The organism is Patiriisocius marinus (genome assembly GCF_008974325.1).
GTDB lineage: Bacteria > Bacteroidota > Bacteroidia > Flavobacteriales > Flavobacteriaceae > Patiriisocius > Patiriisocius marinus.
This window is the reverse complement of sequence record NZ_BKCG01000010.1, coordinates 1-56,168: the sequence shown is the minus strand read 5'-3', so window position 1 is coordinate 56,168 and position 56,168 is coordinate 1. Positions and strand designations below refer to the sequence as shown.

Sequence of the window (56,168 nt, the reverse complement as noted above, 5' to 3'; positions counted from 1 at the left end):
AAACTATAATAGCTCAAGAACTTGAAAGAGATAATGATATTTGCCCAATTATTTTTATTAATGAAAACCTCAACTATCTCCCAACAGTAACATTACAAAGCTATATTGTAAACGGTATTGCTAAAAACAACAATGGATCTGTAACTATAACTAACAAGGAGTTTGAAATTCTCCCTAGCTTAATTGAGCCAGACGTTTTACAAATTGCTCAAGTGCTTCCTGGAGTGGCTAGTTATGATGAAACCGCTTCTAATATCAATATTCGTGGTGGAGAAAGTGATGAAACGCTAATATTGTGGAATGATATTAGAATGTACCAAACAGGACATTTTTTCGGACTTATTTCTGCGTTCAATCCCAATCTAATAAAAAGGATGACTATTTATAAAAATGGTACGCACCCTAGTTATGGAGAAGGAATCTCAGGAACGTTAGCAATGGAATCTACGAATAGTGTTACAAAAGATTTTGAAGGTGGTGCTGGCGTTAATTTAAGCAGTTTAAATGCGTACGGAATGATCCCAATTTCTGAAACTTTCGGAATCCAAATTTCTGGAAGAACTTCTATTAATAGTGGAGTTGGAAATCCTGTCTACAAGCAATTTTTCGCTAGAACATTTCAGAATACATCTATTACAAATCTAGATTCAGATGCTACTTTTGGAGTGCGCTCTACTGATGAGGAATTCTCGTTTTACGATTTCAGTATTTCGACAATATGGGATATCACTAAAAAAGACAAGATTACATATAATTTCATGACTATTAGTAATCAATTGCAGTTTACAGAACGTTTTGTGGCTGTTGACAGCTCACAAGCTTCAACCAATAAGCTTAGACAACGAACACTTTTAGGCGGCTTTACTCATATTAGAAACTGGAATAACAAACTTCAATCAAAAGCTAGTTACAGTGCTAGCACCTATGTTTTTAACGGAAGTAATTCTCAAGATGAATTAATAGAACTTCAATCGCAACGTAATGAAGTGAAGGAAAAATCAGCTCGCTTTGAAGCTTCTTACCAACTAATAGACGCATTAAAATTAGAAGCCGGCTATCAATATTTAGAGACCAAGGTGACCGATACTGACAATGCCGTTATAAACCCCATTAATCTTAGTAATACAACTATAGCTAACTCATTCTACGGAAATGCTACATTAGCATTAAATGACAGTAACACTATAATAAATGGAGGGCTTCGGTGGATTAACTATGCTAATTTCAATGCACGTTTAGAACCAAGAATAAATATACATCACAAGTTTTCAAAAGCATTTCAAATATTTGCTGCAGCCGAACAAAAAAGTCAAACAGTGTATCAATTTACTGCTCGCGAAAACCAACTTTTACAATTAGAAAATGATAGATGGCTTGTTGCCTATGGAGATGATAATCCAGTTTTAGAAAGTCAACAAATTTCAATTGGATCCTCTTTCACAGAAAACAATTGGACATTTTTAGCCGAAGGGTTTTACAAAAAAGTTAATGGTATCAATACCCAAAACTTAGGTTTTAGAAATCAACTTCAAAACGTAAGCGAGATAGGATCATACAACTCAAAAGGTATTGAGTTTACAGCTAGTAAAAGGATTACAAATTTCTCTGCTTGGATGAGCTATACTTTTATAGATAGTAATTACAATTTTGACAACTTTGAAATCCCTACTTTTAGAAGTAATCTAGATGTTGAACACTCACTTACAGCAGCTGCAACCTATTCTTGGAGTAAGATTCAATTTTCTGCTGGACTAAATTATCATTCTGGGATTCCTTACACCACCCCTTTAACTAATACTGCAATTGAAACTATTGGCAGTTCTCCATTAATTGAATTTAATAAACCCAACAATGAAACTTTAGAGTCCTATTTCCGAACAGATATTTCGGCTAAATACAGTTTTATTATTGACGAAACATTTTCAGGAAATCTAAATATTTCTTTATTAAATATCTTTGACCAACAGACAAGACTAGACAGTTATTATCAAATAGGAACTGATGAAAACAACGAAGCCTCAATAAATAGAGTTGATCAATATTCATTGGGCTTCACACCTAATATCTCATTCCAGCTATTTTTTTAGCCGAAATATTACATTGTTTACATACGCTCTGGCACATTAATACCTAGTAATGAAAAAGCTGTTTTAATAACATCTCCTACAGCGGCACACAATGCAACTCTAAACTGAATTTCTTTATTGTTATCTGCTGCAAAAATTGGTACATTTTGATAAAAGGAATTAAATTCTTTTACTAAATCGTATGTGTAATTAGCAATTAATGCAGGGCTATAATTTGAAGCAGCTTGCTGAATTACATCAGGAAATAATTGCAATGTTTTCAACACTTCTTTCTCCTTTGGATCTAAAGTATAATCCTTTAAGTCTAAAATTAAATCGCCTTCACTTTTTCTAATAATTGACTGAATACGTGCATACGTATATTGAATAAATGGCCCTGTGTTTCCTTGAAAATCTACACTCTCTTCAGGATTAAAAAGTATGCGTTTTTTTGGGTCTACTTTTAGAATGTAGTATTTAAGTGCACCTAAACCAATTGTATGGTATAATTCGTTTTTTTCTTCTTCGTTAAAATCATCAATCTTACCTAAGTCTTCACTTATTTCACGTGCAGTGTTTGTCATGTTTTCAATCAAGTCATCTGCATCAACTACAGTACCCTCTCTACTTTTCATTTTTCCACTTGGAAGATCAACCATTCCGTAACTTAAATGGAATAGATTTTCTGCCCATTTAAAGCCTAGTTTTTTAAGTATTAAAAATAATACTTGAAAGTGATAGTCTTGCTCATTTCCTACTGTATAAATCATTCCTGTTACATCTGGATAATCCTTTACACGCTGTATAGCCGTACCTATATCTTGCGTCATATATACCGCAGTTCCATCACTACGAAGTACAATTTTTTCATCTAACCCTTCTTCTGTCAAATCGCACCATACTGAGCCATCTTCCTTTTGAATAAACACTCCAGATTTTAAGCCTTCAGCAATAAATTCTTTTCCTAAAAGGTAAGTATTACTTTCATAATAATTTTTATCAAAATCTACTCCTATAGCTTCATAAGTAGCATCAAAACCTTCGTAAACCCAGCCGTTCATTTTCTTCCATAGCGCAACTACATCTTTATCTCCAGCTTCCCATTTAAGAAGCATTTGTTGGGCTTCAATAATAATTGGCGCTTCAGCTTTAGCTTCTTCAGTAGTTTTTCCCGAAGCTTCAAGTGTTGCTATTTCGGCTTTATATTCTTTATCAAATCTAACGTAATAATCTCCCACCAATTTATCTCCCTTTTTCCCAGTAGACTGTGGTGTTTCACCATTTCCATAGCGTTCCCAAGCAAGCATAGACTTACAAATATGGATACCACGATCATTAATAATTTGCGTTTTATAAACTTTTTTACCACTTGCTTTAACAATTTGAGCAACACTATACCCAAGTAACACATTACGCACGTGACCTAAATGTAAAGGCTTATTTGTATTAGGTGATGCATATTCTACCATCATTGCATCATCGTTTTGTGGCTGTATTCCGTAGCTTGAAAAATCGGTTACTTCCGTAAAAAAGTCTAGAAAATGAGTATCACTTAACACTACATTTAAAAATCCTTTCACCACATTAAACCTAACGACCTCAGTTACATTTTCTACTAAATAATTTCCTATCGCTTCACCAATTGCAACAGGATTTCCTTTTACAACACGTAGCATTGGGAAAACTACCACTGTAATATCTCCTTCAAACTCCTTTCGAGTTGCTTGAAATTCTACAGTTTCGAGTGTTGCATCGTAAGCTGAACTAATAGCATCTTTTATATGTTTAGTAAGTGATTGCTGTAATGTCATTGGTATAAAAATTTAAGACTGCAAAGATAGTTTTTTTAACGTTTTATGTGTTGTTTGAGTCGTATCTTTATAAGGAATAACAATGGGGTTATTTTTTAATATTTCTGAAATGCTATATAACGTTTCTTATAAAAACAATAAAATATCACAAATAATTGACGAGGAAGTTGGCGAGCCATACTCTTTAAAGGAGCGGCTTCGCTTAAGAGGGATAGGGAGTTCTAAACTTATTATCATTGATGCTAGTCCTGAAATTGCTAAACTACTCAACCTTGACAATAACAGAAATCAATGTAATATTGAACTTAGACCCGATGGAATCATTTTGGGATTTCGTTCGCTATTAGAAAGTTTTGCTTTTGTCATTCCTTTCTACAAATTAGTTATTTATAAAGGAGAGGCTGAAAGTTATTCCATTTATAGAGATCATCAATTTGTAAAAATAGAGGCAAAACCAACTGATAAAGCAACTCATCACTTTATCAAAAAAATACTCGCAGCAAAAACTAATATTGCGACTGCTCGTGTAGATGATTTATAGGCTTATCGTTTTTTAGTTAAAAATGCGCCAGCTACAAATGCTATTACCCCCAAACAAACCATAGCAAGCGATTGATTGTCAAACCCTTCAGTAGCCGTCACTTCAATTATCTCAATATCTAACACTTCTTGGGGCACAAATGCATTATACAATCCAGAAGCAATTAATGCGATTCCTCCTACTATTAACACAAGACTCAATATTTTCATTTTCTGAAATTTTAATAATTCAAGATAGTTAAATCTGTAATAATTCTGTAAACCTTAGGATATTAATAAACAGACTCTCGTTATCTTTAGAGAAAACAAATATCTTGAAAATATTACTTACAGGTGCCAATGGTTATATAGGAATGCGATTACTACCGTTATTGGTTGAACAAGGACACGAAGTAATTTGCGCAGTAAGAAGTGTCAACAGACTTTCGGTTTCAACTGAAATGCTAAAAAAAATTAGCGTTGTAGAAATAGATTTCCTAAAAACGCTAAAACCAGGAATACTACCAAAAGATATTGATGCTGCATATTATTTAATTCATTCTATGTCCTCTTCAACAAGCGACTTTGATGAAAAAGAAGCACTTGCAGCGAAAAATTTTAATGAATACCTATCCCCTACAAATTGTAAACAAGTAATTTATGTAGGCGGTATTGCTAATGAAGAAAACCTCTCCAAACATTTATGGTCACGCAAAAATATTGAAGAAACATTATCAAACGGCACAGCTTCCTTAACGGTTTTAAGAGCAGCAATAATTGTAGGTAGCGGTAGCGCATCATTTGAAATAATTAGAGATTTGTGCGAAAAATTACCTATAATGGTAACGCCACGTTGGGTAAAAACAAAGTGCCAACCCATTGCAATTAGGGATGTTTTGACATACCTCACAGGAGTATTAGGTAACGAACAATGTTACAACGATTCATTTGACATAGGAGGGCCTGATGTTTTAACCTATCGCGAAATGATGATGGAATATTCTCGTTTTAGAGAACTAAACCTAAGTATTATCACCTTGCCTTTTTTATCTCCTAAAATATCAAGCTATTGGCTTTATTTTGTTACATCTACATCTTACAAATTAGCTTTAAACCTTGTAGACAGTATGCGTGTTGAAGTAATTACACAAGACACGAGACTCCAAAAAATACTTGACGTCAATCCTATTTCGTATAGAAAAGCGATAGAACTTGCTTTTAAAAAGATAAAACAAAACCAAGTTGTTTCAAGTTGGAAAGACAGTATGGTTAGTGGTCGTTTCAGAAAAGATTTAAAACAATATGTAGAAGTACCAGATCACGGTTGCGTTTTTGACAAACAAATTATCAAGCTTAATCATCCAGAAAAAGCATTAGAAAATGTTTGGTCAATTGGTGGTGAAAGAGGTTGGTATTACGCTAATTGGCTTTGGAAAATACGTGGTTATATTGATAAAATATTTGGAGGAGTTGGACTTAGGAGAGGTCGCACGCACGTTTCTAAAATATATGAAGGTGACGCACTCGATTTTTGGCGTGTTATTTTAGCTGATAAGAAAAACAAGAGGCTCTTACTTTTTGCTGAAATGAAAGTGCCTGGCGAAGCTTGGCTAGAATTTAAAATAGACAGTAACAATGTATTACATCAAACCGCCACATTTAGACCTCGCGGACTTTGGGGGCGACTTTACTGGTACACAATGTTACCGTTTCACTACTTTATTTTTGGCGGAATGATTAGAAGGATTGCTGCTAATTAAACAGTTTTCATAGCTTTAGGTAAAAACACCTCTGCCATCATACAACGAGCACTACCGCCACCACAAGTTTCAATAGTAGTTAAGTCACTACTTAAAATTTTACAGTGTTTTTGAATAGCTTTTACTTGGTCACTTTTAAGACTAGATCTTGCAGCCTCACTCATCACCATGTAATTTGCATCTGCACCTTTTACTTGCAGCATATTACCCGCAAACTGATGCATCTGTTCTTCTGTGATTGTAATAATTTCTTTTTTAGTTTCCTTTAGATGTTTAATCACGTTTTTCTTTTCGTGTTTATCATCAATAGTATCAAGACAAATTACCGCAAATGTTTCGGCTAAAGCCATCATTACATTTGTATGGTAAATAGGTAAACGCTGATTTTTTGCATTTTGATTAGCAGTAAAAATTACCGGATCGTATTCAAAATCTTCACAAAACTCAATTACTAACTCCTCATCAGCTCTTGGTGAAATAGCACAGTACGCCTTATTATTTACACGGTCTAAAAGTAAACTTCCAGTTCCTTCTAGAAAATAGCCTTCATCCTCTGCCGATGTATAATCCATATACCCGTCAATTAGAAAACCTTCTTCCTCAAGTCTAGTCATTACTTCTTCTCTGCGCTCACGACGTCTGTTTTCAGCAAACATTGGGTACAACCCTACCGTTCCATCTTTATGAAAACTCACCCAATTGTTAGGAAAAATAGAATCTGGAGTATCCATTTTAAGATCATCATTTTCCACAATCACATTCACTCCTACTTTGCGAAGTTTCTCCACAAAATTATCAAACTCCTCTTGCGCTTTTGCATTAATCTCTGCATTACGAAGTTGAAGATCTTCTTGAAAATAGTTATTTACCGCAGTCTCTTCGTTCATACGGAAAGCAACTGGGCGAATCATTAAAATAGTATTTGTAATCTGTGACATTTGTGGACTGAATTTTGATTGTACAAAGTTAGTTCAAATTTGGAATATCTAATCAGAAGTACCCACTCTAATTGACCAATACAACAAATATTTTTTTTAACCGTTTTAGAATTTCTAAAAACAGAATAACCACCATTGAAATTAAGGTTGTAAAATAATATACGACTTACATAAAACAAGTACCTTTATTAAACTAGATCACAACTATGAAAACATTTTTTATCACCCTCACACTTCTTGCCTTTACATTAACAAGTCAAGCACAAGAATGGTTTACCAATATGGATGAAGCTCAGAAAGTCGCAAAAGCTGAAAATCGCCCAATAGTTTTAGTATTTCAAGGAAGCGACTGGTGCGCACCGTGTATTAAACTTGATAAAGAAATTTTTCAATCTGATACTTTTAAACTATACGCAAAGGATCATTTTGTAATGGTTGAAGCAGATTTTCCACGTAAAAAGGCAAATGCTTTAGCTCCAGATTTACAAGCACACAATAATGCATTAGCAGAACGTTTTAATACAAACGGAATATTTCCATTTGTAGTAGTTATGGATAACGATTTGAAAGTACTTGGTCAAACTGGCTATTACAAAACTACACCAACAAAATACATCTTAGAATTAGACAGCTTTACAAGATAACCTTTGAAAAAACTCCTTTTAATACTACTGTTTTTTAGCACTTTTGTACTTAAAGCGCAAGAGACTCATAAACGCGCACTAATTTTAATGGGTAGTGCATTTGACATTACTGTGGTTTCTGAAAATAATGTTTCGGCAAACGAAGCAATTGATTTGGCAGTAGCCGAAATTTCAAGAATTGAAAAATTAATCTCGAGTTGGGACCTTAACTCAGAGACTTCTGCTATTAATAAAAATGCCGGAATTGCCCCAGTTAAAGTTTCCGAAGAACTATACCAACTTATTGAACGCTCTATAAAAATATCAGAACTAACTGATGGTGCTTTTGATATAAGTTATGCATCTATGGATCGAATTTGGAAATTTGACGGCTCAATGACTGAGATGCCATCTACAACTGATATTGAAAACTCAGTAAGCAAAGTTGGATATAAAAACATCCTTCTCGACAAAAACAGAGGAACCGTATTTCTTAAAAATAAGGGAATGAAAATTGGTTTTGGAGCAATAGGCAAAGGCTACGCTGCAGATATGGCTAAAAGATTACTTCAGAAAAAAGGTGTTGTTTCAGGAATAATTAATGCCAGTGGCGATATGAATACTTGGGGAACACAACCTAATGGTTTGCCTTGGAAAGTTGCTATTACAAACCCTCTTGACAAAGATAAAGCATACGCACTTTTACCAATTAAAGGTGCTGTTGTTACCTCTGGAAACTATGAGAAGTTTGTTAAATTCAATGGCATTAGATACACACATATAATAGATCCAAGAACTGGATATCCTGCAACTGGAATATTAAGCACAACAATTTTCGCACCAAGTGCAGAACTTGCAGATGCATTAGCTACATCAGTATTTGTAATGGGTGTTAAAACTGGGATGGATAGAATAAATCAAATTCCTGGTATTGAATGCGTATTAATTGAAGAGGATGGCAGTGTTAGAACATCAAAAAATATTACACTAGAAATTAAAAACTAAAACGTACCTTGTTACTATGAAAACAGCTATAAAAATATTCTGTGCCTTCTGTGTCATTACACAACTTACATCTTGCATAGTGGTAAAAGAATATGAAAAAGTAAACATTAACGATCCAGATATGGCTTTAAGTGACAAGGCTGTAAAAAAGGGCGAAAGCAATGCTCTTGCATATAGAGAAGCAGCATCTGGAGCTAATGGCGGTAAAACTGGTGGAGGTTGCGGATGCAATTAATCAGTTAATTAGCGACTAACCTTATACTTTCATTTTATTATTATTTATATGAAATCAACCTTTTTAATTAGTTTTATTTTTTTCTCTTTTGCGATTTATGCACAAGACACAATTCCTACCTATAAAAAACGTGTGCTAGAAACTACTGAAGTAGATATTGTAGCAAGTTACTACTCTCAAGATGGAGATAACGCAGCAGTTACAGGTGGTCGAGGAACTGAAGAGTTAACAGATTTTGCACCAAGTATTACTATCGCAATACCATTAAATGCAGACGATGTATTTACTATTGATGCAGGAGTTTCAGCTTATACATCTGCTTCATCTAGTAATGTAGATGCATTTGATGGTGACACAGCAGATCCATTTGTAGCGTCATCTGGAGCTTCCGGAAGTGATCTTTGGGCAAATGGTGTATTTAGTTACAGCCATAGCAGTGATGACCGTAATAAAGTCTGGGGAGCTAAGGTTTCGGTTTCATCTGAGTATGATTACTTTTCTTTAGGTTTTGGCGCTAATTACACGTACTTATTTAATGAAAAAAATACCGAAATAAGCGCTAATGCAAATGTGTACTTAGATCAATGGACACGTATCTATCCTGAAGAACTTCGCTTCGACATTGAAAATGAAACAGATTTTGAAGATTTAAATCCGCTTCCAAACACAAACAGAAACTCGTACTCCTTAGGTCTAGGTTTTTCTCAGATATTATCTAAAAACTCTCAAGCCTCACTTTCCTTAGATTTGGTTCAACAAGAGGGGCTTTTATCTACGCCATTCCATCGTGTATATTTTAGTGATAAGCCTGATATATTCGTTGAGAATTTTCAGCTTGGTGATGACATTGAACGCCTTCCAGACACACGCTTTAAAATTGCGATAGGAGGCCGACTTAACTATTATATTAACGAGACTTTTGTACTAAGAACATACTATCGATATTACACAGATGATTGGGGAATTGACTCGCACACAGCAAGTATAGAGGTGCCAATTAAACTGAGTAGCAAATTCACGTTATACCCATCATATCGCTTCTATAACCAAACAGCAAGTGATTACTTTTACGAATACAATACCGCATTGTCTACTGATGATTTTTACACAAGTGATTATGATTTATCAAAATTTACCGCACACCAGTATGGCTTAGGTGTAACTTACACTGATATATTTACAAACTTCAAAATATCGAAATGGGGTTTAAAGAGTATCGACTTAAAATTTGATCAATATAGTCGTGATAGCGGACTCAATTTTTTCTTGATCTCTACGGGATTAAAGTTCGTTCACGATTAACATACCCAAATTTCACAAAACAAAACAGCCGAATACAATGTGTATTCGGCTGTTTTGTTAGCGGTTTTACTAAAATTTAATCACGCACTAGCGGCATTGTTGTGCAACGTAACAGTCCTTCTTGTTTTGATATTTCGGCATAAGGTACTTCTTCAACTACATATCCATTTTCTCGAAGCCAAGTATTTAAACGTTTAAAATTCTTTTCTGAAATTATAACATCTTCGGAAATACTAAAGATATTACTATTCATATTATACATTTCTTTTTTAGTTATATGAAAACAATTCTCATGTCCGAAGAAATCCACTAACCATTGATATTCTTCTTCTATCAAAAATCCTTCACGATGTATAATACAACGACCGTGACCAATAGGCTGAAAACAGCAATCTAAATGTAATGCGTTATCCTCTGCAATTGTATTAGATTTACGTAAATTGAAAGACTTCACTTTCTTATTTGGGAACAAAGACTGTAGGTATTTTACAGCTTTCATATTTGTGCGTGCTGTAATAAATGAGGAATAGTCTTCGCCATAATATGTACCTACAAATATGTAATCACCATAAGGCATTACATCTCCACCTTCTATATGTGCAGCTTCAGGAAATTCAATAATTTTAGCTGGATCTATATGTATCATCACTGCATCTAATGCATCGATTTCTCTAGATCTATCCTCTAAAATATTAGCTTTAATAAATTTATCCTCAATCACGAAAGCAATATCTCTTGAGAAAATTTGATTGTAATCCTCAATGATGGTAGGACGATAGACTTTAACGTCATACTTTTCAAAAACAGCAGCAACTGCTTCCATTTCTACAATCATATCTTTTTCTAGTGGATATGTACCTGCTTTTATAAATTCTGCACTTTTAGGATCATATGCATCTTCTAATAATGGTGTTGGCCCATTACTTTTTGCAGTACCTAATACAACTTCCCTAAGTCTTGAAAACTCGTTAGTGACGTTCAATTTTATCATAAAACAAATATAGCTAATATGCCTCATTGAACTAAATGAGCATCATTAAAAATTTAAATTTATACCCCTAGAAATAATCATATTCGCAAAAAAAACAAATTTAAAATAAGCATACAAAAAAAGCACCTCTATTTGAGATGCTTTTTTTATATAATTCTAAATATGCCTTATGGCTTATCTTTCAGAAATCTCTTTGAATGGTCTAAGAGTTTCTCCAATATAAATTTGTCTTGGACGACCAATTGGCTCTTTTCTAGCACGCATTTCTTTCCATTGAGAAATCCAACCTGGAAGTCTACCCAAAGCAAACATAACAGTAAACATTTCTACAGGAATTCCCATAGCTCTGTAAATGATACCTGAGTAAAAATCTACATTTGGATATAATTTTCTATCTACAAAATATTCATCGCTTAAAGCTTCAGCTGCAAGACCTTTAGCTATATCTAAAACAGGATCTTCTATACCTAAATCTGCTAGAACATCATCAGCTGCAACTTTAATAATTTTAGCACGTGGATCGAAATTTTTATAAACTCTATGTCCAAAGCCCATTAATCTGAAAGGATCAGACTTATCTTTTGCTTTATTCATAAACTTGTGCGTATCTCCACCATCTTCTTTAATTGCTTCAAGCATTTCTAAAACTGCTTGATTAGCACCACCGTGTAATGGCCCCCAAAGTGCAGATATACCAGCTGCCAATGAAGAATATAATCCTGCGTGAGATGAACCAACAATACGTACAGTAGATGTTGAACAATTTTGTTCGTGATCTGCATGAAGAATTAATAGCTTATCTAAAGCATTTAGTAAAATATCATTCTGCTTGTATTCTTCATTTGGTTTTTCAAACATCATTTTTAAGATGTTTTCAACATACCCTAAGCTATTATCGCCATAGTTTAATGGTAATCCTTTTTGCTTACGCATTGTCCAAGCTACTAATACTGGAAACTTACCCAATATTTTAACAATAGCATTGTACATATCTTCCTCACTGTTTACATTAACAGTTGTTGGATTAAATGCCGTTAACGCACTTGTAAGAGAAGACAATACTCCCATTGGGTGAGCCGACTTAGGAAATGCATCTAATATTTTTTTAACGTCATCATCAACAACGCTTTCTTCTTTAATATCTGAGTGAAATTTATTTAATTGATCCTGTGTTGGAAGTTCTCCAAAAATCAACAAATAGGCTACTTCTAAAAAATCTGCTTTTTCAGCAAGTTCTTCAATTGAATATCCTCTATAACGCAAGATACCTTCCTCACCATTCAAAAAGGTGATGGCACTTTCACAAGACCCCGTATTTTTATAACCTGGATCGATTGTAGTTATTCCTCCCGTAACACCACGAAGAGTTTTAATATCTATTGCAGTTTCATTTTCAGTACCGGTAATTAAAGGGAATTCATATTTTTTCCCATCAATTTCTAGTGTAGCAGTTTTTGACATATTTATCTATTGTATTTTATATTTGAAGTTCAGTCGGAACCGAATTGCTAAATTACAAAATCTCACCATAATATGCATAGAAATATGCAATTAGCTTAGGTTAAATAATCCTTAAATTTAGATTAAGTAGGGATTTCAATAAAGAAGTAATAATTCAATCTTATCAGTAATAAAAAAAGCAACCACTGAGTGGTTGCTTTTTAAAACTATAGTATTTTTTATACTAGATTTTGAAGGCATTTTTTCCTGGGAAATATGCCGTATTATTTAATTGCTCTTCTATACGAAGTAACTGGTTATATTTTGCCATACGATCACTACGTGAAGCAGAACCAGTTTTTATTTGCCCACAATTTAATGCTACTGCGAGATCAGCGATAGTATTATCTTCAGTCTCTCCACTTCTGTGAGACATCACTGAAGTATATCCAGCATTATGAGCCATATTTACAGCTGCAATAGTTTCTGATAATGTACCTATTTGGTTCACTTTTATCAAAATAGAATTTGCAATTCCTTCATCAATACCACGAGACAAACGATCTACATTAGTAACAAATAAATCATCTCCTACTAATTGAACTTTATCGCCAACTTTATCTGTAAGCGATTTCCAACCTTCCCAATCATTCTCATCCATTCCATCTTCAATCGAAATTATAGGATATTTACGAGAAAGTTCAGCTAGGTAACTGGCTTGTTCCTCACTAGTTCTAATTGCACCTTTATCACCTTCAAATTTTGTATAGTCATACTTACCATCCACATAAAATTCCGCAGCCGCACAATCCAATGCAATCATAATTTGATCTCCAAAACTATACCCCGCATTTTCAACAGCTTTTTTAACTGTATCTAACGCATCTTCTGTACCGTCAAGTGTTGGAGCAAAACCTCCTTCATCACCTACCGCTGTACTTAAATCCCTATTATGAAGAACCTTTTTTAAATGGTGGAAAATTTCAGACCCCATTTTCATTGCTTCTGTAAAACTCTTTGCGGCAACTGGCATAATCATAAATTCTTGAAACGCTATTGGCGCATCACTATGACTTCCTCCATTTATAATATTCATCATAGGCAAAGGAAGTGTCTTTGCACTAACACCGCCAATATATCTATACAAAGGCAAACCAAGCTCATTTGCAGCTGCTTTAGCACATGCCAAAGAAACTCCTAAAATCGCATTAGCTCCAAGTTTAGATTTATTAGCTGTTCCATCCAAATCAATCATAATTTGATCAATTTCCTCTTGTTCAAAAACCGAAACTCCTAATAGTGTTCCTGCTATTCGCCCATTTACATTCTCAACCGCTTTCAACACACCCTTACCCATATAAGCATCTCCTCCATCACGTAACTCGACTGCTTCGTGCTCACCTGTACTTGCTCCTGAAGGCACTGCTGCACGACCTACAAATCCATTTTCAGTAATTACATCAACTTCAACAGTAGGGTTACCTCTTGAATCGAAAATTTGTCTTGCGTGTATATCTATAATAATGCTCATAATTTAGTTTTGAGTTTATTGAATAATTTATTTTTTAGCTTTTTTTACATTTTCTACAAACTGATCAAATAAATAGCTTGCATCGTGTGGACCAGGGCTAGCCTCTGGGTGGTACTGTACAGAAAAAACTGGCTTATCTTTAAGCCTAATTCCTGCAGCTGTGTGGTCATTAAGATGAACATGTGTTATTTCAACATTTTCATGAGCCTCAGCTTCTTCTCTATTAATTGCAAATCCATGATTTTGAGATGTAATTTCACCTTTACCCGTAAGTAAATTCATAACTGGATGATTAATACCTCTATGTCCGTGATGCATTTTATAAGTAGAAATTCCATTTGCTAATGCTAATACTTGATGACCTAAACAGATACCAAACAAAGGCGAACTTGTTTTCAAAATTTCTTTTGTTGTTTCAATAGCTTCAGTCAATGGTTCAGGATCACCTGGCCCATTAGACAAAAAGTACCCGTCTGGATTAAATGATTTTAGATCTGCAAAAGGAGCATCAAAAGGGAACACCTTTATATAACAATCTCTTTCTGCTAGATTGCGTAATATGTTTTTTTTAATCCCTATATCTAATGCTGAAATTTTATAAGATGCATTTTCATCACCAAAGAAATATGGCTCTTTAGTAGACACCTTACTAGCTAATTCTAATCCATTCATATCTGGAATATCAGCTAGTTGCTTCTTTAATCCCTCTATATTGTCAACATCTGTAGATATTACAGCATTCATTGCTCCATTATCTCTAATATAATTAACAAGAGCTCTTGTATCTACATCACTTATAGCAAGCAAATCATTTTTATTTATAAATGATTCTAATGAATCATCAGCTAGATCTCTTGAATAATGGTAACTAAAATTTCTACATATTAGACCTGAAATTTTAATAGAATCAGACTCTATTTCATCATTGTTAATACCGTAATTTCCTATATGTGCATTTGTGGTGACCATTAGCTGTCCAAAATATGATGGGTCTGTAAATATTTCTTGGTAACCAGTCATACCAGTATTAAAACATACTTCACCAAACGAAGTACCTTCTTTCCCTCCTACTGCTTTTCCATGGAAGATAGTTCCATCGGCTAATAAAATAAGTGCTTTCTTTCGAGTTTGATATTTCATCTTTCTTAACTATTAGATTACAAAAATAACTTAATTAGATAGTTATATGATACTTCAGTTTTTAGAACTTTTAAACAAAATTTGATAAATGATAAAAAAATAAATTTCAAAAAAAGTTTAAAAAAAAAGGGATAAACATTAAATGCTTATCCCTTTTTATATCTATTGAAGCTGAATCATTTATTCTTCTTCTTTTGTTGCTTTAGTTGCTACTGCTGGTGCAGAAGCCTTAGCAGCTCCACCACGACGACTACGACGAGTAGTTTTAGTCTTCTTAGCTTTGCCTGCATTATAAATTTCGTTGTAATCAACTAATTCGATCATCGCCATATCAGCGTTATCTCCTAGACGATTACCTAATTTAATAATACGAGTGTATCCACCTGGACGATCTCCAACTTTTACAGCTACATCTCTAAACAACTCAGTTACGGCATCTTTTTGACGTAAACGAGCCATAACGATACGACGATTGTGTGTAGTATCTGTTTTAGACTTAGTAATCATTGGTTCAACAAAACCTTTTAAAGCTTTTGCTTTTGCTACTGTTGTGTTTATTCTTTTATGCTCAATTAAAGAACAAGCCATATTCGCAAGCATTGCTTTTCTATGCGCTGTTTTTCTCCCTAAATGATTTACTTTTTTTCCGTGTCTCATGACATTTGTTTTATCATCTTGCTACCAAATCCACCATTGTGGAGAGCAAAATATGATTATTATTAAATTATGTTACTAGTCTTTATCTAGTTTGTATTTTGAAAGATCCATTCCAAAATTAAGTCCTTTAACATTTACAAGTTCTTCTAACTCAGTTAAAGATTTCTTACCGAAATTTCTGAATTTCATTAGATCGTTCTTGTTATAAGAGACTAAATCTCCTAATGTATCAACCTCTGCAGCTTTCAAACAGTTTAATGCACGAACACTTAAGTCCATATCAACTAAACGAGTTTTTAGCAATTGACGCATGTGTAATGATTCTTCATCATATGTTTCAGTTTGAGCAATTTCATCAGCCTCAAGGGTGATACGCTCATCACTAAACAACATGAAGTGGTGAATCAAAGTTTTAGCTGCTTCAGTTAAAGCATCCTTAGGATGGATTGAACCATCTGTTTGGATTTCAAAAACTAACTTTTCGTAATCTGTTTTCTGTTCTACACGGAAATTTTCAATGCTATATTTAACATTTTTAATTGGAGTGTAAATAGAATCTGTAAAAATTGTACCTAATGGAGCATTCGCTTTCTTGTTCTCTTCAGCAGGAACATAACCACGACCTTTTTCGATAGTGATCTCCATATTAAGATTTACTTTGTTATCCATATTACAGATAACTAAGTCTGGGTTTAATACCTGAAAACCTGAAATATACTTTTGGAAATCTCCAGCAGTTAATTGATCTCCACCGTTAACAGAAATTGTAACAGTTTCATTATCTATTTCGTCAATCTGTCTTTTAAAACGAACTTGTTTTAAGTTTAAGATTATTTCAGTTACATCCTCAACCACACCTGCAATTGTTGAAAACTCGTGATCAACTCCTTCAACACGAATTGAAGTAATTGCAAATCCTTCTAATGAAGAAAGTAATACACGTCTAAGGGCATTACCTACTGTCAATCCGTAACCAGGCTCTAAAGGACGAAATTCGAATTTCCCTTCAAAATCTGTAGAATTGATCATTATAACCTTATCAGGCTTCTGAAAATTTAATATTGCCATAGTGACTGGTGGGTTTTTATTATTTAGAATATAATTCAACGATAAACTGTACGTTTATGTTTTCTGGAATTTGAATAAGTTGAGGAATCGCAACATACGTTCCTTCTTTTTTCTCAGAATTCCAAGTAATCCATTCAAATACGTTTCTAGCATTTGTTAATGATGCATTAATAGCTTCAAGAGATTTAGACTTCTCTCTAACAGCAATAACATCACCTGGCTTTAATTGGTATGAAGGAATATTTACTTTTTCTCCATTTACAGTTATGTGACGGTGTGAAACTAACTGTCTTGCAGCTGGACGACTAGAAGCTATTCCCATACGGTAAACAACATTATCTAAACGTGATTCAGCAATTTGCAACAATACTTCACCTGTAATTCCTGGTGCAGCAGTTGCTTTCTTAAACATGTTTCTAAACTGACGCTCTAGGATACCGTAAGTATATTTTGCCTTTTGCTTTTCAGCTAATTGAATAGCATATTCAGATTTTTTACCTCGACGACGATTATTTCCGTGTTGTCCTGGTGGGTAATTTCTTTTTTCAAAGTTTTTGTCTTCTCCGTAAATCGCTTCACCGAATTTACGTGCAATTTTAGTTTTTGGACCAGTATATCTTGCCATTTCTAATAGTTTTTGAAGTGATACTAAATTAAGGTCTTACGTTAATCCTTTAGTTTCGTTAATCTTCAGATTGATATTTATTATTTACAACTTAAGATGCCCTAGAGCATCTTATATTATTTTTCTCAATTGAGCCCGCAAAGGTACAATTAAAAAATAGAAATTGAGGCATCCAAAAGAATGCCTCAATAATTTTATTATACACGACGTCTTTTAGCAGGACGACAACCGTTATGTGGCATTGGTGTAACATCAATAATTTCTGTTACTTCTATACCAGCATTATGAATACTACGAATTGCAGATTCTCTACCGTTACCAGGCCCTTTAACGTACACTTTACACTTTCTTAGTCCAGCTTCATGTGCAACTGCTGCACAATCTTCTGCTGCTAATTGAGCTGCATAAGGAGTATTTTTCTTTGATCCTCTAAACCCCATTTTACCGGCTGATGACCAAGAGATAACATCTCCACCTTTATTTGTTAAAGATATAATGATATTGTTGAAAGATGCTGTAACGTGAGCTTCACCTACAGACTCCACAATAACTTTACGTTTTTTTGTGCTTTTAGCTTTTGGATTTGACTTTGCCATATCTAAGGTTTATTTAGTTGCTTTTTTCTTGTTAGCAACAGTTTTACGTTTTCCTTTTCTCGTTCTTGAGTTATTCTTAGTGCGCTGTCCTCTTAAAGGAAGACCAACTCTATGACGAATACCTCTGTAACATCCAATATCCATCAATCTCTTGATACTCAATTGAACCTCACTACGTAATTCACCTTCGATTTTGTAAGTACCAACAGCGTCACGAATAGCTCCGATTTCATCATCGTTCCACTCACTAACTTTTTTGTCTTCGCTTACTCCAGCTTTTTCTAATATATCTTGTGCACGGCTTTTACCGATTCCAAAGATATATGTTAACGCGATTACACCCCTTTTTTGTTTAGGAATATCTACACCTGCGATTCTTGCCATAATTATCCTTGTCTTTGTTTGAACCTAGGGTTCTTTTTATTAATTACATATAATCTACCTTTTCTGCGTACAATCTTGCAGTCGGCACTTCTCTTTTTAACTGATGCTCTAACTTTCATTTTAGTATCTGTATGTTATTCGAGCCTTAGTTAAATCATAAGGACTCATTTCTAATTTTACTTTATCTCCTGGTAATAATTTTATGTAGTGCATTCTCATTTTTCCTGAGATATGCGCTGTAACTATGTGACCGTTTTCTAACTCAACACGAAACATAGCATTTGATAATGCTTCTACGATGCTTCCGTCTTGTTCTATTGCGGGTTGTTTTGCCATTCTGAAATTTTAATTTTATTGTTATTATGCTATTACCTATTGGCAATAGTCATACCAACATTTCAAATATAGTTTATTAGTTACGCTACTGCCTTTCTATTCTTTCCACTCTTCATTAAGCCATCATAATGACGGTTTAATAGATAAGAGTTGATCTGTTGCATTGTATCAATTGCTACACCTACCATAATTAGTAAAGATGTACCTCCAAAGAATAATGCCCAACCTTGCTGGATTCCTAAAAACTTAACGACAATTGCAGGAAAAATAGCAATTAACGCAAGAAACACAGAACCTGGTAAAGTAATTTGAGACATAATTCTGTCTAAAAACTCAGCAGTATCTCCACCTGGCTTAATACCAGGTATAAAACCTCCACTACGTTTAAGATCATCTGCCATTTTGTTAGTTGGAACAGTAATAGCTGTGTAAAAGTACGTAAAAATGATAATTAAAATTGCAAAAGTAACATTATACCACAATCCAAATATATCACTAAAATTTACTTGCATCCATTGACCAACACTAGAATCCTTCATAAAGCTAACTCCACCAAGAAAACTTGGTACAAACATAATTGCCTGAGCAAAGATGATAGGCATAACACCTGAAGCGTTTAACTTTAATGGAATAAACTGTCTAGCTCCGAAAATATTTTTTTCATATTCCCCTGTAGCTGTTCTACGAGCATACTGAACAGGTATCTTACGTACCGCCATTACTAGTAAAACAGAAAGTAAAATAATTACAAACCATATTACCATCTCAATAAGTATCATGATCATACCACCATTTGATTCATAAACTCTAGAAACAAATTCCTGAGCAAATGACAACGGAAGTGTTGCTATAATACCTACCATAATAAGGATAGAAATACCATTTCCGATACCTTTATCTGTTATTTTTTCACCTAACCACATTGCAAAAACACAACCAGTTACTAAAATGATAGTAGAAGAAACAAAGAACATTGGTGTCTTACCTAGAATAAAAGCTGCTGAAGGTACTCCCAAAGCTTCTAAACCAAATAAATAACTAGGTGCCTGAATTAAACAAATACCAATGGTTAACCATCTTGTAATTTGATTAATTTTCTTCCTACCACTTTCTCCTTCTTTCTGTAATTTCTGTAAATACGGAACCGCAATTTGCATCAACTGTACAACAATGGAAGCGGAAATATAAGGCATAATACCCAATGCAAAAACAGATGCATTAGCAAAAGCACCACCTGTAAAAGCATTTAATAAACCACCAATTCCACCGGCATCAAAATTACCAGAGAACTCAGCAAGTTTTGAGGCATCAATACCAGGCAATACTACTTGAGCACCAAAACGGTAAACTAGTAATAGACCTAACGTTACCATAATACGGTTACGTAATTCCTCTATTTTCCAAACGTTCTTTAAAGTTTCAATAAATTTCATCGGTTGGTTCGATTACAATGTTACTACCTCTCCACCAGCAGCTTCAATAGCTTTCTGAGCGGATCCAGTAAATTTATGTGCAGTTACTGATAATTTAGACTTCAACTCTCCTCTTCCTAAAATCTTCACCATTTCATTCTTACGAGCAAGTCCAAGACCTACTAATACATCAAAATCTACAGTGTCCTTAATTTTCTTGTCATCAACTAACTGTTGTAAAGTATCAAGGTTAATCCCCTGATATTCTTTACGATTAATGTTAGTGAAACCAAACTTAGGTACACGACGTTGTAAAGGCATTTGACCACCTTCAAAACCGATTTTCTTAGAGTATCCAGAACGAGACTTTGCTCCTTTGTGACCACGGGTTGCCGTACCACCTTTTCCAGAACCCTGTCCACGTCCTACACGCTTCCCTTGTCTTTTAACTGAACCTTCTGCAGGTTTTAAGTTACTTAAATTCATGTTTTATATCTTAAACAGTTTCTACTGAAACTAAATGTTGAACTTTGTTTACCATACCAAGAATATTTGGCGTGTCGTCATGCTCCACAGTTTGACCTATTTTTTTAAGTCCAAGCGCTTGAAGCGTTCTCTTCTGGTTTTGAGTACGGTTTATCGCACTCTTAACCTTTGTTACTTTTATTTTTGCCATCTTGTATAGGTTTATCCTTTAAACAATTTTTCCATTGAAATACCACGCTGTTGCGCCACAGTTTGAGCACTACGCATTTGTAATAGAGCATCAAAAGTTGCTTTAACAACATTATGAGGATTAGATGATCCTTGAGATTTAGAAAGTACATCATGCACTCCTACCGCCTCAAGTACTGCACGAACTGCACCACCTGCTATTACCCCTGTACCAGGAGCTGCTGGTAATAAATTTACTCGAGCACCACCATATTTTCCTTTTTGTTCGTGAGGTAAAGTTGATTTATTCAAAGGTATTCTAACTAAATTTTTCTTAGCATCTTCAATCGCTTTTGCAATTGCACTTGCTACATCTTTAGATTTCCCTAAACCTTGTCCTACAACTCCGTTTTCATCCCCTACCACAACAATAGCAGAAAATCCGAAGGCTCTACCTCCTTTTGTCACTTTAGTAACACGTTGTACTCCTACCAAACGATCCTTTAAATCAAGGCCTCCTGGCTTTACTAATTCTACGTTTTTATAATCTTGATACATATTCTTAGAATTTTAGTCCGCCTTCGCGAGCCCCTTCGGCTAATGATTTAACTCTTCCGTGATATAGGTAACCTCCTCTGTCAAAAGAAATACTTTCAACACCAGCTTTAGATGCTTTATCAGCAATCGCTTTACCTACTAATTTTGCTGCTTCAACTTTATTAACTTTAGCAGCTTCTATATCTTTATCTCTTGAAGATGCAGCAGTAATGGTCTTACCATTTACATCGTCAATAAGTTGAGCATAGATATCTTTATTACTTCTGAAAACTGCTAAGCGAGGACGCTGAGCTGTTCCACTAATCGTTTTACGTATTCTTCTACGTAAACGAAGTCTTCTTCCTTCTTTTGATAATGCCATAACTTTATATCTTATGCAGATTTACCTGCTTTTCTTCTAATTTGTTCACCTACAAACCTAACACCTTTTCCTTTGTACGGTTCAGGTCTACGGAAACCACGAATTTTCGCAGCAACTTGACCTACTAATTGTTTGTCGTGTGAAGTTAACTTCACTATTGGATTTTTTCCTTTTTCAGAAACAGTTTCAACTTTTACTTCTGGAGCAACATTTAAAACTATGTTATGAGAAAATCCTAAAGCAAGATCTAATTTTTGACCTTGATTACTTGCTCTATATCCTACACCAACTAATTCTAGTTCTTTAGACCAACCTTTAGAAACTCCTTCTATCATGTTGAACACTAAAGATCTGTATAATCCGTGTTTTGCTCTGTGATCTTTATGATCTGTTGAGCGCTCTACGACTACTTCGTCGTTTTCTACCTTTACTGTAACATCAGAGAACTCTTGATTTAATTCTCCTAATTTTCCTTTGACAGTAATCACGTTGTTTTTTACTTCAACTGTTACACCTGCTGGAATCGCTACCGGGTTTTTACCTATTCTTGACATCTGTTCTTGTCTTTTATATTAGTATACGTAACACAATACTTCACCACCTACATTCTGAGATTGAGCTTGCTTTCCTGTCATAACTCCTGCTGAAGTTGAAACAATAGCAATACCTAATCCATTTAAGATACGTGGCATCTCGTTAGCACTTGCGTATTTACGTAAACCTGGTTTACTTATACGTTGAATTTTCTTGATAACTGGATCTTTTGTAAGCTTATCATACTTTAAAGCGATTTTAATAACACCTTGGTGTCCTTTATCATCTTCAAATTTATAGCTCAAAACAAAACCTTGATCAAAAAGAATTTTTGTTATTTCCTTTTTAAGGTTTGACGCCGGTATCTCAACGACACGGTGTCCAGCCTTTACGGCGTTTCTAACTCTCGTTAGGTAATCTGCGATTACGTCTGTATTCATTTTTATATAATTGCGATGATGGTTTTCAATGCCGAAATATTACGCACATTAAACCTTCCATCAGTTAATTAAGCTTTATTGCTTTAACAAATTTACGGTAAAAAATTTCCGCTTTGCTAATAATTTACCAAGATGCTTTTCTAACACCTGGTATTAAACCTTGGTTAGCCATTTCACGGAATGTTACACGTGAAATACCAAATGTTCTCATATACCCTTTAGGTCTTCCTGTTAATTTACAACGATTATGTAAACGTACAGGAGAGGCATTTTTAGGTAATTTCTGTAAACCTTCATAGTCCCCAGCTTCTTTTAAAGCTTTACGCTTTTCAGCATACTTCTTTACCATTGCTTGTCTCTTAACCTCGCGGGCTTTCATTGATTCTTTAGCCATCTCTTAGTTCTTTTTAAAAGGTAAACCTAATTCTGTTAATAACGATTTTGCTTCTTTATCAGTACCAGCAGTAGTAACAAACGTTATGTTCATTCCTTCAATCTTTTTTATCTTATCGATATCGATTTCAGGGAAAATGATTTGTTCAGTAACTCCTAATGAGTAATTACCTCTTCCATCAAATCCAGTTGCTTTAATACCATTAAAGTCACGTACCCTTGGTAAAGATGATGTCACAAGTCTATCTAAAAACTCATACATACGTTCACCTCTCAAAGTAACCATTGTTCCAATTGGCATACCTTTACGAAGTTTAAACGTAGCGACATCTTTCTTAGAAATAGTTGCTACTGCTCTTTGACCAGTAATTGTCGTCAATTCATCTAATGAATAGTCAATCAATTTCTTGTCTGCTACAGCGGCACCTACACCACGAGAAACTACAATTTTCGTTAATTTAGGAACTTGCATTACATTTTTGTAACCAAATTCTTCCGTAAGAGCACCTATTACTCTGCTCTTGTATTCTTCCTTAAGTCTTGGTGAATATCCCATAACTATAATACTTGATTCGATTTTTTAGAAAATCGTACTTTTTTTCCATCTTCCATTCTGTAACCTACACGTGTAGCTTTTCCATCCTTAGGATCAACTATTGATAGGTTTGAAATATGAATAGGAGCTTCTTTTTCAGTAATTCCACCTTGAGGACTAGCAGCGCTAGGCTTCTCATGTTTCTTTACCATATTAACTCCCTCTACGATTGCTTTGTTCTTTTCAGCAAAGACACGCATAACCTTACCTTCAGAACCTTTATGGTCTCCTGCAGTAACAACTACTTGGTCTCCTGATTTTAATTTAAGCTTTGCCATTTTATTTTCGTATTAAAGCACCTCAGGTGCTAATGATACAATCTTCATGAATTGTTTATCACGAAGCTCTCTAGCTACTGGTCCAAAAACACGCGTACCTCTCATTTCACCCTGTGGGTTCAATAATACACATGCATTGTCGTCAAAGCGAATGTAAGATCCATCTGGTCTTCTCACTTCTTTCTTTGTTCGCACAACTACTGCAGTTGAAACCGTACCTTTTTTTACCGTACCATTAGGAGTTGCATCTTTAACAGATACTACAATTTTATCACCAATAGAAGCATACCTCCTTTTAGTTCCACCTAATACACGAATAGTAAGTACTTCTTTCGCTCCAGTGTTGTCTGCGACTCTAAGTCTTGATTCTTGTTGTAACATAATTACTTCGCTCTTTCAATGATTTCTACTAATCTCCAACATTTAGTTTTACTCATAGGTCGTGTCTCCATGATCTTAACAGTATCACCTTCGTTGCAGTTATTTGTCTCGTCGTGTGCTACGTACTTTTTCGTTTTTAAAACGAATTTTCCATACATTGGGTGCTTTACTTTTTTCACTTCAGCAACTACAATAGACTTATCCATCTTGTTACTTGTAACAACACCTACACGTTCTTTTCTTAAATTTCTTTTTAATTCTTCCATCTTTCAGCTTGGTACTTATTGTACTTCTCTTTTAGTTAGTTCTGTCGCAATTCTAGCTACGGTTCTTCTATGAGTCCTTAGCAAAATTGGATTCTCTAACGGTGAAATAGCGTGAGCCATTTTAAAATCTGAATACACTTTTTTAGCTTCTACAAGCTTAGCTTGCAAATCTGCTGTTGATGCTTCGTTTATCTCTGATTGTTTCATAATACAGTTTCAAAAATTAAGCTTGAAAATCTCTTGATACCACAAACTTTGTTTTAACTGGAAGCTTTTGTGCTGCAAGACGTAATGCCTCTTTAGCTGTTTCCAATGGCACTCCAGATATTTCAAACAAAACTCTACCTGGTTTAACAACTGCTGCCCAATACTCCACAGCACCTTTACCCTTACCCATACGTACCTCAAGAGGCTTCTTAGTAATTGGTTTGTCTGGAAAAATCATGATCCATATAGATCCTTCTCTTTTCATAAAACGTGTTGCTGCAATACGAGCCGCCTCAATTTGACGAGCTGTCAAGAAATTAGAGTCTAAAGATTTTATTCCAAATGTTCCGTAAGAAAGCTGGTTTCCGCGTCCAGCATTACCTTTCATACGTCCTTTCTGTTGTTTACGGAATTTAGTTCTTTTAGGTTGTAACATTTTCTGTTCTCTTTAAAAATTACTTTCTACGACGTGGCTTGTTGTTCCCACCTCGTCCTTGATTTCCGCCTTTTCCACCTTTTTTGTTACCCGTAGATAACCCTACTAATGGAGAAAGCTCTCTTTTTCCGTACACTTCACCTTTCATGATCCAAACTTTAACACCCAACCTACCATAAGTAGTGTGCGCCTCAACTAAAGCATAATCAATGTCAGCTCTAAATGTAGATAATGGAATACGACCATCTTTATAAGACTCAGAACGCGCCATTTCAGCACCGTTCAAACGCCCAGAGATCTGCACTTTAATACCTTCAGAATTCATACGCATTGCTGCTGTGATAGCCATCTTAATCGCACGACGATATGAGATTCTATTCTCAATTTGTCTTGCAATACTAGCCCCCACCAACTGAGCATCTAGCTCAGGTCTTTTGATTTCGTGGATATTAATTTGCACTTCCTTACCAGTAATCTTCTTAAGCTCTTCTTTTAACTTGTCTACTTCCTGACCACCTTTACCGATAATAATACCAGGTCTTGCAGTTGTAATAGTAACGGTTACAAGTTTAAGCGTACGCTCAATTATTACTCTAGACACACTTGCTTTAGATAAACGAGCATGAATATATTTTCTAATCTTATCGTCTTCGGCAAGTTTATCACCGTAGTCGTTACCACCATACCAGTTAGATTCCCATCCTCTGATAATTCCTAGGCGATTTCCGATTGGATTTGTCTTCTGTCCCATCTATTTAGCTTTGTGTGTTATCATTAGCTCCTAATACCAGTGTTACGTGGTTAGAGCGTTTTCTTATTCTGTGTGCACGACCTTGAGGTGCTGGACGTAATCTTTTTAACATAGTTCCTCCATCTACACGGATTTCCTTGACAAAAAGATCAGCCTCTTCAATAGAACCTTCTTCATTTTTAGCTTGCCAATTTGCCATAGCTGACAACAACAATTTCTCTAAACGACGTGAAGACTCTTTTGAGCTAAACTTCAAAATATTAAGTGCTTTTTCTACTTTCTCACCACGAATCAAATCCGCCATTAAGCGCATTTTTCTTGGTGATGTAGGGCAATTATTCAATTTAGCAAAATATTGTGTTTTTTTCGCCTCCTTGATTGCTTCTGCTCTTTCTCTTTTACGAACTCCCATGGCCTATTATTTTTTACCTTTATTTTTGGCACCTGCGTGACCACGGAATGATCTTGTAGGTGAAAATTCTCCTAGTTTATGTCCTACCATATTTTCAGTCACATACACAGGAACAAATTGTCTTCCATTATGCACTGCTATTGTCTGTCCTACAAAATCAGGAGTAATCATCGAGGCTCTAGACCAAGTTTTGATTACCGTCTTCTTATTAGAAGCTACATTTTGCTCAACTTTCTTGTCCAATTTAAAATGAACGTACGGTCCTTTTTTTAACGATCTTGCCATAGCTTATTTCTTTCTACGTTCGATTATATACTTATTACTCTGCTTTGTCTTAGAACGAGTTCTATATCCTTTTGCAGGAATACCGTTTCTAGATCTTGGATGTCCACCAGAAGACTTCCCTTCACCACCACCCATTGGGTGATCAACAGGGTTCATCACTACTGGTCTAGTACGAGGTCTTCTACCTAACCATCTAGATCTACCAGCTTTACCTGAAACAAGCAACTGATGATCACTGTTAGATACAGCACCTATGGTAGCCATACAAGTAACCAAAATCAAGCGAGTCTCTCCTGAAGGCAACTTAACTGTTGCAAATTTACCGTCACGAGCCATAAGCTGCGCAAAAGCACCAGCGCTACGAGCTAAAACAGCTCCTTGACCTGGACGTAATTCAATACAAGAAATAATAGTACCTAATGGAATATTTGCTAAAGTCATAGCATTTCCAATTTCAGGAGCAGTTGTATCTCCAGAAACTATATTCTGACCTACTTGTAGTCCGTTTTGAGCAATTACATAACGCTTTTCACCATCTTGGTAATTAAGCAATGCAATAAATGCTGTACGGTTTGGATCATATTCTATTGACGCTACTGTAGCAGGAACTCCTGCTTTATCACGTTTAAAATCGATTATTCTATACTTTTTCTTATGACCACCACCTATGTAGCGCATAGTCATTTTACCTTGACTGTTTCTACCACCAGATCGTTTATTCGGAGCAAGTAATGACTTCTCCGGCTTATCAGTTGTAATGGCGTCAAAACCATTAACAACTCTAAAACGCTGACCTGGGGTGATAGGTTTTAATTTTCTTACTGACATGTGTGTCTAATTTATCAGGATTAATCCTGAATGTTGTTGTAAAAATCTATTGTATCACCTTCCGCCACCTGTACAATTGCTTTCTTATAAGCATTTGTTTTACCAGTTTGAATACCCGTCTTTGTATAACGAGTTTTTCTGTCCGGGCGGACATTTAATGTTCGAACTTTAATAACAGAAACTTCATAAGTGGCTTCAACCGCTTTTTTGATTTCTACCTTGTTCGCCTTTGGGTTCACTATGAAACCGAAACGGTTATTAATTTCCGCATCAGCCGTAGCTTTTTCCGTAATAATAGGTTTAATTAAGATACTCATCTTGTTTCTATTTACTTAAGTTTGACTCTATTCCTTCCAAAGAACCTTCAAATAGCACTACACTATTTGCGTTTAAAATTTTGTAAGTACTTAAAGATGAATTACTTATCACTTCAGTACCTTTTAAATTTCGAGAAGACAAATATACATTATTATTTGATTCACCCAACACGAACAACGACTTTTTGTCATCAAGACCTAAAGTCTTTAAAACAGCAGTGAAATTCTTAGTCTTAGGATTATCGAATGTTAAGTCTTCAATCACAACGATTGCCTTATCATTTGCCTTCATTGTAAGGGCAGATTTACGAGCTAAACGCTTTAAGTTCTTATTTAATTTAAAAGAGTAGTTTCTTGGTCTTGGACCAAACATTCTACCACCACCTCTAAACACACCAGACTTAATACTACCCGCACGAGCAGTACCAGTTCCTTTTTGCTTCTTTATTTTTCTAGTTGATCCTACAATCTCTGCACGTTCTTTTGCTTTATGCGTTCCTTGACGTTGATTTGCCAAGTACTGCTTTACATCTAGATATACAGCATGATTATTAGGCTCAATACCAAACACATCCTTAGAAAGTTCAACCTTTCTACCTGTGTCTTTTCCGTTAATGTCTAATACAGCTACCTTCATTATTTCTGAATCGTTACATAAGCGTTTTTAGGTCCAGGAATACATCCTTTCACAACAAGTAAGTTCTTTTCAGCAACTACTTTTAAAACTCTTAAATTTTGAACTTTCACCTTTTCGTTCCCCATTTGACCAGCCATCTTCATTCCCTTGAATACTCTCGCAGGATATGATGCTGCACCAATAGAACCCGGCGCTCTTAATCGGTTATGCTGACCGTGAGTAGCTTGACCCACACCACCAAAACCGTGACGTTTTACAACACCTTGAAAACCTTTACCTTTTGAAGTTCCTGCCACATCGACAAATTCTCCTTCAGCAAAATGCTCTACAGTGATCGTATCACCTAATTTGTACTCCTCATCAAAACCTTTGAATTCTGCAACTTTACGTTTTGCGACAGTACCTGCTTTTTTAGCGTGCCCTTCAGCAGCCTTATTTACAGCCTTTTTGTCATCGAAACCTAGTTGAAGCGCAGCATAACCGTCTACTTCTTCAGTTCTGACTTGGGTAACAACACAGGGGCCACACTCAATAACGGTACACGGCATATTCTTACCGTTTGCGTCAAAGATGCTGGTCATCCCTATCTTTCTTCCAATTAACCCAGACATATTTATTAAATTTAGAATTATGAAATCAACATGTTGAAATCAGTTTCAACAGATATCATTCGTTTATTTTTGTTAAAACAAAACGGGATCAAAATAAATTCGATCCCGAATGTACTTTGTTTTCCGTTTTTCCTTTGCATACAAGCGCAGGACATGTTAATACAGAATTATACTAGTATAACTCTGTATTATATAATTATACTTTTATCTCAACTTCAACACCACTTGGCAACTCTAATTTCATTAGAGCGTCAATTGTTTTAGAAGAAGAACTGTATATATCTAATAATCTCTTATAAGATGACAATTGAAATTGCTCTCTACTCTTCTTATTAACGTGAGGTGAACGTAATACTGTAAATATTTTTTTATGTGTAGGTAATGGGATTGGCCCAGTTACTACAGCACCTGTAGTTTTTACAGTCTTTACGATTTTTTCAGCAGATTTATCTACTAAATTATGATCGTAAGATTTTAATTTAATTCTGATTTTTTGACTCATAGCTGAAATATTAAGCGTTTGTTCCTTTAGCTGCAGCAATTACTTCTGTTGAAATATTAGAAGGTGTTTCTGCATAATGTGAAAATTCCATTGTTGATGTTGCACGACCTGATGACAATGTTCTTAATGTAGTTACATAACCGAACATTTCAGAAAGAGGTACAGTAGCCTTTACAGTTTTTGCACCAGCTCTATCACCCATATCACTCACCTGACCACGTCTTCTATTTAAATCACCAACAATATCACCCATGTTTTCTTCAGGAGTAATAACCTCAAGCTTCATAATAGGCTCCATAATAACTGCTTTAGCAGCTTTTGCTGAATTTTTAAATCCAAGTTTAGCAGCTAACTCAAAAGATAATTGATCAGAATCCACATCGTGATAAGACCCATCTTTCAATGTTACCTTCATTGAATCAACTTCGTAACCTGCCAATGGACCATTAGCCATAGCCATTTTGAATCCTTTTTCAATAGATGGAATAAATTCCTTAGGAACGTTACCACCTTTAATAACTGATTCAAATTGTAAACCTACCACACCTTCGTCAGCTGGCTCTATCGTAAATACGATATCAGCAAACTTACCACGACCACCAGATTGTTTCTTATAAACTTCTCTATGATCAGCAGATCTTGTAATAGCTTCTTTATATTCTACTTGTGGTTGACCTTGATTAACTTCAACCTTAAATTCACGTTTTAATCGATCAACAATTACATCTAAGTGAAGCTCACCCATACCAGATATAATAGTTTGACCTGAAGACTCATCTGAACGTACAGTAAAGGTAGGATCTTCTTCCGCTAGCTTAGCTAAACCGATACCTAATTTATCAACATCAGCTTTAGTTTTAGGCTCAACCGCAATACCAATTACTGGATCAGGAAAGTCCATCGATTCCAAAACAATAGGATGCTCTTGATCTGTTAAAGTATCTCCCGTTTTGATAGATTTAAATCCAACAGCAGCACCAATATCACCAGCTTCAATAAAGTCAATAGCATTCTGCTTGTTAGCATGCATTTGATATATACGAGATATACGCTCTTTCTTCCCAGAACGATTATTCAACACATACGAACCTGCATCTAAACGACCAGAATAAGCTCTAAAAAATGCTAAACGACCTACAAAAGGATCTGTAGCAATTTTAAATGCTAATGCAGCAAAAGGCTCATCAACACTTGGCTTACGTAATTCTTCTTTTTCAGTATCAGGATTTACACCCACAATACCTTCCTTATCCATAGGAGAAGGTAAATAACGACATACAGCATCTAACAAGAACTGAACACCTTTATTTTTAAAAGCAGAACCACAAATCATAGGAATGATAGCCATGTCCATTACAGCAGCTCTAAGCGCTCTATGCACTTCTTCTTCTGTAATTGAACTTTCATCTTCCATAAATTTCTCTAAAAGATTCTCATCATAACTAGCCACTTCTTCAATTAAAAGGGCACGGTACTTACGAGCTTCTTCTTTCATATCCTCAGGGATATCGATAACATCGAATGTAGCTCCTTGAGTTTCCTCATGCCAAACAATAGCACGGTTTTTTACTAAATCTATAATACCCTTAAAATCCTCTTCGTCACCAATGTTTAAAACGATTGGCACCGCATTAGACTTCAACATATCCTTTACTTGTTGACAAACTCCTAAAAAGTCTGACCCTTGTCGGTCCATTTTATTAACGAAACCAATTCTAGGCACCTTATAATTATCTGCTAATCTCCAGTTAGTTTCAGATTGTGGCTCTACACCATCCACTGCGCTAAATAAGAAAACTAAACCATCCAATACACGCAAAGATCTATTTACCTCTACAGTAAAATCTACGTGACCAGGTGTGTCAATAATATTAAAGTGATAATCTTTTGTATCTGGAGTTGGCTCCGCATTCTCTAATGGAAATTTCCAGGTACAAGTAGTAGCAGCAGATGTAATTGTAATACCTCTTTCCTGCTCTTGCTCCATCCAGTCCATTGTTGCAGCACCATCATGTACTTCACCAATTTTATGTGAAACTCCTGTATAATAAAGAACACGCTCAGTTGTAGTGGTTTTACCCGCATCAATATGAGCTGCAATTCCAATGTTTCTTGTAAATTTTAAATCTCTTGCCATTTTTTAGAATCTGAAATGTGAGAATGCTTTATTTGCTTCGGCCATTTTATGCGTATCAGTACGCTTCTTAACTGCTGCTCCCTCTTCTTTAGCTGCTGCTAAAATTTCTGAAGCTAACTTCTGAGCCATTGATTTTTCGTTACGCTTTCTTGCGAAACCAATCAACCACTTCATTGCAGTAGATATCTTACGATCTGCACGAATCTGCATAGGAATTTGGAATGTTGCTCCACCTACTCTACGACTACGCACTTCAACGTGAGGCATTACATTTGAAAGGGCATCCTTCCAAATCTCTAAACCTGTTTTTTCTTCGTCTGTCTTTTTTTCTTCTACGATATCAATTGCATCGTAAAACACTTTGAAAGCCACACTCTTTTTACCATCCCACATCATGTTATTAACAAAACGCGTTACTAATTGGTCATTAAACCTTGGATCCGGCAAAAGAGGTCTTTTCTTGGCTGCTCTTTTTCTCATGTCTTCGTTTTAAAAAAATTAAAATTACTTCTTAGGGCGTTTTGCACCGTACTTAGATCTACGTTGTGTTCTTCCGTCGACACCCGCGGTATCTAAAGCTCCACGAACAATGTGGTATCTAACTCCTGGCAAATCCTTCACCCTTCCACCTCTAACCAATACTATCGAGTGCTCTTGCAAATTGTGTCCTTCACCTCCGATGTATGCGTTTACTTCTTTTCCATTTGTTAAACGAACACGCGCTACTTTACGCATTGCTGAGTTCGGTTTTTTAGGAGTAGTAGTATATACACGCGTACAAACACCGCGGCGTTGTGGGCACGAATCCAATGCAGCCGATTTTGACTTCTTGGTTATTTTGGTCCTTCCTTTTCGTACTAATTGTGAAATAGTTGGCATAAAAATACTTGTTATACTTATTTGTTTCTGTTTATTCCCTCTTATTAGGGCGTGCAAAAATAAGATAAATTTTCAGATAATCAACACTTCACGAATTTAATTTAATCATTTTATTGAAAAATAACATTGGAACTCAAACTCATTGTTAAAAAAGTATTGAAAGTAAAAAGAAACAAATGAAAAATTTGAAAGAAAAAATTTCATAAAAAAGAGACAACATTAAAACATCACCAATCGTTACCTTTACACCTCTTAACAACATATCGTTGAATAAAATAATAAAAATCTTACTATACCTTAATATATATACCGCCGTAACTCACTGTGTTACAGCCCAAGAATTGACGCTTAAAATTTCTTCCGAAATGAAAATTAATGAAAAAATTATAGCCGAAATAAAACCGAAGAAAAAACATATTGATTATCGGGCACTTGAAAGTGAATCTAAAAGATTAGAAAATTCATTTAGAACTTATGGCTATCTAGAGAGCAAACTAATTGAAATCAAAAAAAATAATGACTCAACCTTCACTGCGAATTACCACTTAGGAAAAAAAATTGAGTATTTAAAAATTCATTTTGACCCTGAAAATTTCAGCAACAAACAAATTAGCTCAATCTCAGAGAATAGTTACGAAACATATTTTATCATACCATTTAACAAAACAGAATCAGTTTTAAGAGAATTGAATAAATTACAAAGTTCAAATGGGAATGCTTTCGCAAAGCTAAAGTTAAGCAACTTAAAAAGAAGCAACGATACTCTTGCAGCCAAAATCGAATCAAATCTTGGAAGCACAAGAAAAATTGACAGCATTATTGTGAAAGGCTATGAAAAATTTCCGCGGTCATTTATTAAGCATGCCGCAGGAATAAAAATTGGAAAAAAATTTAATAAAAACTTACTAATAAAACAAAATAATATAATAAACAATTTACCTTTCTCCAACAGTTTAAAATCACCAGAAGCTTTATTCGAAAAAAATCAAACCACTGTATTTCTATACTTAGAAAAAAAGAATAGCAACAACTTTGACGGAATTATTGGGTTTGCGTCAAAAGAAAACGGAAAAGGACTAGAACTTAACGGATATATCAACCTTGAACTCAACAACAACCTAAATTTTGGAGAACAATTCTTCATAAACTACAAAGCTGACGGTGAAGAACAACGAAACTTCAAAGTAAAAACAACACTGCCATATATTCTACAATCTCCTGTAGGACTATCAGTCGAGTTAAATTTATTTAGAAGGGATAGCACTTTCTCCACAAACGGACAACAGATAAAAGCAATATACCAAGCAAAACCAACAACAAAATACTACTTAGGCTACAAAGCAAACAAATCCAGTAATCTACAAAATACAGAAGACATAACTACAGAAATTGATGATTACAGCTCAACATTTGGTGTTGGAGGAGTGGAATACAAAAACTTTCAAAACTCATCGATATTCCCTTTAAAAAGTACTTTTTTATTAGAAATGCAATTAGGAAAAAGAATTACAGATGAATTTACAGATGATCAAACTCAAATTCAAAGCATTTTATTTCACATTTTTAATTTAAATAACAGAAACTCATTCTTCGTACAAAACAGCACATCAATATTATTTAGCAAAAAATTTTTAACAAATGAGCTATTCAGGTTTGGAGGAATAAACAGCATAAGAGGCTTTACAGAGAATAGCATTGACGCGTCATTATACTCAGTTTTAAACACAGAATACAGATACATTCTATCAAGTAAAACCTACATACACAGCATAATAGACCTTGGTTACTTTGAAAATGACGTTATAAACCAAAAAGAAAAACTCTACAGCTTTGGGATTGGACTTGGCTTACAAACCAAAGCAGGTTTATTCAAGTTTAATTTTGCTAACGGAAATATTGAAAATCAAGACTTTAAATTTTCAAATTCAAAAATACACTTTAGCTTAGTTACCAACTTCTAACAAAACCGCTTAAAATCTAGGAATGCGCAAACTAAAAAATTTAAATTTTAGGTTTAAATAGTTGTGTAATTAACTTTTTATTGTGATTTTTGGCATTGGCTAATTCAAATAATTATAAAATGAAAACAAAGTTTAGTGGAATTTTAACGCTATTACTAGCGTTAGTAGTGCAACTATCGTTTGCACAGGAAAAAACAATTACCGGAACGGTTACTGATAGTTCAGGACTACCGCTACCCGGAGTTAACATTATCGTAAAAGGTACAACAAATGGTACCCAATCTGATTTCGATGGAAATTACTCTATTGGAGCAGCAGTTGGGCAAACATTAGTTTACTCTTACGTAGGTTTCAACAAAGTAGAAAACGCTGTAACTGCTTCTTCAAGTAGATTCAACGTAACTATGGAAGAAGGTGAGACTTTAAATGAAGTAGTTGTAACAGGTTACGGTGGTATTACCAAGGAGAGAAAATCTCTAGGTTATGCTGTAACGTCACTGGACGCAGAAGCTATTGAGAACAAACCAGAAAGTGACGTTGTACGTTCTTTAAATGGTAAGGTAGCAGGTGTACAAATTACAGGTAATAGTGGAGCTACAGGTTCTGGAACAAACTTTATCATTCGTGGTAAGAGTTCTATTAACGGTAGTAACCAACCATTATTTATTGTTGATGGTGTACCTTTTGATAGTGGTACTAACCAACAAACTGGATTTGCAGGTGGTAACACAGTTACAAGTAGCCGTTTCTTAGATCTTGATCCAAACAACGTAGAAAGTGTTGAAATCCTTAAGGGTTTAAGTGCTTCTGTACTTTACGGACAACAAGGTAGAAATGGTGTTGTAATTATCACAACAAAAAATGGTAGTAACAAAGACTTAAACAAGAAATTTGAAGTTTCTGTTTCTTCTACTGTTTACCAAACTGAAATTAACAACTTAGCAGAATACCAAAATGACTACGGTCAGGGTTCTGATAATGGTGCTAATCCTGGATTCGTAGGAAACTGGGGAGCTCGTTTTGATTCAAACCAAATGATTGCTCACCCTTACGCAACACAAGGTGCTGTATTCCCTCAATTTGATGGATTACAAATTCCTTACGAAGCTGCTCCTAATAACGTAGAAGATTTTTTCAGAACAGGTTTAGGACAGGGTATGTCTGTAAATGTTGCTGGTTCTCCAGGTGCTGAAGGAAACACTCGTTATAACTTAAACTTTGGTTACACATCTGAAGATGGTTACATCAGAAACAACGGTTTAACAAGATATAACATTGGTCTTGGTGGATCTACTAAATTATCTAACAAATTCTCTTTTGATGGTACTGCTAACTTTAGTAATACAAGAGTTAACACTCCACCAATTGCAGCGAACAACGCAAGTGGATTCTCTATTTTCAACAGAACATTATTTATTCCTAGAAACTTAGATTTAACTAATCTTCCTTTTGAAGATCCTAACACTGGAGCATCTGTATACTACAGAGGTGACCAAGAAAACCCATACTGGTTATTAAACTATGCTGGAACTGAACAAAAAACTAATCGTTTTTACGGTAAACTTGCCGCTTCTTACGCTATCTCTGACAACATTAACGTGTCTTATAGATTTGGTTTAGATACATATAGTGAATTCCAAGAATTTAGAGTAGCTAAAGGTGCTATTGATGAAACATACATTAATGGTTTCTTAAGAACTACAGAAGGAAGAAACTTTATTTATGATCATAACTTGAACTTTAGTTTTAACAACATAGAATTAGCAGACAAATTGAGTTTAACTACTCAATTAGGTTTCAACTCTAGACGTGATACATACGAACAGTTTGGTCAATCAAGTAGTGGACAAGTTGTATTCAACGTGTTCAACCACAGAAACTTTACAAACCAAACAACTAATGACCCTATTGCTGGACAGTTAGACTATGAAATTGAAAGAAACATATTAGGTGCTTATGGAGAAGCAGCTTTCGATTACGATGGATATTTATTCTTAACACTTTCAGGTCGTAATGACTGGGCTTCTACTTTAGAAGAAGAAAACAGATCTTTATTCTATCCTGGAGCATCTTTAGCGTTTGTACCAACATCAATTGATGGAATTGGTAATGCATCAGGTCTTGGATTCTTAAAGCTTAGAGCTGGTTACGGTTCATCTGCACGTTTCCCTGGAGCTTATGCAACTAGAGCTGTATTAACTACAAATGCTGTATCAGCAGTTGTACCAACAATAGGAAGTGTAACAACTAACTCATTACCAGCTACTCAACCTAACCCATCTTTAGAGCCTGAATTACAGACTGAATTTGAATTAGGTCTTGAATCTGAATTATTCAACAGAAGAATTACACTTGACGCAACAGTTTATAAGCGTACTATTGAAGATCAAATCGTTGGACGTCCATTAGCTCCATCAACTGGTTTTACAAGTACTTTAGATAACGTAGCTGAAACTCAAATTCAAGGTGTTGAATTAGGTTTAAACTTTACTTTATTGAAAAGCGAAAACTTTAACTGGGATGTACGTAACAACTTTACTGCATTTGAAAATGAAGTTACTGACTTAGGTGGAGTTGAAGAATTTGCTTTCGCAGGATTCACAAACCTTGGTAACTTTGCTGCAGAGGGAGAACCTCTAGGTGTTATTAAAGGTGGATATGCTGCACGTTATGATGCTGCAAATATTTCTGATGAGAATCCATTTGGTATTGGTGTAGGTGGACAGTTATTAATTAATCCTGATACAGGAAAGATTCTTAACAGTGAAGATGATTTAGGTCTTCCTATTGAAACAATTGGAGATCCTAACCCAGATTGGAATATTTCTACTATTAACACTTGGACTTACAAGCAATTTGCTTTATCTGCTCAAGTTGAATATACTCACGGTGGTGATATTTACTCTCAAACTGCAACTCAATTTTATCGTCGTGGTGTAACTACTGCTAACGTTAACAACAGAGAAGGTTCTTACACTATCCCTGGTATCTTAGCTAACCCTACAACTGGACAACCTTTAGTTGATGGTAATGGTAATTTCATTGAAAACGAAATTCAGATTGGTGCTAATGATGTATATTTCATTAACTTAGTTGATCCTTCTGGACAAGGTATCTATGACGCATCTCATATTCGTTTAAGAGAAGCATCTTTAACTTACTCATTAACTGAGAAAATGTTAGATAGAACTCCTTTTGGAAACGTTTCTTTCTCATTATCTGGACAGAATTTATATGTAAAAGCATTTAACATTCCAGATGCTTTCAACATTGACCCAGAAGCTTTAAGTACTGGTACAGGAAACGGACAAGGTCTTGAATTCCAAACTGGTCCTACTTCTAAGCGTTATTCATTCAGCGTAAAAGCAACATTCTAAAAAAAATATAACTACTACAGGTGGTATTTTAAACTATCACCTGTTATAGTAGTATATAAAAACTTATAAATTAATATTATGAAAAATTTATTAAAAATAACATTGGTTTCTGCTTTGATGGGACTATTCGTTGGATGTGAGTCTGGTGAATTAGACTTATTAGAGAATCCAAACGATATCAATATTGAGTCAGCTGACCCTAACTTTGTATTGAACAGTATTCAATTATCATTTAACACTATATTTCAAGGTGAATTCGTTCTTGGAAATTTCAGAGATGGTGTTAACAGTTCATCTATGCAAATTACTCGTATGATAAACCAATTTGGTCAATATAATTCTATTGTTGATGATAACACTTTAGTTAACTCTTGGTCTAATGCTTATCGTATGTTTGCAAATGTTGATTTAATTGAACAAATTGATGCTAACGATCCTGATGGAATTCCTTATCACGTAGGTGTTGCTCAAGTTCTTGAAGCATACACATATATGATTCTTGTTGATTACTTAGGAGATGTACCTTTTACAGAGGCTAACAGACCAATTGAATTCCCAACACCTGGTTTAGATTCTGGTGAATCTATTTACGCTGCACAAATTGCATTATTAGATACTGCAATAGGAAACTTAAGCGCAGACACAAATATTTTACCTATCGACATCTATTACAATGGAGAAGCTTTTGACGCAAATAACTGGATAGCTTTAGCTAATACTTTAAAATTAAGAGCTGCTTTAAACACTGGTGATGGTGCTGCAATTTCTGCTTTAAGTTCTCAAAATATAATTGATACTGTTGAAGAAGATTTCCAATTCAGCTATTCAAATACTTTGGAGCCTGAAAGTAGACACCCTTTTTTCGTAAACAACTACTTAGCTACAGCTAATACGTATTTAAGTAATCCTTATTACGATTATTTAAATGCAGGTGATACTAACGCGCCTTTCGTTGAGAATGGTATTGCTGACCCAAGATTACGTTTCTACATTTACAGACAAAGAGATGAAGAGCCAAGTGGATCTAACCTTCCTTGTGCAGGTAATGCAATTTACGACTATTGCTACGTAGGTAATAAATACTGGGGACGTGATCATGCAGATGATGAAGGTCTTCCAAATGATGGACCAAAAAAATCTACATATGGTGTTTACCCAGCAGGTGGAGCATTTGACAAAAATGATTTCGTAAGAGCTAGAGATGTATCTGAATCAATGGAAGGTGTTGGTATTACTCCAATTTACCTTTCTTCTTTTACTCACTTCGCATTAGCTGAGGCTGCTTTAACATTAGGAACTGGTGGAAATGCTTTAGCATTAATGACTCAAGGTATTCAATTAAGTATGGACAAAGTACTTGACTTTAACACTTTAGATACTGATGGTGCTGATGGAACTGATTACGAAGCTACAAATGCTGATGTAAGTGATTACATCGCTAGAGTAACGGCTGAATATAACGGAGCAAGTGCTGCTGGTAAAGAAGAGATTGTTGCTAGAGAATGGTACTTAGCTGCTTTTGGAAATGGTGTTGAACCTTACAATACTTACAGAAGAACTGGTTACCCAACTTTACAATCACCTATCATTCCAGCTGGTGAATTCCCAAGAATTTACAGATATCCTAACACAGCAACTACTGCAAATCCAAATATCGATCAGCAGCCGTTGACTAATCAAGTGTTTTGGGATACTAACCCAGCAGGTTTCATCGACTAATAACTTTAAATTAATTCTATTATGAAAAATATAAATAAATTTCTTTCACTTGCATTTGTCGCTGTACTTGCTTCAGCAACATTCACAAGTTGTGAAGATGAAGATAAAGCCCGTGTTATTGAATTAGGAAATGGGGGATTTGTAAAATTCGTAACTGCTCCAGTATTTGAAGCAGGTGCTGACCCAGCTACAGCTAGTTTTGACTCTGCTGTTGAAGATCCGAATGAAACTGCTGCTTTATATGAAATTACTGTAAGAGGTGATTTCGCAGGAGCTACTTTAGACACATTAGCTTTCAGATCAACTACAACGTTCCCATTTGACATTGGCTTTACTGCTTCTGATATGGCTTCATTGTTTGGTGTAGACGCAAGTACATTTGCTGAAGATGACAGTTTCGAATTTTTCGGAAAAGTTACAACTGTTGATGGTGTTGTGTATGACGGAAGTACTTCTGCTTTCATTTCACCAACCCCTACTGATCCTGAAGCTGACGGATATTTAGATCCTTCTGATCCAGATTTCGTACCAGAACCTGGTCAATGGAATATGCAAAATTCTGATGGAGTTTTAGTTGGAGTACCTGGCTTATTAGCTGCTTACAACTGGGAAGTTACTTTTGAAGATCCAGCTGAATAATAATTATTATTCTTAATATATTTAAAACCATCCTGTTTATTCAGGATGGTTTTTTACTTTTACAAAATGAATAAAGAATCATTAGTTTTCGGAATATACCCTGTTATTGAAGCTCTAAAAGCTGAACAAACAATTGATAAAGTTTTTATACAAAAGGATTTAAGTAATCCTAAAATAGAAGCAATTGTAGCAGATTTAGAAAAAAATCAAACTACAATATCTTATGTTCCTTTAGAAAAACTAGACAAACTCTGTCGAAGTAATCATCAAGGTATTGTAGCAATTACATCCCCTATTGAATTTGTTTCATTAGAAACACTTGTTGAAAGCTCATTAGAAAATACTAAAGCTCCCTTGTTTTTGATTTTAGATCAGATAAGTGACGTTAGAAATTTTGGCGCTATATTAAGAACAGCTGAGTGCACAGGAGTAAATGGGGTAATTATTCAAAAGAAAGGTGGTGCTCCAGTAAGTGGAGATACTGTTAAAACCTCTGCAGGTGCTATCTTTAACATCCCTATTTGTAAAGTTGATCACATTAAAGATGCAATCTACTATCTACAAGGAAGCGGAATAAACACAATTGCTGCTAGTGAGAAAGCTCAAAAGAGTATTTATGACTTGACACTAACTACAGGCTTAGCTATAATTATGGGCTCTGAAGGGAAAGGTGTTTCAAAATCTGTTATGAATATTGCAAATGAAAAAGCATCGTTGCCTCTTTTAGGAGAAATTAATTCTCTTAATGTATCAGTTGCTTGTGCTGTATTCCTATATGAAACAGTAAGACAAAGACTTCAATAAAAAACTATTCTTCTTCGTTGTTTATTTTACTTACATAACTATATGTAACTTTAGAGACTTGATTTGAAGTTGTTGATAGATTATTATCTTCTTTAATTCCCTCTGGAATAACAGAGTCAACAAAATTACCATTCTCATCAAATTGCCTCATAAAAGGGTCGTTATCTGGATTGTAATCATCTTGCTCCCATTCGTATTTTTTTACTTTAATATCACGAGATTTAAATATTAAAGAAAACAATAATCCAACAACAAAACCGGATAAGTGCCCTTCCCATGAAATACCCTCTTTTATAGGAAATACGTACCATAATAAGCTTCCGTAAACAAATACAACAGCGAAAGACAAAGCAATTAATTGATAAAGTCTAGAAAATATACCTTTAAAAAACAAGAAAGAAGCTAATAAGTAAACTATACCACTTGCACCTATATGGTAGGATGGCCTTCCTATAAACCAAGTCAATAGACCAGTGAAAAGTATACCAAGGAGTAATACTCTCCATCTAATAGATCTGTAAAAATAAAAAAGTGCTGTTGTCAACACCATTAAAGGTATAGAATTATTAAAGAGATGCTGTAGACTTCCGTGAATAAATGGTCCAGCTACTACTCCACTTAAACCAGAAACTTTTCCAGGGCGTATTCCAAATTGATTGAATCTAAATCCAAAGCGAATTTCTGCCCAAAACACAACCCACATAATCATCACTAAGAGTAATGGATATAAAAAAACATCTGGAGTGAAATATAACTTTCTTGAAATTGTCATAACTTTAGCACTTCAAAAAACCGTCCATTTAAAAGTCTTTGCTAAAATGTCAGACGTATAAATCTTGAATCACAATAAATCTAATGAGTGTACCTTTAGCCGAACGCATACGACCAAAGAATTTAGACGACTATTTGAGTCAACAACATCTTTTAGGTGAACAAGGAGCATTACGTACACAATTAAAGAGTGGCGTTTTGCCATCCATGATTCTATGGGGACCACCAGGAACCGGTAAAACTACTTTAGCTACAATTATTGCCACACAATCTGGCAGGCCTTTCCATCAACTGAGTGCAGTTGATAGTGGAGTTGCAGCGGTAAGAGAGGTCATAGAAAAAGCCAAAAAAGCTGACACATTATTTTCAACCAAAAACCCAATATTATTTATCGATGAAATTCACCGATTTAGCAAATCTCAACAAGATTCACTATTAGGTGCAGTTGAAAAAGGTTGGGTTACACTCATTGGAGCTACAACTGAAAATCCAAGTTTTGAAGTAATACCCGCTTTATTATCGAGAAGTCAAGTTTACATATTAAAATCATTCTCAAAGAAAGATCTTGAAGATTTACTTCACAGAGCAATTAGTGTAGATGCTATTTTAAGCGCAATAGACATCGAATTAAAGGAAACCGAGGCACTTATCCAATTATCTGGAGGAGATGCACGAAAACTTCTTAATACACTAGAACTTGTTGTGCTTTCTGAAGTTTCAGAAGATAAAAAAAGTGCTAAAGTTATAATCACAAATGATCTTGTTTCACAAAAAGTTCAGAAAAATACGGTGCGTTATGACAAAACTGGAGACCAACACTATGATATCATTTCAGCATTCATTAAATCAATTCGTGGTAGCGACCCAAATGCAGCTGTCTATTGGCTTGCTAGAATGATTGAAGGAGGAGAGGATGTTAAATTTATTGCTAGAAGATTATTAATCCTTGCTTCCGAAGACATAGGGATGGCAAATCCAAATGCCCTTCTTTTAGCTACTAGCACATTTCAGGCTGTTGCTGCTATTGGATATCCAGAAGCTCGTATTATTTTAAGTCAATGCACAATTTACTTAGCCACATCACCAAAGAGTAATGCCTCGTATGCAGCAATTGGCAAAGCGCAACAACTTGTAAGACAAACAGGAGATTTATCAATCCCGTTGTCTATAAGAAATGCTCCAACAAAACTAATGAAGGAATTGGGGTATGGACAAAACTATCAATATGCGCATAACTACGAAGGTAATTTTACGCCACACGAATTTATGCCTGAAGAAATAATAGGTACATCATTATATGAGCCTGGGAAAAATGCTAAAGAATCGAATCTTAAAATGTATTTAACATCCCTGTGGGGAAACAAATACAAATTTTAATTCTGAAATACAAAAACTGAGACTTCAGTACCATTTTGAATAGACAAGTCTCCATTCTCTTGAAAAGTTGCCAATCCATTTAGTACGCCCTCAATTTTATAACCTTTGCCATCTGGACGTTTTTTAAGTTCCCCTAGTAAGGTAAATGTCATATCGATATCGCTATCCTCACGGTATAGGTAATAGCTATCAAAATATTTTCTCAATAAAAATGACAAACGAGTGTTTGTATAATGCGAAAATTTAGACTCTGGGCCAGAATAAACTGAACCTTTAGAAACAATTACTTTGTCTTTAATAACAGGAGCTACCTTATCATTAAGTCTCTTTTCTGTAGCTTTTAAAACATTAGAAGGAGAAGTATCGATAACAATATCTGTCTGCTTTACATTTAGCTTATTTATACTTTTAAAAGCTTCTCTAAGTGATTCTTGGTAAGCCTGACGATAATCTTTTCTTTTACTTTTTCCCTCTTGGCTTTCAAATACAACGGTTCCTTTGCAATCTTTCAATATTACTTGCATAGTAGTGGTAATAAATGAGCCTCCAGAAATTACATCAGCATATAAGCCATCGCAATTATTAACTCTAGGTAATTCGTCTTGAAAAAAAGCATTAAAACCAACACTGTTTAAATATTGCTTAGTCATTGAGTTTAATTGAAATTGATCTTTTTCTGATGTAAACTCAAAGTTATCCGGAACAACCACAAAACTATAATCGCTTAGATTAGTTTGTGCAGTTACCGAAAATAAAGAAAGTAAAAATAAAATAGAAAAAAATAAAAATTGTTTCATAACTCTTCAACTATAATGTTAAAACCAAATTGTAAAGATAGGCTATTTGCTTTCGCAATATTTGCAATATCCAGAAGATTATCTGCTGCTAAATGGAAGTTTAATGAGCCAATATTCAACGCCATTCCTAAACCAATATTAGAAGCTGAATAACTATCTACCGTATATGTTGCTTTAGTTGAAAGCCAGTTACTAAAACGCCTTCTATAATAAACGGTACCTGCAGCTTGAATTCCTTTAGGTCTAAATACACTATAATATTGTATCCCTGCTTGCGAAACATGTTGAGATTTTCCTCCCATATTTCTGCAATCACAATCACCACTTTTACGCCCTATACTCTCACCAAAATCATAGTGCAATCCCGCATTTATTTTTGCTGGTCGCATTTGTGAATAAGCACTATTAAGTGTATCAACAGGAATTTCTCGCTCTATCTCATCTTCTAAATCACTGTAATATGGAAATGTTGTTTCTCCATTCTCGATAGTAGGAAATAATAGTTCTAAACCATCTAAAGTATAATTACCACTGGCATTATAAATCTCAGTAGCGCTTGAGTGAAAAATGGTTCCAATATCTAAAATTGATGCCGTTGCCGAAAGTTGATTAGTTATCTCATAAGTTGCACCAAAATCAAAACCTAGGCCTAAATTACCTCCAAAAAAAGCTCTTCCTAAAACATCACTAACAATTTGTGATGAGCCATCTACATCTTTCAAAGAAGCATATCCCGAAGTTTTAACCTCAACATTTAATCCTTCGACTGTATGCTCATAAATATTAGGAGTCCCATCATTCTGAGTAGTTGTAAAAGTTCCAGTATTACCAGTACTACTTGCACTTATCATTGATGAATAGGCTTTGAATCGCAATCCCAAAGTCAACTTATCAGTCACTTTTTTATTAAAACCGAAATGATAAACAGTTAGCAAATCTGCCCTTAAACTTATATGATCAAAATTGTAAGCTCTACCAATGTAATCTCGATTACCTTCTCTAGCTAAATCAAGAAAATCTTTTGGCAAGTAAGAAATAAAATCAAACTCTTGATAAATACCTCCCGAAAAATAGTAATCACTTTTAGAGCGCCAACCAAAATTTATTAACTCTAATTGTTGAGTTGCAGTAAAAAAGTCATTAGAATCTAAAGCGGTAAGAGCCTCTGCTATTTTATCATTAATATCTCTACCGTCGTCAGAAAAAATATCAAAAACCGTTACGCCACTTGTCCCTCCATTAATATGAAATCCAGATAAAAATGGAATCCCATAATGGTGTTTTTGATCTACAACAGCTCCTGGATTTAACAATAGAGATTGTGGTGACACATCCCAATTATAAAGCACTTGCTTATTTTGAGAAACTGCGATTATTGAATAGCATATTGCTAATGCGAAAAGTATCTTCTTCATAAATAGCAATTAGTCGATTTCTAAATAATAGGTTGCTTTTGACTTTAAATTTAAAGTCCCAAATAGAGAAGATGAACTAGATGGTATCGTAACTGATATAACAACTTTATTAGATGACGTTAAATTTTCTATTTCTTCATTCTCTACATTATCTATATAAATAGTTTCAACAGGAAGAGAAGCACTTCCGGCATTTACTTGTGTAAACGAAGAGTATCTAACTTCATTATTAGTGTTTAGAAAATCAAAATTTACTGAGAAATTACTGGGTATTGAATTCGTAAAATCAAATAAGAATTCAGCTCTTACCAAGGCATCTCTAATATCATTACCATCAATAAATTCAATAGCTGTAGTATCTCTAACAACGAGGTTTGGAGTATTTGTTTCAACATCGTAAAACTGAGATGCATCGATGTCAAAATAAATTAAATCTAACTCTACAACGGGTGTAATAACCACATCATTTGCTTGATCAAAATCTGTATTTTGAAAGCAAGATGTTACTATCGACGATAGAAAAATAACGAGTAAAATTTGAGGGTATTTCATCATTTAGTATAGTACTAATAACGCCAACTCCCTCAATTTAGTATAGTTACAATAAACCTTTAATTTCTAGCAACCTCTCAACTACCTTATAGCCAGAGCGTTGAACATCCTTATGGTAATTATAAAAAATAGTATCCATCCCCACGGCCTCTGCACCTAATATATCTGCTTCAAAAGTATCGCCTATCATAGCAGAACTTTCAGCAAGAGTATTTCCTTTTTTTAAGGCGTGATGGAATACTAATGGATTTGGTTTTTTTACACCTACTTCTTCAGAAGAAGTGATTGTTTTAAAATATGGAGAGAGTCCGCTGCGTTTCATCTTTATGCCTTGCACATCTGTAAAACCGTTTGTAATAATATGCAAATTATACTTCGGTTTTAAATAATCTAAAATCTCAATAGTCCCGTCTAGCAAGTAATTATTTTCTGGTAGAAACTCAATATAACTGTCAGACATTTCATCAATAATTTGTACCGAAATTGTATGCTTTAACGCTGTAAAACTATCAGCTAATCTACCGCGACGCAATTGCTGTTTAGTCACTCGTTCCTCCCTAAAAGCTTTCCAATAGTTAAAGTTAATGGGCTCGTAAATTTTTAAAAAGTCCTGTAAATCAATCTGAACATTATGTTTCTGAAATACTAATTTAAAAGCTAATGCTGAGTTTCTATCAAAATCCCAAAGGGTGTGATCTAAATCAAAAAAAACATCGGTGATTTTTATATTATTCATAGTGATTCGTTATCAGTAAATACGCTTTTCCAAAGCTTATTATTAACTGCTGCGTTAAAGTTTTTATTCGAGAACAATCCTAAAAATGTACCATTAACCGCAACTACTTGTTTCTGTAATTCTGAAATTTTAGTAGTGGTATCCTTTGGACTCGTTTTATCAAAACCCATTGATGTAAAAGCAACAGGCATAATTATTAAAGGTGACTTTATCTCAAAATCAAGATCATAAAAAAGAAATGGTGTACAGGTTCCTGCTCTAAAACCAGGGACTTTTTGATAAACCATTGTAAAATCGTTTTCAACTTCGAAAGCTACTAAGTTTCGGTATGCTTCCGGAAGTCCAACTACTAACTGACTAAATTGCGTTGAGGCTGCTTTACGATTTGTAATGGCTTCTAACCTTCTTTTTTCGCTCTTTAAAATTTCAGCATTAAAACGGGCATTTTTAGAAACTAAAAGTCCAATTTCACAATAATCTGAAACATATTTTATCAATGCTTTAAAGTGTAATCGAGAAGTATTTATACTCGTATTGAAACTTAACGCTTCCCCTATTTGAAAAAATACAGTGAGTTTAAAATTCTTGTTTTTAGACGATGTCACCAACCATTTAAAAGTATCAAAAGGGTCTCTTTCTAAACCTAATAATACTTTAGCACGTTTAATAATTGCTTTAAATTTCAGCTCAAATACATCATTTGCTAAACCTACAACTGACCGAAAAAAACCTTTTTGATCATAGGCGAATGGCTCTTCAGCATTTATTAAAAAATGGGTGGTGCTTTGAACGGGTTTAAATTTAAAATCATCAAAATGTTCTTGTAGCGCCCTCTTTAGCTTATAACTCCAGACGTCAACAACAGGCGTATTTAGAAAATTGTATTTATGCCCTAAGCTTTCTGTGTAAGGATAGCGGCCAAGTTCATCTTTTACGTGAGGAAGGTATTCTTCGTACCTACTTAATAAATAAAACGCCGCAGCGAAAATATCAAACGGCAGACAGCTTTTATCACTCACTTGGAAAAAACAATGCGTCTCCTCCCACTCTTTCACATTAATATCAATGCTTTCAATTCCTTGTTGAAACAACAACCCTTGACTTTGAAAAAAAAGTTCGTTTCCTAAAGGTTGTTTCCCATAGGATATTTTATAACCTGTGTGAGAAATAAATTTTTCAATTTCTGATGTAAACGCTATTTCTACTTGTAAAATACGAGTAAAAATGTGCTTAAACACATACGAAATACGAGGATTTAATTGCTTTATGTATATTAATATCATAGCGTTTTTCAAAAACTAAAAATACTACTTTGAACGGAGATTACGAAGATAGATAGCTACTCAAAATTTGAAAGTTTTTTGAACCTTAAAAACTAATATATTCCCTTATAAAATGGCTTCGTCTGCAAAACTGTAATAGGCGGTTTCGGTAATAATTAAATGGTCTAGCACTTTTATATCTAAACTCTCTCCTGCGAGTTTAATTTTTTGCGTAATATTTTTATCGGCTTGGCTTGGCACTAAAGTACCACTTGGATGATTATGTGCTAAAATAATAGCAACAGCTCCTAGTTGTAATGCATTTTTAAAAGCCAACCTAACATCGACTAAAGTTCCTGTGATTCCTCCTTTACTTAATTGCGAGGTCTGCAATACTTTATTTGAATTATTGAGATATACAATCCAAAACTCTTCGTGCTCTAACTCTCCTATTATAGGTTGCATCAACTCAAATACCGAGTTACTTGAAGTTATCTTCTTCCTCACTAATGCCTCTTCTCCTCTTCGCCTTCTTCCCAACTCCATTGCAGCACTAATAGTAATGGCTTTCGCCTCGCCTATGCCTTTAAAGGTCATTAAATCCTGAATTGACATTTTGCCTAATGCACTTAAATTATTGTTAGCTAACGCCAAAATTCTCTTGCTCAATGCTACGGCGCTTTCATCGCGATTACCACTTCCTATTAAAATAGCGATAAGCTCTGCATCACTTAAAGCAGACTTCCCTTTTACGAGCATTTTTTCGCGTGGACGGTCATCCTCGCTCCAGTTTTTTATTGATAATGATGTAGTGGTAGATTTCAAAGTTGTAATATTTCGGTATTGAATAAAGATAATGTTTATATTTAGACAGTGAAATTTTAGGTAATCATCTTAGAATCAATCGCCAATATCAAAACACTTTTTTTATGAAAAATCTTTTTACTGATGATGGATTTAACGAAATCCAAAATAGACTAAACAACTTAAATGAAAATGCTGATAAGCAATGGGGAAAAATGACTGCAGGACAAATGGCGCACCATTGCCAATTGCCATTTAACGTGATGCTTGAGAAGGTAGACTACGGCCTAAAACCTAATTTTCTTGTAAACCTGTTTTTTAAAAAATCGATGTATAGCGATAAGCCTTGGCGTAAAAACTTACCTACAGCACCTAGTTTTAAAGAGCAAGAACCTAGAGACTTCGCAAAGGAAAAAGCAGCATTAAGCGCATTAATAACAGAATTTGGAACACAAAGAGAGCGTAACGATTGGAAACCTCATCCTGCTTTTGGAAAAATGACAAAAGAGCAATGGGGAAAAATGCAATACAAGCATTTAGATCACCATTTTAGACAGTTTAATGTTTAGTAAATAATACTTCAGTCAGACTTTAATATTGAGTAATATCACTACTCAATATTAAAACTCCGTTATCCCCAATTAAGTAATTGTATCATACATATGTACCCACCTCCACATCACCAAAGTGATGATATTAAAAAATTGATTGCAGTAATTAAAGCATACCCATTAGCACTATTAGTTACTGCTAGTAACGGTACTCCTTTTGTTACGCACATTCCTGTTATTTACAATGATAAAACTGGAAAGCTTGTTGCACATATTGATAAACAAAACCCACAAGTGGAAACGTTGAAAGAAGGTGCAAAAGCGACCATAATTTTTAAAGGACCAGATAGCTATATATCGCCTAGCATTTACACAACACAACAATTACCCACTTGGAATTACATTATAGTGCACATTGAAGGAACAATCTCTTTAATAGATGACCCTGAGGCTGCAAAAGAAACAATGGTGGATATGACGCATTTTCTAGAAGCTCCAGACCATCCATACATCTTGAAGAAAGATAATCCAAGTATGGAACGCTTTGTAAACTATATCCAAGCTTTTGATATCACTATTACAAAGTGGGAAGGTAAGTTTAAACTAAGCCAAGATAAAAATGCGCAAGATCAAGAAAATGCAAAACAGCAATTAAAAAACAAATCCAGCTCTTGGGAAGCTGGATTGATTGATTACTTACACGAATAGTTTTTCTGAAATAATAATACATCAATAACTACCCTATTAAAAGCTATTCCTCATTCTGCTTTACTTTACAAGTACTTAAACCGAAAGGCAGGTATAGTGGACAAAAACTAATTAAACTAGTTACTACAAATACTACAGCAAGAACTAATAGTACTAGTCCTAAAGTACCTGAAATTACTTCATTAAAATATAGCAATGCGACAACGGCTGCTACTATTATTCTAACAAGTCTATCTATTGACCCCATATTCTTTTTCATAATTATATATTTTAAATGTTAACTGCTTTATTGCTCTGCAAAGTTCTACCATTTAAAACACCTGTGCAGTGACTACAGTCACCACTATGAAATAATTTTTATTTCGCCTGCATTTTGCGAGATTTTCCCATCTGTTTCAAGTTTCTTTAATACTCTTGAAACTACTTCTCTGGCAGTACCTAATTCATTTGCTAGTTGGCCGTGACTTATTTTAACAGCATTACTATTTAGTAATGTTGTTTTTGTTTTTAAATGATCATACAACCGCTTGTCCATTTTATTTAATAACAGGTGACTTATGGTATCTAAAAGCTCTGAATATCTTAGGTTGTATTGATTGAAAAACAAATCGTTTAAATCTGGATATTCCTTTAGCCAGATAGGAAGATATTCCACTGGCAACAAAAGTATTTTAGAGTCTTCCTCCGTTTGGGCAAAAATTTTACTCGGTGTGTTTTTACGTGCTGCATAAAAAGACATTACGCAGCTTTGAGATGATTCTATATAATAAAGCAGCAATTCCTTTTCCTCAAATCTTGAATACACCTTTACAAGCCCCTCAAGCACAATAGGAAGTGCTTTCACATATTGCTGTTCTCTTAAAATTTCAGCTCCTTTAGGTACTTCTTTTAGTGTTGACTCTTTAAGGATAGAATCGACCAATTTAGGGTTTAAAAATGACAGTACTTTTTTATCAATCTCCATATATAGCTGTTACTCACAACTTGTGTTATTTAGTAGCTGTGTAGGTTAAACAACTAATGTAGTAATTATTTCCTAAATAGAAAATCCAGCTCTTAGAAAGCTGGATTGATTGTTATAATGTATTTTCATTTTGTAGGAATTCCTGTGGGAATTTATTAGTTATATCCCATGTTAGGCACAGGCTTTCTCCATCTTGATTACAATATCTTCCGTTAAATTATAACCTACAATTTCATTTTTTTCTTCATCAAACTTGTCCAACTCGAACTGTCCAATTTCCGCAATAAATTCTATTTTTCCATTAATTGTATTAAATTTAATCAAATCGGAAGTTGGTTCGCTACTTTCATTTGCTCTGATTCTTTGCAGTAATATAGATTCTTTTAACTTATGTTTAAATGGCGTTAAATATTCTCCGTCAAGTTCAGTTTTTTTTCCGTGATTTTTCACAACAAAAATTGCAGTTTCATCTCCATAATCCACAACTTTATATAAAAAATCATTTGCGATTTTATGTTCATCATTCGGTTGTTCGATATATTCAAGTGTTAAATTGAAATTCTCATTTTCAAAAAGAGATGGCGTAGCATTAAATTCATAATTCCGTTTGAATCCAAATACTTTGTATTTAAGGAATTCGTAAGGCATAATTATTAGCGTTGAAACTATTCCTGCTAATATTAGAAATATGAACAGAAAAATTCCAATAATTCCGTTTATGATTGGATTATCAAACGAACTTTTCTTTCTTTTCGATATGTTAATTGTGAGTTCCAATTTTTTTTTCAGCTTGTGCCTAACGGTTGTGTATATGATTTGTGGCGAAATGGAATTAACTTCAATTCCGAATTACAAATCTTTTTTAAAGTTACTCAAATTTAAAAGCTGAGCAAAAACTCGCCATAAATTATATGCTTTGTTAGCGTTTTTACTGACGCAGCCGAGTGAGTCATCCGAGTGAGTTTTCCGCAATCCAATCGGTTTAGCGATTCCATTATTTAGTTCGCGATCTAATCTGCTTTAGATAATCGGATATACATTTATGCAGCAACATTTTCGCGCGATATAAATTCAGCATTTTATTCCATCAAAATTCCGAACTGATTCCTCATAAAATACCTCCGAATTAAATCCGCAGGATTCGATTCGGAGGTATTAATGCTAACGTTAAGTATAAGAAATCGTAGGGCAGGTGATAAGCACTATCGTTTCGGTTTATTACTTAGCTAAATATAAATATTTTGCTTTTATATTTTCTACTATAAACGCCAAATTTTATTTTTAGCGGACTTTATAAATAAACACAGAACTTTCGGTTTAGCACAAATGCCCTATGTTTTTTATACAGTGTTAGCAGTAGTTATTTTTCGTTTTTTTCATTTTGCCTATTCCAATTCCTTGTTGTATTCTCAATATTTTTCTCAGTCATATGCTGTGTTCGGATTAATGTTCTTACTCCATAAATCATAATCATTGAGGCTTTTCCGGTTTCAATGAAATATTTTAAGTCAGTTCCATTTTCTAGTTCCACTAGCCCGAAGGTGAATAAATCATCTTTGAACCCTTTAAAATCTCCATAGCGTTTGTCAGTCGCACCAATCATATTTCCAACATTCTCAATTCCGTTTTCTTTTGTAATTAGTTTTTGAGTTGTCAAAATGCTGTAATTTTCCGAGTCGATAAAAGTCGAGCAGATAATCAACTCATTTTCTTTCAAGTCAAGCTTAATTTTGGAGTAAGGAAAATCAGAATTAGATTCGTGAAATTTTGTCAATTTATAGTCATACGGTTTATATGTAGAACGCTTAATTGAAGCAATTGAAATCTTATGTTTTGATTTATCTGTCTTGGTCATTCTAATTACTGCTAACGGTCTCGTGTATGAGTAGTAGCGGGTTTTTACTCACAAACCTTTCGGTTTTAGACCGACCTTTATTTTATATTATACTTTCGTTTTATCACTTAAACCGCTATTACTTATACACAATGTTGTGGGTAGTTATTAATCTATTTTTTATTTCTTCAACCGTTTTATCGTATTCAGAATCTATCTTCTTTTTAAAGTCCTTTTCTGAATTATTCCTTTCGGTGTAATTAGCTCCCCAACGATAAATATCCATAACGATAGGAACAAGGTCAAGACCTTTTTTTGTCAAGGAATATAAATAGGCAGACCTATTATTTGAATCAACTTCTTTCTTGATAATTCCGTGTGCCAAAAGTCTATTAAGTCTATCTGTAAGAATATTTGTTGATATACTCTCAATACTCACCAATTGGTTGAAATGACGATTGTCAAAAAAAATGAAATCACGAAGAATTAGTAAAGTCCATTTATCTCCGAAAATGTCGAGAGATAATGTTATCGGGCAATCTGACCTTCTTTTTTGTCCTTCCATTTTTCAAAGTTACAAAAAAGTACTTGCATAATAAAAGTTCTTTTATATATTTGTACTTGCGAAATACAAGTGCTAATTAAAAATAAAATCTATGTCTTACACAACAAGTGTTTCAATTGAAGCGAATTCAGAAGCTATATTTAATGCAATAACCCAATCAGTTCAAGAATGGTGGGGTAATACCAATTCTGTCGTATCAAAATTAGATGATGAGTTTACGACAAGTTTTGATAAAACATTTTGGAAATTCAAAATTTTAGAATTTAAACCGAATTCGAGAATTGTTTGGCAATGTATTGATGCAAAGCATATTCATACTGGTTATGATGGAATTGAAATGGAATGGATTGGCACAAACGTTGAATGGAATTTGGAAGAGAAAAGTCAAAATGAAACCATTTTAAATTTTGCTCATAATGGACTCGTTCCAGAATTAAATTGTTACGAAATATGTTGGCCTGCTTGGGAAAGGTTTGTTACTCAAAGTCTCAAAAGTTTTGTTGAAACTGGAAAAGGAATGCCACATTTGTCCTAATTACCCACAACGGTTTTGTATATGATACGTTGCGTGTGTAAGCAACTAATTTAGCAAATAAAAACCAGATAGAAAATCCGCGAGGATTTTCGTAAGTAGGCTAGTACTAGCAATGGATTATATACGTTGTTGTGCGTTCGTTTTTATTCCACAATATTTATTTTTATTCCGTTAAATTCCGTTCCGTTTTTCAATTCCGTAACAGCTTTTAATTCCGACGTTGGAATCGACTTTTTTAAAATCAATTCGTTTTTTATATCCCAGCCAATAACTTTGTATCCTTGTGGAAATAATCCTTTACCAAGGTCATTTTCGTTATTCTTGATGACTGACCAAAAAATGCTTGAATATCCTAATCCGCCTTTATCAAATTGATATTGATAGTATTTATATTTTTTGTTTGGTGAAATTGAGTCTGATAGAATTATCAAATTCGGTTCGTTTAAAGAATGTTCAGAGTTAAAAACTTCCACTAGTTCATTCAAATCCGAGTTGATTTTAATTCCAATTCCGATTATTCCAATCAGGATTATTCCAATAATTATTAAAATCCATTTTTTCATTAAATTCCTGTGAATATTTAGTCCAATTTATAAATCAAATGCTCTCGGAACACTTTTATGTAAAACCTTATCAAGACATTTAGAGTGAGCATAAACTGCTTGAACATCTTTTGTTTGCTTGTCACATTCTATCGTGATTTCAATCGCTTTACTAAATGTTGAATCTTGACCACAAAAACAACATAAAACCTCTAAATCTCCGTTATTCATTTATTCTAAAAATTTTATTTTTTGTGTTTAATTTTGTTGATGTTCTCGGTTTTTCTCAAATGACGCACAACGGATTTGTATATGAGCAGTGCGAATGAAGAAAGGCGAAAGCCTTTCGGACGTACACGAGCTGATTTTTACAAATTTCGATTATTAATTTTTTTTTGGCAATAAGTCGAATTTGTTAAAATTCGGCGGTCTCCCAAATATACCCTAACTATTAATTAAGCACAAACTCCCGCATTGCTTATATGCGTTGTTAGCAATAGTGTTTTTCAACAAGCATAGTACATTCTAATCAGAATTTTTTCTCCTTCACGCCATTTTATCCATCCGATTTCCTCTTTGATAGATTTAATTTTCAACCAATCTCCTTTCATTTCGAGCACCTCGCCTGTCCAAATTTTATACTTTCCAGTTAATTCATTAGTGATAATTTTAGCGCTTTGGCTATTTTCAGCCCTAAGGGGATTATTAATTCTATCGAAATCAAATCCTAAAGAAGTCCACCTCACTACAAATTCTTCAACCGTTTCTTTTGTAAAGTTTTCGTTATCCTTTTTAATGTAACCTAATTGGTCATCATTTAAACGTACAATGTAAAACTTATCGTTTGTTTCTATACACTCAAATGCTATTGAAAAGTAATCTGGACTTAAAGAGAGTAACCAAGGAGAAAGTGGTTTTTTTGTATTATATCTATTATATTTCTGTCCGTTAAAACAAGTAATTACATCGCTTTCACCAACTCTTAATCTAAGAATTTCATTATTTTCTTGATCAAAAACAATTATAGGTTCAGTATAATAGTCAAAAGTTATAGATGGTGTAATAAAAAATAACCCTGAAATATCTTTTTCTGTTTCAAAAGGATAATTCTTGTCAAAATTCAGATAGTCTAATTGAGTCCAATCTTTTCTGTTTTGAGAGAAAATAAGGTTTGGAATAATTAAAATCAATAATAAGGCTATTGTCTGTTTCATTAACATTATTGCTAACGGTCTTGTGTATGATTTCGTTGCGTGTTTAAGCATTAAAGTTAGCAAATAAATCACAGATAGAAAGTCCGCGAGGACTTTCGTAAGTAGGCTATAACTAGCAATGAATTATACACATTGTTACC

At 34.4% G+C, this 56,168-nt stretch carries 70 protein-coding genes (1 of these 70 running past the window's edge); 16 read left to right on the top strand and 54 right to left on the bottom strand.

Features of this window, described 5'->3' with window-relative positions; genetic code table 11:
• On the top strand, positions 1-2,087 hold the 3' portion of the coding sequence (locus GBH57_RS14495; RefSeq protein ID WP_151675217.1) for a TonB-dependent receptor plug domain-containing protein. Its footprint begins 487 nt before the window's first position; 2,087 of the gene's 2,574 nt are visible here — the last part of the coding sequence; the start codon falls outside the window, past its left edge; the stop codon is at positions 2,085-2,087.
• A gap of 17 nt (positions 2,088-2,104) precedes the next feature.
• Here the strand turns inward: GBH57_RS14495 and argS are convergent, their stop codons facing one another.
• Positions 2,105-3,877, bottom strand: a complete 1,773-nt coding sequence (gene argS, locus GBH57_RS14490; RefSeq protein ID WP_151675216.1) for an arginine--tRNA ligase — start codon at positions 3,875-3,877, stop codon at positions 2,105-2,107.
• 82 nt (positions 3,878-3,959) lie between these two features.
• Between argS and GBH57_RS14485 the strand changes: the two genes are divergently transcribed.
• A complete protein-coding gene (locus GBH57_RS14485) occupies positions 3,960-4,418 on the top strand; it encodes a hypothetical protein (protein ID WP_306424031.1) in 459 nt (152 codons plus the stop codon).
• 2 nt (positions 4,419-4,420) lie between these two features.
• Here the strand turns inward: GBH57_RS14485 and GBH57_RS14480 are convergent, their stop codons facing one another.
• On the bottom strand, positions 4,421-4,627 hold the full coding sequence (locus GBH57_RS14480; RefSeq protein WP_151675215.1) for a hypothetical protein: 207 nt from the start codon (positions 4,625-4,627) through the stop codon (positions 4,421-4,423).
• Positions 4,628-4,731: 104 nt separating this feature from the next.
• On the opposite strand from GBH57_RS14480, the gene GBH57_RS14475 reads away from it, so the two are divergent.
• Positions 4,732-6,156, top strand: a complete 1,425-nt coding sequence (locus GBH57_RS14475) for an SDR family oxidoreductase (RefSeq protein ID WP_151675214.1) — start codon at positions 4,732-4,734, stop codon at positions 6,154-6,156.
• On the opposite strand, the gene ctlX is transcribed toward GBH57_RS14475, so the two are convergent.
• A complete protein-coding gene (ctlX, locus tag GBH57_RS14470; RefSeq protein WP_151675213.1) occupies positions 6,153-7,094 on the bottom strand; it encodes a citrulline utilization hydrolase CtlX in 942 nt (313 codons plus the stop codon). The genes GBH57_RS14475 and ctlX overlap by 4 nt on opposite strands.
• Before the next feature lie 206 nt (positions 7,095-7,300).
• Between ctlX and GBH57_RS14465 the strand changes: the two genes are divergently transcribed.
• The 4 genes from GBH57_RS14465 to GBH57_RS14450 are packed head-to-tail and all read left to right on the top strand — an operon-like array spanning position 7,301 to position 10,259.
• Entirely contained in the window at positions 7,301-7,738 is a 438-nt protein-coding gene (locus GBH57_RS14465; RefSeq protein WP_151675212.1) for a thioredoxin family protein, read from the top strand.
• Positions 7,739-7,741: 3 nt separating this feature from the next.
• Positions 7,742-8,722 carry an FAD:protein FMN transferase gene (locus GBH57_RS14460; RefSeq protein WP_235904725.1) on the top strand — a complete coding sequence of 327 codons (981 nt, stop codon included), beginning with the start codon at positions 7,742-7,744 and terminating at the stop codon, positions 8,720-8,722.
• Between the two features lie 16 nt (positions 8,723-8,738).
• A complete protein-coding gene (locus tag GBH57_RS14455) occupies positions 8,739-8,957 on the top strand; it encodes a DUF4266 domain-containing protein (RefSeq protein WP_151675211.1) in 219 nt (72 codons plus the stop codon).
• 48 nt (positions 8,958-9,005) lie between these two features.
• The gene (locus tag GBH57_RS14450) at positions 9,006-10,259 is read left to right on the top strand and encodes a DUF3570 domain-containing protein (RefSeq protein ID WP_151675210.1); all 1,254 of its coding nucleotides are present in this window, start codon (positions 9,006-9,008) and stop codon (positions 10,257-10,259) included.
• Positions 10,260-10,335: 76 nt separating this feature from the next.
• On the opposite strand, the gene GBH57_RS14445 is transcribed toward GBH57_RS14450, so the two are convergent.
• The 36 genes from GBH57_RS14445 to rpsL all read right to left on the bottom strand — a co-directional run bounded on the left by GBH57_RS14445 (position 10,336) and on the right by rpsL (position 32,901).
• The gene (locus GBH57_RS14445) at positions 10,336-11,250 is read right to left on the bottom strand and encodes a dimethylarginine dimethylaminohydrolase family protein (RefSeq protein WP_151675209.1); all 915 of its coding nucleotides are present in this window, start codon (positions 11,248-11,250) and stop codon (positions 10,336-10,338) included.
• Between the two features lie 174 nt (positions 11,251-11,424).
• On the bottom strand, positions 11,425-12,711 hold the full coding sequence (locus tag GBH57_RS14440) for a citrate synthase (RefSeq protein ID WP_151675208.1): 1,287 nt from the start codon (positions 12,709-12,711) through the stop codon (positions 11,425-11,427).
• 223 nt (positions 12,712-12,934) lie between these two features.
• On the bottom strand, positions 12,935-14,221 hold the full coding sequence (gene eno, locus GBH57_RS14435; protein WP_151675207.1) for a phosphopyruvate hydratase: 1,287 nt from the start codon (positions 14,219-14,221) through the stop codon (positions 12,935-12,937).
• 27 nt (positions 14,222-14,248) lie between these two features.
• Positions 14,249-15,361 (bottom strand): glutamine-hydrolyzing carbamoyl-phosphate synthase small subunit, encoded by a 1,113-nt coding sequence (carA, locus tag GBH57_RS14430; RefSeq protein ID WP_151675206.1) that lies wholly within the window; start codon positions 15,359-15,361, stop codon positions 14,249-14,251.
• Positions 15,362-15,541: 180 nt separating this feature from the next.
• Entirely contained in the window at positions 15,542-16,018 is a 477-nt protein-coding gene (rplQ, locus tag GBH57_RS14425) for a 50S ribosomal protein L17 (protein ID WP_151675205.1), read from the bottom strand.
• Positions 16,019-16,093: 75 nt separating this feature from the next.
• On the bottom strand, positions 16,094-17,086 hold the full coding sequence (locus GBH57_RS14420; protein WP_151675204.1) for a DNA-directed RNA polymerase subunit alpha: 993 nt from the start codon (positions 17,084-17,086) through the stop codon (positions 16,094-16,096).
• Between the two features lie 19 nt (positions 17,087-17,105).
• The gene (gene rpsD / locus GBH57_RS14415; protein ID WP_151675203.1) at positions 17,106-17,711 is read right to left on the bottom strand and encodes a 30S ribosomal protein S4; all 606 of its coding nucleotides are present in this window, start codon (positions 17,709-17,711) and stop codon (positions 17,106-17,108) included.
• A 197-nt stretch (positions 17,712-17,908) separates the two neighbouring features.
• Positions 17,909-18,307, bottom strand: coding sequence for a 30S ribosomal protein S11 (gene rpsK / locus GBH57_RS14410; protein ID WP_151675202.1), 399 nt, complete (start codon positions 18,305-18,307; stop codon positions 17,909-17,911).
• Between the two features lie 9 nt (positions 18,308-18,316).
• On the bottom strand, positions 18,317-18,691 hold the full coding sequence (gene rpsM, locus GBH57_RS14405; RefSeq protein WP_151675201.1) for a 30S ribosomal protein S13: 375 nt from the start codon (positions 18,689-18,691) through the stop codon (positions 18,317-18,319).
• A gap of 2 nt (positions 18,692-18,693) precedes the next feature.
• Positions 18,694-18,810 carry a type B 50S ribosomal protein L36 gene (ykgO, locus tag GBH57_RS14400; RefSeq protein WP_013305171.1) on the bottom strand — a complete coding sequence of 39 codons (117 nt, stop codon included), beginning with the start codon at positions 18,808-18,810 and terminating at the stop codon, positions 18,694-18,696.
• A 1-nt stretch (position 18,811) separates the two neighbouring features.
• Entirely contained in the window at positions 18,812-19,027 is a 216-nt protein-coding gene (infA, locus tag GBH57_RS14395) for a translation initiation factor IF-1 (RefSeq protein ID WP_068589225.1), read from the bottom strand.
• Between the two features lie 80 nt (positions 19,028-19,107).
• On the bottom strand, positions 19,108-20,460 hold the full coding sequence (gene secY / locus GBH57_RS14390; protein WP_151675200.1) for a preprotein translocase subunit SecY: 1,353 nt from the start codon (positions 20,458-20,460) through the stop codon (positions 19,108-19,110).
• A 12-nt stretch (positions 20,461-20,472) separates the two neighbouring features.
• Positions 20,473-20,925 (bottom strand): 50S ribosomal protein L15, encoded by a 453-nt coding sequence (gene rplO, locus GBH57_RS14385; protein WP_151675199.1) that lies wholly within the window; start codon positions 20,923-20,925, stop codon positions 20,473-20,475.
• Positions 20,926-20,935: 10 nt separating this feature from the next.
• On the bottom strand, positions 20,936-21,115 hold the full coding sequence (gene rpmD / locus GBH57_RS14380) for a 50S ribosomal protein L30 (RefSeq protein ID WP_151675198.1): 180 nt from the start codon (positions 21,113-21,115) through the stop codon (positions 20,936-20,938).
• Positions 21,116-21,126: 11 nt separating this feature from the next.
• Positions 21,127-21,651 carry a 30S ribosomal protein S5 gene (gene rpsE / locus GBH57_RS14375; protein WP_151675197.1) on the bottom strand — a complete coding sequence of 175 codons (525 nt, stop codon included), beginning with the start codon at positions 21,649-21,651 and terminating at the stop codon, positions 21,127-21,129.
• Between the two features lie 4 nt (positions 21,652-21,655).
• Positions 21,656-22,012 (bottom strand): 50S ribosomal protein L18, encoded by a 357-nt coding sequence (gene rplR / locus GBH57_RS14370; RefSeq protein ID WP_151675196.1) that lies wholly within the window; start codon positions 22,010-22,012, stop codon positions 21,656-21,658.
• Positions 22,013-22,023: 11 nt separating this feature from the next.
• Positions 22,024-22,566: a 50S ribosomal protein L6 gene (rplF, locus tag GBH57_RS14365; RefSeq protein WP_151675195.1), complete on the bottom strand. Its 543-nt coding sequence runs from the start codon at positions 22,564-22,566 to the stop codon at positions 22,024-22,026.
• A gap of 18 nt (positions 22,567-22,584) precedes the next feature.
• Positions 22,585-22,986 carry a 30S ribosomal protein S8 gene (rpsH, locus tag GBH57_RS14360; RefSeq protein WP_151675194.1) on the bottom strand — a complete coding sequence of 134 codons (402 nt, stop codon included), beginning with the start codon at positions 22,984-22,986 and terminating at the stop codon, positions 22,585-22,587.
• 124 nt (positions 22,987-23,110) lie between these two features.
• The gene (gene rpsN, locus GBH57_RS14355) at positions 23,111-23,380 is read right to left on the bottom strand and encodes a 30S ribosomal protein S14 (RefSeq protein WP_151675193.1); all 270 of its coding nucleotides are present in this window, start codon (positions 23,378-23,380) and stop codon (positions 23,111-23,113) included.
• 3 nt (positions 23,381-23,383) lie between these two features.
• Positions 23,384-23,935 (bottom strand): 50S ribosomal protein L5, encoded by a 552-nt coding sequence (gene rplE, locus GBH57_RS14350; protein ID WP_151675192.1) that lies wholly within the window; start codon positions 23,933-23,935, stop codon positions 23,384-23,386.
• 2 nt (positions 23,936-23,937) lie between these two features.
• Positions 23,938-24,252, bottom strand: coding sequence for a 50S ribosomal protein L24 (gene rplX / locus GBH57_RS14345; RefSeq protein WP_151675191.1), 315 nt, complete (start codon positions 24,250-24,252; stop codon positions 23,938-23,940).
• Between the two features lie 12 nt (positions 24,253-24,264).
• A complete protein-coding gene (gene rplN, locus GBH57_RS14340; protein WP_151675190.1) occupies positions 24,265-24,633 on the bottom strand; it encodes a 50S ribosomal protein L14 in 369 nt (122 codons plus the stop codon).
• 2 nt (positions 24,634-24,635) lie between these two features.
• Positions 24,636-24,899, bottom strand: a complete 264-nt coding sequence (rpsQ, locus tag GBH57_RS14335; RefSeq protein ID WP_151675189.1) for a 30S ribosomal protein S17 — start codon at positions 24,897-24,899, stop codon at positions 24,636-24,638.
• Between the two features lie 15 nt (positions 24,900-24,914).
• On the bottom strand, positions 24,915-25,106 hold the full coding sequence (gene rpmC / locus GBH57_RS14330) for a 50S ribosomal protein L29 (RefSeq protein WP_151675188.1): 192 nt from the start codon (positions 25,104-25,106) through the stop codon (positions 24,915-24,917).
• A 16-nt stretch (positions 25,107-25,122) separates the two neighbouring features.
• Positions 25,123-25,542, bottom strand: a complete 420-nt coding sequence (gene rplP, locus GBH57_RS14325; protein WP_151675187.1) for a 50S ribosomal protein L16 — start codon at positions 25,540-25,542, stop codon at positions 25,123-25,125.
• Positions 25,543-25,561: 19 nt separating this feature from the next.
• On the bottom strand, positions 25,562-26,293 hold the full coding sequence (rpsC, locus tag GBH57_RS14320) for a 30S ribosomal protein S3 (protein WP_151675186.1): 732 nt from the start codon (positions 26,291-26,293) through the stop codon (positions 25,562-25,564).
• Positions 26,294-26,297: 4 nt separating this feature from the next.
• Entirely contained in the window at positions 26,298-26,705 is a 408-nt protein-coding gene (rplV, locus tag GBH57_RS14315) for a 50S ribosomal protein L22 (RefSeq protein ID WP_151675185.1), read from the bottom strand.
• 6 nt (positions 26,706-26,711) lie between these two features.
• On the bottom strand, positions 26,712-26,990 hold the full coding sequence (gene rpsS / locus GBH57_RS14310; protein WP_151675184.1) for a 30S ribosomal protein S19: 279 nt from the start codon (positions 26,988-26,990) through the stop codon (positions 26,712-26,714).
• Between the two features lie 3 nt (positions 26,991-26,993).
• Positions 26,994-27,818: a 50S ribosomal protein L2 gene (gene rplB / locus GBH57_RS14305; protein ID WP_151675183.1), complete on the bottom strand. Its 825-nt coding sequence runs from the start codon at positions 27,816-27,818 to the stop codon at positions 26,994-26,996.
• A 20-nt stretch (positions 27,819-27,838) separates the two neighbouring features.
• Positions 27,839-28,135, bottom strand: a complete 297-nt coding sequence (gene rplW / locus GBH57_RS14300; RefSeq protein WP_151675182.1) for a 50S ribosomal protein L23 — start codon at positions 28,133-28,135, stop codon at positions 27,839-27,841.
• Between the two features lie 7 nt (positions 28,136-28,142).
• Positions 28,143-28,772: a 50S ribosomal protein L4 gene (gene rplD, locus GBH57_RS14295; RefSeq protein WP_151675181.1), complete on the bottom strand. Its 630-nt coding sequence runs from the start codon at positions 28,770-28,772 to the stop codon at positions 28,143-28,145.
• Positions 28,772-29,383, bottom strand: coding sequence for a 50S ribosomal protein L3 (gene rplC, locus GBH57_RS14290; protein ID WP_151675180.1), 612 nt, complete (start codon positions 29,381-29,383; stop codon positions 28,772-28,774). Before rplC ends, rplD begins: the two co-directional genes overlap by 1 nt.
• Positions 29,384-29,579: 196 nt before the next feature.
• Complete coding sequence (rpsJ, locus tag GBH57_RS14285; RefSeq protein WP_007094989.1) at positions 29,580-29,885, bottom strand: 30S ribosomal protein S10; 306 nt, start codon at positions 29,883-29,885, stop codon at positions 29,580-29,582.
• 10 nt (positions 29,886-29,895) lie between these two features.
• Positions 29,896-32,022 carry an elongation factor G gene (fusA, locus tag GBH57_RS14280; protein WP_151675179.1) on the bottom strand — a complete coding sequence of 709 codons (2,127 nt, stop codon included), beginning with the start codon at positions 32,020-32,022 and terminating at the stop codon, positions 29,896-29,898.
• A gap of 3 nt (positions 32,023-32,025) precedes the next feature.
• A complete protein-coding gene (gene rpsG / locus GBH57_RS14275; RefSeq protein WP_151675178.1) occupies positions 32,026-32,502 on the bottom strand; it encodes a 30S ribosomal protein S7 in 477 nt (158 codons plus the stop codon).
• 24 nt (positions 32,503-32,526) lie between these two features.
• Positions 32,527-32,901, bottom strand: coding sequence for a 30S ribosomal protein S12 (gene rpsL / locus GBH57_RS14270; RefSeq protein ID WP_151675177.1), 375 nt, complete (start codon positions 32,899-32,901; stop codon positions 32,527-32,529).
• A 365-nt stretch (positions 32,902-33,266) separates the two neighbouring features.
• Between rpsL and GBH57_RS14265 the strand changes: the two genes are divergently transcribed.
• The 5 genes from GBH57_RS14265 (at position 33,267) to rlmB (ending at position 41,401) form a co-directional block, all read left to right on the top strand.
• Complete coding sequence (locus GBH57_RS14265; RefSeq protein WP_151675176.1) at positions 33,267-34,862, top strand: BamA/TamA family outer membrane protein; 1,596 nt, start codon at positions 33,267-33,269, stop codon at positions 34,860-34,862.
• Positions 34,863-34,981: 119 nt separating this feature from the next.
• A complete protein-coding gene (locus GBH57_RS14260; protein ID WP_151675175.1) occupies positions 34,982-38,239 on the top strand; it encodes a SusC/RagA family TonB-linked outer membrane protein in 3,258 nt (1,085 codons plus the stop codon).
• Positions 38,240-38,317: 78 nt separating this feature from the next.
• On the top strand, positions 38,318-39,958 hold the full coding sequence (locus GBH57_RS14255; RefSeq protein ID WP_151675174.1) for a SusD/RagB family nutrient-binding outer membrane lipoprotein: 1,641 nt from the start codon (positions 38,318-38,320) through the stop codon (positions 39,956-39,958).
• A gap of 21 nt (positions 39,959-39,979) precedes the next feature.
• The gene (locus GBH57_RS14250) at positions 39,980-40,597 is read left to right on the top strand and encodes a P-loop NTPase family protein (protein ID WP_151675173.1); all 618 of its coding nucleotides are present in this window, start codon (positions 39,980-39,982) and stop codon (positions 40,595-40,597) included.
• 66 nt (positions 40,598-40,663) lie between these two features.
• Entirely contained in the window at positions 40,664-41,401 is a 738-nt protein-coding gene (rlmB, locus tag GBH57_RS14245) for a 23S rRNA (guanosine(2251)-2'-O)-methyltransferase RlmB (protein WP_151675172.1), read from the top strand.
• Positions 41,402-41,405: 4 nt separating this feature from the next.
• Here rlmB and GBH57_RS14240 read toward each other — a convergent pair whose 3' ends face one another.
• The gene (locus tag GBH57_RS14240) at positions 41,406-42,173 is read right to left on the bottom strand and encodes a rhomboid family intramembrane serine protease (RefSeq protein ID WP_151675171.1); all 768 of its coding nucleotides are present in this window, start codon (positions 42,171-42,173) and stop codon (positions 41,406-41,408) included.
• An 83-nt stretch (positions 42,174-42,256) separates the two neighbouring features.
• Between GBH57_RS14240 and GBH57_RS14235 the strand changes: the two genes are divergently transcribed.
• A complete protein-coding gene (locus tag GBH57_RS14235) occupies positions 42,257-43,549 on the top strand; it encodes a replication-associated recombination protein A (protein WP_151675170.1) in 1,293 nt (430 codons plus the stop codon).
• Here the strand turns inward: GBH57_RS14235 and GBH57_RS14230 are convergent.
• The 6 genes from GBH57_RS14230 to radC all read right to left on the bottom strand — a co-directional run bounded on the left by GBH57_RS14230 (position 43,546) and on the right by radC (position 49,136).
• The gene (locus tag GBH57_RS14230; protein ID WP_151675169.1) at positions 43,546-44,346 is read right to left on the bottom strand and encodes a hypothetical protein; all 801 of its coding nucleotides are present in this window, start codon (positions 44,344-44,346) and stop codon (positions 43,546-43,548) included. The genes GBH57_RS14235 and GBH57_RS14230 overlap by 4 nt on opposite strands.
• A complete protein-coding gene (locus GBH57_RS14225) occupies positions 44,343-45,761 on the bottom strand; it encodes a DUF5723 family protein (protein WP_151675168.1) in 1,419 nt (472 codons plus the stop codon). Before GBH57_RS14225 ends, GBH57_RS14230 begins: the two co-directional genes overlap by 4 nt.
• 9 nt (positions 45,762-45,770) lie before the next feature.
• Positions 45,771-46,313: a hypothetical protein gene (locus tag GBH57_RS14220; protein WP_151675167.1), complete on the bottom strand. Its 543-nt coding sequence runs from the start codon at positions 46,311-46,313 to the stop codon at positions 45,771-45,773.
• 46 nt (positions 46,314-46,359) lie between these two features.
• A complete protein-coding gene (locus tag GBH57_RS14215; RefSeq protein ID WP_151675166.1) occupies positions 46,360-47,049 on the bottom strand; it encodes a YjjG family noncanonical pyrimidine nucleotidase in 690 nt (229 codons plus the stop codon).
• Positions 47,046-48,332 (bottom strand): DUF7033 domain-containing protein, encoded by a 1,287-nt coding sequence (locus GBH57_RS14210; protein WP_151675165.1) that lies wholly within the window; start codon positions 48,330-48,332, stop codon positions 47,046-47,048. The genes GBH57_RS14215 and GBH57_RS14210 overlap by 4 nt, the downstream gene beginning before the upstream one ends.
• Before the next feature lie 105 nt (positions 48,333-48,437).
• Complete coding sequence (gene radC / locus GBH57_RS14205; protein ID WP_235904724.1) at positions 48,438-49,136, bottom strand: RadC family protein; 699 nt, start codon at positions 49,134-49,136, stop codon at positions 48,438-48,440.
• A gap of 104 nt (positions 49,137-49,240) precedes the next feature.
• Between radC and GBH57_RS14200 the strand changes: the two genes are divergently transcribed.
• Both GBH57_RS14200 and GBH57_RS14195 read left to right on the top strand, forming a co-directional pair.
• Complete coding sequence (locus GBH57_RS14200; protein ID WP_151675164.1) at positions 49,241-49,684, top strand: DUF1569 domain-containing protein; 444 nt, start codon at positions 49,241-49,243, stop codon at positions 49,682-49,684.
• 93 nt (positions 49,685-49,777) lie between these two features.
• Positions 49,778-50,374 carry an FMN-binding negative transcriptional regulator gene (locus GBH57_RS14195; RefSeq protein ID WP_151675163.1) on the top strand — a complete coding sequence of 199 codons (597 nt, stop codon included), beginning with the start codon at positions 49,778-49,780 and terminating at the stop codon, positions 50,372-50,374.
• Positions 50,375-50,417: 43 nt separating this feature from the next.
• On the opposite strand, the gene GBH57_RS14190 is transcribed toward GBH57_RS14195, so the two are convergent.
• The 5 genes from GBH57_RS14190 to GBH57_RS14170 form a co-directional block, all read right to left on the bottom strand.
• On the bottom strand, positions 50,418-50,633 hold the full coding sequence (locus GBH57_RS14190) for a YgaP family membrane protein (RefSeq protein ID WP_151675162.1): 216 nt from the start codon (positions 50,631-50,633) through the stop codon (positions 50,418-50,420).
• A gap of 84 nt (positions 50,634-50,717) precedes the next feature.
• On the bottom strand, positions 50,718-51,338 hold the full coding sequence (locus tag GBH57_RS14185) for a Crp/Fnr family transcriptional regulator (protein WP_151675161.1): 621 nt from the start codon (positions 51,336-51,338) through the stop codon (positions 50,718-50,720).
• A gap of 171 nt (positions 51,339-51,509) precedes the next feature.
• On the bottom strand, positions 51,510-52,115 hold the full coding sequence (locus tag GBH57_RS14180; RefSeq protein ID WP_151675160.1) for a hypothetical protein: 606 nt from the start codon (positions 52,113-52,115) through the stop codon (positions 51,510-51,512).
• A gap of 583 nt (positions 52,116-52,698) precedes the next feature.
• On the bottom strand, positions 52,699-53,193 hold the full coding sequence (locus tag GBH57_RS14175) for a hypothetical protein (RefSeq protein WP_151675159.1): 495 nt from the start codon (positions 53,191-53,193) through the stop codon (positions 52,699-52,701).
• A 118-nt stretch (positions 53,194-53,311) separates the two neighbouring features.
• Positions 53,312-53,737 carry a winged helix-turn-helix transcriptional regulator gene (locus GBH57_RS14170; RefSeq protein WP_151675158.1) on the bottom strand — a complete coding sequence of 142 codons (426 nt, stop codon included), beginning with the start codon at positions 53,735-53,737 and terminating at the stop codon, positions 53,312-53,314.
• Between the two features lie 91 nt (positions 53,738-53,828).
• Here GBH57_RS14170 and GBH57_RS14165 point away from each other — a divergent pair, with 91 nt between their 5' ends.
• The gene (locus tag GBH57_RS14165) at positions 53,829-54,272 is read left to right on the top strand and encodes an SRPBCC family protein (RefSeq protein WP_151675157.1); all 444 of its coding nucleotides are present in this window, start codon (positions 53,829-53,831) and stop codon (positions 54,270-54,272) included.
• 143 nt (positions 54,273-54,415) lie between these two features.
• Here the strand turns inward: GBH57_RS14165 and GBH57_RS14160 are convergent, their stop codons facing one another.
• The 3 genes from GBH57_RS14160 to GBH57_RS14150 form a co-directional block, all read right to left on the bottom strand.
• A complete protein-coding gene (locus tag GBH57_RS14160; RefSeq protein WP_144118269.1) occupies positions 54,416-54,835 on the bottom strand; it encodes a hypothetical protein in 420 nt (139 codons plus the stop codon).
• A 27-nt stretch (positions 54,836-54,862) separates the two neighbouring features.
• Positions 54,863-55,045, bottom strand: coding sequence for a hypothetical protein (locus GBH57_RS14155; protein WP_144118268.1), 183 nt, complete (start codon positions 55,043-55,045; stop codon positions 54,863-54,865).
• A gap of 275 nt (positions 55,046-55,320) precedes the next feature.
• A complete protein-coding gene (locus tag GBH57_RS14150; RefSeq protein ID WP_151675156.1) occupies positions 55,321-56,028 on the bottom strand; it encodes a hypothetical protein in 708 nt (235 codons plus the stop codon).
• Positions 56,029-56,168 lie beyond the last annotated feature (140 nt).

Excerpts from the sequence above, each read along its gene's own strand:
- argS (WP_151675216.1), bottom strand. The coding sequence starts at position 3,877 with ATGACATTACAGCAATCACTTACTAAACATATAAAAGATGCTATTAGT.
- GBH57_RS14485 (WP_306424031.1), top strand. The coding sequence starts at position 3,960 with ATGGGGTTATTTTTTAATATTTCTGAAATGCTATATAACGTTTCTTAT.
- GBH57_RS14480 (WP_151675215.1), bottom strand. The coding sequence starts at position 4,627 with ATGAAAATATTGAGTCTTGTGTTAATAGTAGGAGGAATCGCATTAATT.
- ctlX (WP_151675213.1), bottom strand. The coding sequence starts at position 7,094 with ATGTCACAGATTACAAATACTATTTTAATGATTCGCCCAGTTGCTTTC.
- GBH57_RS14465 (WP_151675212.1), top strand. The coding sequence starts at position 7,301 with ATGAAAACATTTTTTATCACCCTCACACTTCTTGCCTTTACATTAACA.
- GBH57_RS14455 (WP_151675211.1), top strand. The coding sequence starts at position 8,739 with ATGAAAACAGCTATAAAAATATTCTGTGCCTTCTGTGTCATTACACAA.
- GBH57_RS14450 (WP_151675210.1), top strand. The coding sequence starts at position 9,006 with ATGAAATCAACCTTTTTAATTAGTTTTATTTTTTTCTCTTTTGCGATT.
- GBH57_RS14445 (WP_151675209.1), bottom strand. The coding sequence starts at position 11,250 with ATGATAAAATTGAACGTCACTAACGAGTTTTCAAGACTTAGGGAAGTT.
- GBH57_RS14440 (WP_151675208.1), bottom strand. The coding sequence starts at position 12,711 with ATGTCAAAAACTGCTACACTAGAAATTGATGGGAAAAAATATGAATTC.
- eno (WP_151675207.1), bottom strand. The coding sequence starts at position 14,221 with ATGAGCATTATTATAGATATACACGCAAGACAAATTTTCGATTCAAGA.
- carA (WP_151675206.1), bottom strand. The coding sequence starts at position 15,361 with ATGAAATATCAAACTCGAAAGAAAGCACTTATTTTATTAGCCGATGGA.
- rplQ (WP_151675205.1), bottom strand. The coding sequence starts at position 16,018 with ATGAGACACGGAAAAAAAGTAAATCATTTAGGGAGAAAAACAGCGCAT.
- GBH57_RS14420 (WP_151675204.1), bottom strand. The coding sequence starts at position 17,086 with ATGGCAATATTAAATTTTCAGAAGCCTGATAAGGTTATAATGATCAAT.
- rpsD (WP_151675203.1), bottom strand. The coding sequence starts at position 17,711 with ATGGCAAGATATACTGGTCCAAAAACTAAAATTGCACGTAAATTCGGT.
- rpsK (WP_151675202.1), bottom strand. The coding sequence starts at position 18,307 with ATGGCAAAGTCAAATCCAAAAGCTAAAAGCACAAAAAAACGTAAAGTT.
- rpsM (WP_151675201.1), bottom strand. The coding sequence starts at position 18,691 with ATGGCAAGAATCGCAGGTGTAGATATTCCTAAACAAAAAAGGGGTGTA.
- ykgO (WP_013305171.1), bottom strand. The coding sequence starts at position 18,810 with ATGAAAGTTAGAGCATCAGTTAAAAAGAGAAGTGCCGACTGCAAGATT.
- infA (WP_068589225.1), bottom strand. The coding sequence starts at position 19,027 with ATGGCAAAACAACCCGCAATAGAACAAGACGGAAGCATCGTAGAAGCA.
- secY (WP_151675200.1), bottom strand. The coding sequence starts at position 20,460 with ATGAAATTTATTGAAACTTTAAAGAACGTTTGGAAAATAGAGGAATTA.
- rplO (WP_151675199.1), bottom strand. The coding sequence starts at position 20,925 with ATGAATTTAAGTAACTTAAAACCTGCAGAAGGTTCAGTTAAAAGACAA.
- rpmD (WP_151675198.1), bottom strand. The coding sequence starts at position 21,115 with ATGGCAAAAATAAAAGTAACAAAGGTTAAGAGTGCGATAAACCGTACT.
- rpsE (WP_151675197.1), bottom strand. The coding sequence starts at position 21,651 with ATGTATCAAGATTATAAAAACGTAGAATTAGTAAAGCCAGGAGGCCTT.
- rplR (WP_151675196.1), bottom strand. The coding sequence starts at position 22,012 with ATGGCATTATCAAAAGAAGGAAGAAGACTTCGTTTACGTAGAAGAATA.
- rplF (WP_151675195.1), bottom strand. The coding sequence starts at position 22,566 with ATGTCAAGAATAGGTAAAAACCCGGTAGCGATTCCAGCAGGTGTAACA.
- rpsH (WP_151675194.1), bottom strand. The coding sequence starts at position 22,986 with ATGAATACAGACGTAATCGCAGATTACCTAACGAGAGTTAGAAACGCC.
- rpsN (WP_151675193.1), bottom strand. The coding sequence starts at position 23,380 with ATGGCTAAAGAATCAATGAAAGCCCGCGAGGTTAAGAGACAAGCAATG.
- rplE (WP_151675192.1), bottom strand. The coding sequence starts at position 23,935 with ATGGGATATTCACCAAGACTTAAGGAAGAATACAAGAGCAGAGTAATA.
- rplX (WP_151675191.1), bottom strand. The coding sequence starts at position 24,252 with ATGGCAAAGCTTAAATTAAAATCAGGAGACCAAGTAGTTGTTACTGCA.
- rplN (WP_151675190.1), bottom strand. The coding sequence starts at position 24,633 with ATGTTACAACAAGAATCAAGACTTAGAGTCGCAGACAACACTGGAGCG.
- rpsQ (WP_151675189.1), bottom strand. The coding sequence starts at position 24,899 with ATGGAAGAATTAAAAAGAAATTTAAGAAAAGAACGTGTAGGTGTTGTT.
- rpmC (WP_151675188.1), bottom strand. The coding sequence starts at position 25,106 with ATGAAACAATCAGAGATAAACGAAGCATCAACAGCAGATTTGCAAGCT.
- rplP (WP_151675187.1), bottom strand. The coding sequence starts at position 25,542 with ATGTTACAACCTAAAAGAACTAAATTCCGTAAACAACAGAAAGGACGT.
- rpsC (WP_151675186.1), bottom strand. The coding sequence starts at position 26,293 with ATGGGACAGAAGACAAATCCAATCGGAAATCGCCTAGGAATTATCAGA.
- rplV (WP_151675185.1), bottom strand. The coding sequence starts at position 26,705 with ATGGGAGTTCGTAAAAGAGAAAGAGCAGAAGCAATCAAGGAGGCGAAA.
- rpsS (WP_151675184.1), bottom strand. The coding sequence starts at position 26,990 with ATGGCAAGATCGTTAAAAAAAGGACCGTACGTTCATTTTAAATTGGAC.
- rplB (WP_151675183.1), bottom strand. The coding sequence starts at position 27,818 with ATGTCAGTAAGAAAATTAAAACCTATCACCCCAGGTCAGCGTTTTAGA.
- rplW (WP_151675182.1), bottom strand. The coding sequence starts at position 28,135 with ATGAGTATCTTAATTAAACCTATTATTACGGAAAAAGCTACGGCTGAT.
- rplD (WP_151675181.1), bottom strand. The coding sequence starts at position 28,772 with ATGAAGGTAGCTGTATTAGACATTAACGGAAAAGACACAGGTAGAAAG.
- rplC (WP_151675180.1), bottom strand. The coding sequence starts at position 29,383 with ATGTCTGGGTTAATTGGAAGAAAGATAGGGATGACCAGCATCTTTGAC.
- rpsJ (WP_007094989.1), bottom strand. The coding sequence starts at position 29,885 with ATGAGTCAAAAAATCAGAATTAAATTAAAATCTTACGATCATAATTTA.
- fusA (WP_151675179.1), bottom strand. The coding sequence starts at position 32,022 with ATGGCAAGAGATTTAAAATTTACAAGAAACATTGGAATTGCAGCTCAT.
- rpsG (WP_151675178.1), bottom strand. The coding sequence starts at position 32,502 with ATGAGAAAAAGAGCAGCCAAGAAAAGACCTCTTTTGCCGGATCCAAGG.
- rpsL (WP_151675177.1), bottom strand. The coding sequence starts at position 32,901 with ATGCCAACTATTTCACAATTAGTACGAAAAGGAAGGACCAAAATAACC.
- GBH57_RS14265 (WP_151675176.1), top strand. The coding sequence starts at position 33,267 with ATGAAAATTAATGAAAAAATTATAGCCGAAATAAAACCGAAGAAAAAA.
- GBH57_RS14260 (WP_151675175.1), top strand. The coding sequence starts at position 34,982 with ATGAAAACAAAGTTTAGTGGAATTTTAACGCTATTACTAGCGTTAGTA.
- GBH57_RS14255 (WP_151675174.1), top strand. The coding sequence starts at position 38,318 with ATGAAAAATTTATTAAAAATAACATTGGTTTCTGCTTTGATGGGACTA.
- GBH57_RS14250 (WP_151675173.1), top strand. The coding sequence starts at position 39,980 with ATGAAAAATATAAATAAATTTCTTTCACTTGCATTTGTCGCTGTACTT.
- rlmB (WP_151675172.1), top strand. The coding sequence starts at position 40,664 with ATGAATAAAGAATCATTAGTTTTCGGAATATACCCTGTTATTGAAGCT.
- GBH57_RS14240 (WP_151675171.1), bottom strand. The coding sequence starts at position 42,173 with ATGACAATTTCAAGAAAGTTATATTTCACTCCAGATGTTTTTTTATAT.
- GBH57_RS14235 (WP_151675170.1), top strand. The coding sequence starts at position 42,257 with ATGAGTGTACCTTTAGCCGAACGCATACGACCAAAGAATTTAGACGAC.
- GBH57_RS14230 (WP_151675169.1), bottom strand. The coding sequence starts at position 44,346 with ATGAAACAATTTTTATTTTTTTCTATTTTATTTTTACTTTCTTTATTT.
- GBH57_RS14225 (WP_151675168.1), bottom strand. The coding sequence starts at position 45,761 with ATGAAGAAGATACTTTTCGCATTAGCAATATGCTATTCAATAATCGCA.
- GBH57_RS14220 (WP_151675167.1), bottom strand. The coding sequence starts at position 46,313 with ATGAAATACCCTCAAATTTTACTCGTTATTTTTCTATCGTCGATAGTA.
- GBH57_RS14215 (WP_151675166.1), bottom strand. The coding sequence starts at position 47,049 with ATGAATAATATAAAAATCACCGATGTTTTTTTTGATTTAGATCACACC.
- GBH57_RS14210 (WP_151675165.1), bottom strand. The coding sequence starts at position 48,332 with ATGATATTAATATACATAAAGCAATTAAATCCTCGTATTTCGTATGTG.
- GBH57_RS14200 (WP_151675164.1), top strand. The coding sequence starts at position 49,241 with ATGAAAAATCTTTTTACTGATGATGGATTTAACGAAATCCAAAATAGA.
- GBH57_RS14195 (WP_151675163.1), top strand. The coding sequence starts at position 49,778 with ATGTACCCACCTCCACATCACCAAAGTGATGATATTAAAAAATTGATT.
- GBH57_RS14190 (WP_151675162.1), bottom strand. The coding sequence starts at position 50,633 with ATGAAAAAGAATATGGGGTCAATAGATAGACTTGTTAGAATAATAGTA.
- GBH57_RS14185 (WP_151675161.1), bottom strand. The coding sequence starts at position 51,338 with ATGGAGATTGATAAAAAAGTACTGTCATTTTTAAACCCTAAATTGGTC.
- GBH57_RS14175 (WP_151675159.1), bottom strand. The coding sequence starts at position 53,193 with ATGACCAAGACAGATAAATCAAAACATAAGATTTCAATTGCTTCAATT.
- GBH57_RS14170 (WP_151675158.1), bottom strand. The coding sequence starts at position 53,737 with ATGGAAGGACAAAAAAGAAGGTCAGATTGCCCGATAACATTATCTCTC.
- GBH57_RS14165 (WP_151675157.1), top strand. The coding sequence starts at position 53,829 with ATGTCTTACACAACAAGTGTTTCAATTGAAGCGAATTCAGAAGCTATA.
- GBH57_RS14160 (WP_144118269.1), bottom strand. The coding sequence starts at position 54,835 with ATGAAAAAATGGATTTTAATAATTATTGGAATAATCCTGATTGGAATA.
- GBH57_RS14155 (WP_144118268.1), bottom strand. The coding sequence starts at position 55,045 with ATGAATAACGGAGATTTAGAGGTTTTATGTTGTTTTTGTGGTCAAGAT.
- GBH57_RS14150 (WP_151675156.1), bottom strand. The coding sequence starts at position 56,028 with ATGAAACAGACAATAGCCTTATTATTGATTTTAATTATTCCAAACCTT.